The following is a 48700-nucleotide window of genomic DNA, read 5'->3' on the forward strand; positions in this document are numbered from 1 at the left end:
TGTTGTGGAAGCGAACGACGCGGGTTTGAAGGCCATATTCTTCGCGATAATGAGTGCAGCGGATTTCGGCAAGAAGCTTTTCCCAACCGTACGCGTCCTGCGGGGCGGCTGGATAAGCATCTTCTTCTTTCAAGCCGGCACCGTTTGCTGACAAAGATGACCTCGGAATTCCAGCCAAATTGCTTTAGTCCAGCCGTAGCCCGATGCAGGAACACAACCGGACCACCGCTCCACGCGCCATTAACAAGGAATAAGGCGCGGCGAGTTGGTGGGATTGGGTTGGGGATGGATATGGTCCCCATCATTCCGGCTCGACTCTCCGACGCGCAACGAGTTCAACCATGTCGCCCCAACCATCGCGGAGGATCTGGCGGGCGTGGGAGCGAGTCATCAACCAACTCAGGTCAATGAAGGGGACGTCGGTGCGCTCGTTCCACAGCCACTCCGGAATTTGAAACTCGAGAAATTCGAAACCAGCGCGCTGAAATGCGTCGCGCACCCAGCTCGCAGTGAGCCAGGTGCTGTGGTGGGAATAATCCGAATATCCCGCCCAATCTTTGGCAAGCATGGCGTGCATCAGGGAGTCGGCATTCAGGGTAAGGCAATACACCAGCCCTCCGGGTTTGACCACAGATGAGGCAAGCGCGACCAACTTGCCGGGATCACGCACGTGCTCCAGCACGTTGTGCAGAACAATGGCGTCGTATTGAGTATCGAAGTCGGATGGCTGAGCATGATCGATGTCCAGCACGCGACAGGCTTCTTCTCCGAGGCGTTGGTTGGCGTGTTCGACGGCCCAATCGCTGACATCCACTCCGAAGACGTGAATTCCCCGCGATTTGGCGTGGTCGAGCAATATGCCGGTGGCACAACCGATATCCAGCAGGCTGTGAATTGAGGAATGGCGTGAAAGTAAATCGAGAATGCGTACGCCATAGTCGGCAGCTTCCCGCTCGTAATCTCCGTAATTGGAGCCGTTGTAGTATTCGGGGCCGATCTCTTGGGAGCAGGGATTGAATCTGTGCCGTAAAGAGCGGGTGAGCTTCTGACCATGAGCTGAGGTGAAGGTAAGTTCCGAAACCAGCCAGCCGCCGGCTTCCAGGGTTGCTCCGTTTACCGCAGTGAGGGAATCGCCATTGAGCGCAAAGCCAGAATCGTAGGCCAAGGCCCACGAGCAGGGCATCTTTACTGGACGCGAAATATTGAACAGAGCAGGGCCAGCTTCGCGGCGCAGGCACAACTCCAGCGTGCCGGCGTCGCAGAAATGGAAGTCGTAATCAATCTTCAAAGGCAGGGTGAGATTGTAAGTGGCGCGGACCGGCAGTTGGGCGGAATGCCCGTTCCGGGGCACAACCAGCCATTCCCCGGAAGGCAGGTGAACGAGTTCTCTTCCGGTGGCGCGCTTGATAGCGCCGCGCATACCTGGGCGAACCGAACGCGCGATTCTCTCCATCGCTGACATGACTAGTGAGACTGGCTTGATGTTGTGCTCCATTCCAGGCCCGCTAATGGGGTGATGAGATCAATTGGCGAAGCATAGGCTGGCAACTGCTCACTCTTAACGAATAGATACGCGGCGTGGGGGAGCAGCACGTCGTAGCCGGCGGCGGCGGTGCGAAGTCCCACGTCGATGTACATTTCGGGCACGCTGATGCCAGGATTTTCTATGCGAAAAGAAATGGTGTGATGCCCCGGCTCAAACGAACCGGCGGCATGCCAGCGATCACTCTGCAAGCCGAAGAGCCGCAGGCCATTGGTGCTGTAGAAGGTGATGTCAACCGCGAGCTTGGGGCATGGCTGACGGACTGCCACGTCGACTTCGACGGTGATGGGGCGGCCGTACTTCCAGGCTTCAGCCGCAATACCGGCTGAGTCGAAGATGCGAACGCGGTGAATTGCGAGCGCGCCGTCGGAAGAATTGGCGGCAGCAGCACGCGTATTCTCTTCCCCAGATTCAGAGTATCGGCGTACACATTGTCCGCTACCACCTTGAAAGGTGATGTGGCCGTCGTGCAGCACAATGGCTGTAGGACAGAGCCGTTGCACCATAAGCAGGTTATGGCTGACGAAGAGGACGGTGCGGCCATGCTTGGCGACGTCCCCCATCTTGCCCAGGCATTTCTTTTGAAATTGGGCATCACCCACGGCCAGTACTTCGTCCACCAGGAGGATTTCCGTTTCAAGGTGTGCGGCAACAGCAAATGCCAGCCGAACATACATGCCGCTGGAGTACCGCTTCACCGGCGTATCAATGAATTTCTCGACTTCGGCAAAGGCCACGATCTCGTCAAACTTGCGGGCGATCTCGGCCTTTTTCATGCCCAAAATCGCGCCATTCAAATAGATGTTCTCGCGGCCGGTAAGCTCGGGATGAAAACCGGTGCCCACCTCCAGAAGTGAACCTACACGTCCGTAGATCTGGGCGCTGCCTTCGCTGGGCTCGGTGATTCGAGAGAGAATTTTGAGCAAGGTGCTCTTCCCTGCACCGTTGCGGCCGATGAGGCCGACCACGTCTCCGCGTTTGACTTCAAAGGAAACATCACGCAGGGCCCAGATGGATGGCTGATCGTGGGGCGACTTTGCTTTGCGATCGGCGGTAAAGGCGGCCTGCATTCGGCGAAAAGGCGCATACATCGCATCGGTTATGACGTCGCGAAGCGCCTTGTAGCGCTCGCGTTCGCCGATGCGATATTGCTTACCGATTCCTGCACACGATATTGCGACATCGCTCATGGTTCCTTTTAGCAACAGAGAATGCGAAGCGTTATACAGATTCCGTTACACCAGTTCCACTACACCAGGTCTGCAAAACTCCGCTCTACTCGTCGGAAATAAAACAGGCCGCTGAGCAGGACCACAACCACTACAACTCCGGAGACAAGAACCATCATGCCTGGAGGAGTAGTTCGGCCCAGTAATGCCCAACGGAAGCCTTCAACGACGCCGGTCATAGGATTCAAGCCATATAGAGGACGCCACCGTTCCGGTACCAGACTGCTGGAATAGGCAACCGGCGATGCGAAGAGCCAAAGCTGGGTGATGAAAGGCAACGTGTACCGCACATCACGATAACGAACATTCAATGCCGAGAGCCAAAGGCCGACGCCGAGCGCGGTGGCGACTGCAAACAGTACAAACAGCGGCAGAGTTAACACCGCCCATCCCGGGCGGACACCGTAGTACGCCATCATGACCAGCAGCACTCCGAAAGCGATGACAAAGTCCACCAGGCCAGCGAGGACGGCGGAGATTGGAATTACCAAACGGGGGAAGTAGACTTTGGTGATCAAGCGCTCGTTAGTGACCACACTATTGCTGGACTCAGTAAGCGCGTACGCGAAAAGCTGCCATGGCAAGAGCGCTGCGTAACAAAAGAGCGGATAAGGAATGCCGTCCGACGGTACTTTTGCCAAGCGGCCGAAGAAGATCGTGAACACTACCATGCCAAAGAACGGCTGGATAATGGCCCACGCGACCCCGAGCACCGTCTGCTTGTAGCGAACCTTAATGTCACGCCAAGTCAGGAAGAACAACAGTTCGCGGTAGTCCCACAGTTCGTGGAATGCGAGCGATTGCCAACCCTTTCCGGCGCGAATGGTGACAGTAGGAGGACCTGAAATGTGCAATCCCGGCAGGCGAAATGGTGGAGATGCGGCTTCAAGCGAGCGTACTTGCGTCGCGCTGTTCATGCCTGCGGTCACAATTACGGATATTCGGGGGTTTGGAAAACGAGTGTAGCACGCAACTTACGAAATGTTTCCAAATTGCTAATCACCGAGTTTATTTATTGGATTGCAGGTGAAAATTGGGAATTGAAGCGCGGCGGGGCGACTTTACTTCTGACGCTCAGGCGAGGGCGTGGCACTTGGGACTAACGGCTTGGCCATGCTGACCACATTGACCGCGCGATTGAAGGCAGAAGCTTCAGGGGCAGGTTCGATACCCGTGACCTGGTAACCAAAATGAGCGTAATACTTCAACAGCTCCTGACGGAACTCGCCGGTGGTGAGCGTCATTACCGTACAACCGTGTTCGCGACAGTAGTCTTCAGCGGCTTCGAGCAACACGCGACCGATACCTGAACGTTGGGAGGAGGGCTCAACGGCAAGCATGGCGAAATAGCCAATCTTGTCAGTGATGCGAACGTAAACTGCACCGACGATTCGGTTCCCCTCGCCAGCCACAAGGAAGAGTCCGCTTTGCATGAGGCGAATGACATCTGCGGCCGAGGTGCGCTCTCCTACACGGTAAGTACGTTCCACCCGAAAAGCAGCGTTGATGACTGCCGCAATATCGTCTGCGTGCTTGGGGTGAGCTCTCGAAATCTCTGGCATTCGTTGACTTCAGCATAAGTATGCCAGCAAATCAGAATCTTTTGACCACAAGACGAATCCCATGACGTAATCGGCGCAAGGGAAAGAACTGCGTCCGGTGAACGACAAGGTGCTATGAAGATCATTTCCGTCAATGTTGGGTTGCCACGGGAAGTCGCCTGGAGGGGCGAGATGGTCCGCACGGGAATCTTCAAGGAGCCGGTAGATGGTCCGGTGATGATCAGGGAGTTGAACCTGAATGGGGACCAGCAGGCTGACCTGAGAGTGCATGGCGGAGCGAAGAAAGCGGTGTACGCGTATCCTGCCGAGCACTATGACTACTGGCGGCGTGAGCTGCCGGAGGTGACGTTCTCGTGGGGGAATTTCGGGGAAAATCTGACCACCGAGGGACTAGTAGAAGATTCGCTTCACATCGGCGATCGTTTACGACTGGGCTCGGCCATCCTGCAGGTTAGCCAGCCACGCATGCCTTGCTACAAATTGCAGATCAGATTCGGGCGGGACGACATGATCAAGCGATTTCTTTTAAGCGGCCGAAGTGGATTTTATTTCTCCGTCATTGAGCCGGGAGAGGTCAGGGCGGGTTCGGAGATCAGCATCGTGAGTCGCGATGCCGAGCAACTTACGATCGCCGATACTAATCGTTTGTATTTTGAGCAAGCACGTGAGCGGAAAGCCGCCCAACAAAAACCCACTTCGTAGCGCTGCCCCGTGGCTAAAAGAACGCGGTCATATTCGGGGCAGTGGAAGCGGCTCCCGGAAACGTGGTTACCCCTAACGCTTGAAGGGTGGCTTTTAACGCGCTCTGATGCTGGAAGAAAGTGTCCGAGCGATATCCCTTGGGACCGTTTCCACTGACCGAAACGAAGGCGACATGCCCGCCCCCGTGATATGTGTCCGAGGTATAGGACTCGTCGAAGATGATGAACAAGATGCCGCTCTGCTGGAATGTGGCGTTTGCGACTAGAGGGGCGATGTTCTTTTTCAACCACGAATCGGCAGTCGCCAGGGAGCAGCTGTGCGCGTCGTTGCAGGCGTTGGGCACGATGAACGTATAGTTCGGCAGATGCCCGCTCGCAAGATCTGTCTTAAAGTTCGTGAACGGCACCAGGTTTAGCTTCTGAACGCTGCTCGTAACGACGTTGGAAAGATAAGCGAAGGGATTGTGACGTTTCAGGTAAGAACCGGTGTTTCCGCCTGTGTAACCGGTGTAAGGCAAGCCTTCAGCATAAGATTTCCAGGTTTTCCCAGCAGTGAGCAGGTGAGCAACAACGTTGTCCCCCGAAACAGTACCGCTGAAGGAATCGTTATTGGTGACTATCTTGCCGGTGGTGAGCATGAAGTAATTGCCAATGGACGGATGAGTATTGCCGTAATACTGCGTGGCCAAGCCATACTGCGAAGCCAGGCTGTTCAGGTAAGGCATGGACGAGTTGCCGATCACGCTGGAATAGCTATGGTTTTCTTCCATGACGATGAAAACATGATTGAAAAGCAGGGTGGTACCAGTGGAAGCAGGTGCGACGCCTGCTTGGCCCCCTGATGAGGCACTCCCTCGAGGACCGAGAGCGTTCGATAGGGTCTTACTACTTCCACCACAACCTGGCGCTGCGACCACTGCGAGAACCAATAAAATACCGGCAAGCGGCTGGAGGTGCGAATTCACGACGGACTCCTGACGGTGCTGGACTTTACGTAAGCCTAGAAGAGCATCTTCTCTGACTCAATTCGGAAAGACACCTAGTCGAGGAATGCTGTATGCACCGCCGCAGGTAATTGATCAATAGCAATTTAGTCTTAAGTGATTAAGAACCTTACACTAGAGGATACCATAACCAGCGGCGCGGAGGAGAGGCTTGGTTAGATCGTTAGTCCACACTGTTAGTCCACGTCGTTCAGTCTCCCATACCCGATCCGCGGACCTGCTCGGCTACCAGTCGGAGAACATACTTACTGCTGGTGGCAGGAAGCTGCGCAACGTAGTCAATGAACTCGCGGACCACTCTGGCACCGTCGTTATAGCCTTGTTCCATTGCCGGGCGGGCGATGGCACCGTCAAAATCAAGCAGAGTGGCCGCAAGCGGCGATGCGGGACGAACGGTAAAGGCCTTGAGGAACCGCATGGTTCGAGTGCCAATTTCGAGACGAAGGTGCTCGGGTCGTGTGCCTAGTTTAGCGGCATAGGCTTCGCATATCTGGTTGACGTTGTCCAAAATCCTCAAGTCGGCTTGCAGGTTTCTAGACATCAGGATGTCAAACGCCCGGATGCCGACGTCAAGAAATGTTTTTATGCGTGGGGCAATCTCGCTGGCTGGTTCCACCATAACCAGAAAGAGGACATCCGCACCCAAACGAATGGCGGGAAAGATTGGCTGCTTGGCGACCAGGGCACCATCCGACCACAGGCGTCCCTGCATTTCCACCGGCTCGTAAGCCATCGGAAAAGCGGAAGAGGCGACCACGCATTTAATCAGGTCGTCAGGGTGCTCGAGCTTCTCGCGGATAAATGCGACATCCACTCCCGGATCGCGTTCGAGCTCGGTGGTCGGTTTGTTGACGAAAAACCGTTCGTCTCCGGTGTCCAGATTGGAAGCGGTCATCACCACCCGGATCGGAGACGCGCGCAGACCCTGCTCGGGGATCCTGTCGCGCAGGAAGCGAGTGCGTTCATAGTTTGGAAACAATCCCGGACGCAAGGGCGATTGCAGAAGTTTGTGACTGAGCAGGCTAATGCGGCTCCGAAACAGCGCCCAAACCACACCTCCGACGAGCACGACGGCGGCAAGCAAGATGATCAGCTTGGGCGTGAATTCGAATATTTTCCTGGGAGTGAAGTGCAGATCGGTAGAAGTCAGCACGAGCAGAACGAATCCCCACACAATCAGGTTTGCTAGCGATGATAGCGCCACCTTATGCCGGTCGGGTCTCCACTGATAATGGCGGACAAATTTCATGAACACATAGAACAGGTAGGAAATCTGGCTATAAAAGAAGACGATGGAGAGGCCGGCAACTCCGAGCAAAAACCAGGTGAGCAACGGGGTGTGCAGGTGGAGGTAAATTCCTGAGCGGTGGAAGAGCGCGAGAATGAAATTGCCAAATCCCCCGGTAACGGCGGTGAGGCCCGCAAGGACCAGAATGTATCGAGACCAATCAATTCCAACCGCGGGGGGATTCACCTCCGACCAGGATTTGACCAGCGATTCGGCGTTCCCTACATATTGATTGGAATGGGCAGCATAAGAAGCCGCATTGATGGCGCCGATGGAAGTGGACGCCAGGATATGGGTGGGCAAACGGGCATCTTGGAAGGCAAGCAAGACCCCCGCTTCGTACGCGCCACGAGCACCGCCGCCGGAGAGCACGACGGCGATGCGGCCTTGAAAATCCTGCCAGAGCTCAGCCGGATTGAGCGGCAGACTGTCGCGAAAAATCGAGCGCTCGCGTTCCAGCAAGTAGTTGACCTGATTGTGAGCTTGAGTGCTGGGTGCAGCATACAGCAGTTTTATCTGAGGGCGCGTTTCCTAGTGCGATTCAGGGAGTGCCGACGCGGGGCGGGCATGGCCTAGAGAACCCTTTCGTGCGCATATCCGGAAGCGCTGAGGGCGGAGAGCAATTCTGCAATGTGGTCAGGGCCGCGGGTCTCCATGGTGATGTCAATGGCGGTATCGCCCAGATCCACTCCATAGTAGGCGCGGTCGTAGGAGGTCTCCACGATGTTGGCACGATGCTGTGCGAGGATTCCGGTGAGCTTGTGCAGGGCTCCAGGGTAGTCAGGCAGGTGCACCCGCAGGCGCACCAGGCGACCATCTTTTACCAGGCCGCGTTCGATAATGCGCGCCAAGAGAGTAACGTCTATATTCCGCCGCATACCAAGACAGCGATTTTCTTAGCTGTGAGGGGTAGCTTCTGGTTGAGCAGAGCAGCGATGGCCGCCGCGCCGGCGCCCTCGGCCAAGGTCTTTTCGCGTTCCAGCAGGAGAAGAATGGCGTTGGCGATTTCCTCCTCTTCGACGGTGACGATGTCTTCCACATATTTCTGGACCAGCGGTAGTGTGCGATCTCCGGCCCGGCGCACGGCGATGCCATCGGCGATGGTCAGCGCGGGCTTCAGAGTGACCGGCCCACCCTCCGCAACCGCCACTTTCATGGAAGGAATTCGAGAAGGCTGTACTCCAAATATTTGGACGTGAGGTTTGCTTTCTTTGACGGCACAGGCGATGCCACCGATGAGGCCGCCCCCACCAATCGGCACAACCATAACTTCAATCTCCGGATGCTGCTCAAGTATTTCAAGGCCGAGAGTTCCCTGCCCGGCGATCACGGCGTCATCATCAAAAGCGTGGACAAAGGTCAAATGCTGTTGCTGACTGCGTGTGAGTGCTTCGTCATAAGCTTCGTCATAATTAGCTCCGTGAAGAACGACATCTGCCCCGTAGTTGCGGGTGGCTGTGACTTTAATCAGCGGGGTGGTTAGCGGCATGCAAATTTGGGCGCGAATCTTCTGCCGACCCGCATGATAGGCAAGGCCTTGCGCGTGATTGCCGGCGGAAGCAGCGATTACACCGCGACGGCGCTGCTCGGCGTTGAGAGTGAGGAGTTTATTCAGCGCGCCTCGTTCTTTGAATGCGCCTGTCTTCTGCAGGTTCTCAAGCTTTAGAAAGACCGAGTTGCCAGTTTGTTTGGAAAAGGCTTCAGAGCGAGCACAGGGTGAAATGTAGATTGACTCGCGGATTCGGCCCAAGGCGGTTTGGATGTCGGCCAGGGTGACCATTCGTTTATTGTGGGCTCCATAGTACAGATATTGAGTACAGATTTTGGGGAAAACGGGTGCTTCGCTGCGCTCAGGATGACAAGTCAGGAGTGCCAGGAGCCATGGTGAAATGCTTTTCAGTGATCCTCGCCCGGAATGGCAGACAGGGCTATAATGCCGCCGCCCGAGTAATCCGCGGTAGCGTCTCACCGGGGCAGTGGGGGCATGGAGCTACCCGAGGCTGGCTGGAGGAGCCGTGGCTTCTTCTGAGCAGATGCATCCGGGGAACGCCCTGGTGCGTGATGCATGGTGGCCGCAGGTCGTTCCCGTTGTCCTGGGACTCGGAGCTTTCGCTGTCTACGCCACATTGAGGGCCTTTGAAGGGGCTTACTTCCAGTGGGGGCCTTATCTTTCACCTTTCTATTCCCCGTTGATTGATGTGCACCATCACTATTGGCCGTTTTCTCCGGCGCTGTTGATTCTGGCGGGTCCGCTGGGATTCAGGGTCACCTGCTACTACTACCGCAAGGCTTATTACCGAGCGTTTTTTCTGGATCCGCCCGGATGTGGGGTAGCGGAGAGGCCCCGTCAATATGGCGGCGAGACCAGATTTCCCTTCATTCTCCAAAACCTGCACCGGTACTTCATGTATCTGGCGGTAATTTTTTTGGCTTTCCTGTGGCATGACGCGATACGCGCTTTCTTTTTCGAGAATGGGGTAGGTGTGGGCGTCGGCTCGATCGTGCTGCTGGTCAACATTGTGTTTTTGAGTTTGTATTTTGGCTCATGCCACTCGCTTCGACATCTTTTAGGAGGCAAGCTCGATTGCTTCTCATGTGTGAACTTCTCTCGGCAACGGCACAAAACCTGGAGCGCATTGAGCGCACTCAACGAACACCACATGCTGTACGCGTGGATGAGTCTTTTCTCGGTAGGCTTCGCTGATTTGTATGTGCGATTGGTATCTTCCGGCGCAATACGGGACCTGAGGCTGTTGTGAACGACAAATACGAAGTTCACCAACACGACGTACTGATCATCGGGGCGGGGGGCGCCGGGTTGCGGGCTGCCATCGAGGCCCTAGCCCAGGGGGCCAGTGTCGGGGTCGTATGCAAGTCGCTTTTGGGAAAAGCGCACACCGTGATGGCCGAAGGCGGGATCGCGGCGGCCATGGCCAATGTGGACCAGGCTGACGACTGGCGCGTGCACTTCGGCGACACCATTCGGGGCGGAAAATTTCTAAACAATTGGCGGATGGCGAAGATCCATGCCCAGGAATCCAGTGAGCGCGTACGTGAGCTGGAGCGGTGGGGGGCGCTTTTCGACCGCACCGACGATGGCCGGATTCTGCAGCGCGCCTTCGGCGGCCATACGTTCAAGCGGCTGTGCCACGTGGGGGACCGCACCGGCCTGGAAATGATTCGGACCTTACAGGACCGCGGCGTGCAGATGGGATTCGACGTTTACATGGAATGTACCGTCACGCGGTTGCTGAAGGACGGAGAGCGGATCGCTGGCGCATTCGGCTACTGGCGGGAGAATGGGCGTTTTGTGGTTTTTAAGGCAAAGACCGTTGTGCTGGCCACAGGCGGCATTGGCCGGGCGTGGCCGATCACTTCCAATTCATGGGAGTACACCGGCGACGGGATGGCACTTGCCTACGACGCCGGGGCTGAGCTGATGGACATGGAATTCGTGCAATTCCACCCCACGGGAATGGTTTGGCCGCCTGGCGTGCAAGGCATTTTGGTGACGGAAGCGGTGCGAGGTGAGGGTGGAATCCTTCGCAACCAATTGGGGGAACGTTTCATGGAGCGATACGATCCCAAGCGTATGGAACTTTCCACCCGGGATGTGGTCGCGCGCGCCATCTACACCGAGGTTCGTGAAGGACGGGGTACCGAGCACGGCGGGGCGTTTCTCGATATCTCTCACAAGCCGGCGGAATACGTGAAGCGCAAACTGCCCAGCATGTATCACCAGTTTCGCGAGCTGGCGGATGTGGACATCACCAAAGGGCCGATGGAAGTCGGACCGACCTGCCACTACATGATGGGCGGAATTCGAGTGGATGCCGAAACGGCGGAATCGTCGGTGAAGGGGTTGTTCGCTGCGGGGGAGGTCGCTGCGGGGCTGCACGGTGCCAATCGGCTGGGCGGAAATTCCCTTTCTGATCTTCTGGTGTTCGGACGAAGGGCCGGACTTGCTGCGGCCGAGAACGCGAAATCATCGAGAGCTAGCGTGGTTGACGCCGACCAGATAGAAGAAGCGGAGCGCGAAATGCTCGCGCCTTTCGCGCAGAAAGACGGCGAGAGTCCATACGTATTGCATCGCGAATTGCAACAGGTGATGCAGGCCCTAGTCGGCATCTTTCGGTATGAAGCAGACCTTCAGCAAGCAATGGGAAAGCTGGAGCAACTGAAGCAACGGAGCGAACGACTGAGTGCCGATGGATCCAGAATGTTTAATCCCGGATGGCACCTCTGCCGCGACTTCGAGTTCATGCTGACGGTTTCGGAGGCCGTGGCCCGCAGTGCGCTCGCCCGTCGCGAGAGCCGCGGCGCCCACAGTCGTATTGATTATCCGAACCCGGACCCGGCTTGGGGAAAGCAGAACAACATCATCGCCAAGCAAGGTGACAGCATGACACTGCGCCAGGTGCCGATCCCAGAAATGCCCGCGGATTTGAAGCAGCTATTCGCGGAAGAAAAGGGTGCCGTGGCTTAGAGATGACAGAGGCTACGCTGAGAATCTTCCGAGGAAGCCGCGATGGCGGTGCGGCGAAGGATTACCCGGTGCCCGTGGCTCCGGGGATGGTTGTGCTTGATGCCCTGCACTACGTACAGCAGCATCAAGCGCCGGACCTGGCCGTGCGCTGGAACTGCAAAGCGGGCAGGTGCGGGTCCTGTTCGGCCGAGGTGAATGGGCGGCCTCGTCTCACCTGCAAAACTCGCATGGACGCGCTTCCCCAGGGAAAGCCGATCACTATCCTGCCGTTGAAGACGTTTCCGCTGATTAAGGACCTGGTGACGGACGTTTCGTGGAACTATAAGGTCAACAAGAAAATACCAGCCTTCCAACCACGCCCCGGGGTGGATTGGAAGATGTACCAGGAAGACATCGACCGCGTGCAGGAATTTCGGAAGTGCATTGAATGTTTCTTGTGCCAGAACGTCTGCCATGTGCTTCGGGACCACGACAAACAGGAGCAATTTGCTGGACCGCGTTTTTTTGTCCGGGTGGCGGGACTGGAAATGCATCCCCTGGACGGGATTTCGCGAGCGAAGCTTCTGAAAGATGAGCTTGGAATCGGCTATTGCAACATAACCAAGTGCTGTACCGAAGTATGTCCGGAGGACATTCACATCACAGATAATGCCATCATTCCGCTAAAGGAACGCGTGGTGGATGAATTTTACGACCCTTTGCTGCGGCTGGTACGAAAGATCAGGGGAGCGGGAAGCGCAGCGACAAAATAAGGAGGTCACATGGAATTCAAATTGAAGGCTATTTCGCCGGACGGCATCGAAGCGGCCTTGTCCAAAGCGGAACTATATCGGTTATTAAATGAGCCGGAAGAAACTGAATCCATCTGCCATGATGTGCTGGCTGTGGAACCCGACCATCAGTTGGCCTTGCGCACTTTGGGATTGGCGATAACCGACCAGTTCACCGGTCAACATTCGGACCGGTACGGAGACGTGGAGAACGCTTTTGATCGTCTGACCGACGCCTACGAACGACTTTACTATCGGGGTCTGTTCCACGAGCGCCGCGCCAAAGCGCAACTTCATGCGGGGCGACCGCCGCACAGCGTGACCGTGCTTCTGGAGGAGGCAATGCGGTGCTACCAAGAGGCGGAAAAACTTCGTCCCACAGGGAACGATGATGCCATCCTGCGCTGGAACCGCTGTGTACGTTTGTTACACGGACATGCTGACTCGGACTGGCACCGCGAAGAGGTCTTCGAAATGGGAGACACCGTTCCTTGATTAGGGCAGACCGAAAGTGTAAAGCGAGCTGCCAGCCGCAATAGCGATGTATTCTTTGCCATCCACGGCGAAGGCCATCGGAGAAGCGTAAACCGCGCCACCCATCTGGAAATGCCACAGAGGCTTGCCGGTAGCGGCATCCAAGGCAATGAAATTACCCTCGGAATCGCCAGTAAACAAGAGTCCGCCAGCGGTGGACAATACTCCAGACCAACTCGGCGATAGGTGGCGGTACTCCCACTTCATTTGCCCGCTTTGAGGATCGATGGCACGCACAGCGCCCGAGTAAGGTTCGGTCTCATCGGCAGGAAAATAGGCGCTACCGTAATAGGCATGCCCGGCTTCGTAGGGCTGGGGCGCAGTGCTGAAGATGTCGCACTGCTCGCGAGCGGTCACATAGAACAGGCCGGTTTGCGAATCAAAGCTGGGCGACATCCAGTTGGTCTTGCCCAGGGCTCCAGGACAAACGGTGCGGCCCTCAGAAGTCGGGGAGCTGTCTTTTCTAGCTAATGGCCGACCTTCTGAATCTTTGCTGTCGCTCCAGCTGACCGGACCGTAAGCGCTCGCCGAAAGCAACTTGCCAGTCGTACGATCCAGTACATAGAAAAAACCGTTTCGGTTCGCCTGTGCGATGAGGTGCTTGCCGCCGGTATCAATGATAATGGGAACTTGCGTGGCATCCCAGTCGTGCTCGTCGTGCTTCGTGAACTGAAAGTACCAGTTTAATTTTCCGGTATCGGCGTTGAGAGCGAGAAGTGTGTTGCTGTAAAGGTTGTCGCCGGCGCGGCCTTCTCCGCGATTTGACGGCGAAGGGTTACCAGTTGGCCAGAAGAGTTGGTTGGTAACCGGGTCGTAGGAGCCGGTCATCCAGGCGGGCGCGCCGCCGATCTTCCAGGAGTCGCCTTCCCAAGTGTCATGGCCGGACTCACCGGGACCGGGGACGGTGTAGAAGCGCCATTTGCGCTTGCCGGTTTCAGCCTCATAGGCATCAACAAAGCCGCGAATGCCATACTCACCACCGGAGACGCCCAGAATTACCAAGTCCTTCACGACCAGCGGCGCCAAGGTAAAGCTGTAGCCATTTCTGTAATCCACAGCGGCGACGTCCCAGCGGACGCTGCCAGTTTTAGCGTCAAGGGCGATGACGTGCGCATCGAGAGTGCCGAGGAAAACCTTGTCGCCCAGGATGGCAAATCCGCGATTCACTCGCCCGCAGCAGGGGCGAATGTCAAAGGGCAATTGACGCTGGTAGAGCCAAATTGGCCTTCCGGTGCGCGCATCGAGGGCAAATGCACGATCATCCGGACCGGTAGCATAGAGAATCCCATCCACTACCAGCGGAGTGGTTTCAAATTTTCCCGTTGCCGCGGTTTGATAAACCCACTTGGCAACCAGTGACTTCGCGTTGTTGGTGTTTACCTGATCGAGAGGGCTGAAGCGTTGGCCGGCGTAGTTTCCGGAATACATCAGCCAGTTTTGTGGCTCCTTGGCGGAATTGAGTAGCCGTTCAAAAGTGACCTGGGCGGTTGCGTTGACAGCGATGGCGCAGAAAAAGAACAAGCCAAGTTTGAGAAAGCTGTTCGTGTCTCTGCGGATTTCTTTTCTCATTTCGGGTTCACACTGAGGAGGTAGGCGACAATGTCATGCAGGTCCGCATCGCTCAACAGGGTCGGATTGTAAGGAGGCATTACAGATTTGCGGCTTTTCTTGATCGAGCGGAGTTGGTCTTTCTCAAACAAGTGAATACGTTCGCTCAAGTCCATCATCTGCAAGCTGAAGGCATCTTCATTGAGAGTGACACCCTTGATCTCCTGACCATCCGGCGTGACGACCGTCACCGTCTCATATTCCTGGGCAAACTCTTTCGTCGGTTCAGTTAACCCTAACGCCAGGCGCCGGCTGGGATTGCGGACCGAGTCCATGATTGACTCCACGGTTCGCGCGCTACCGACGTTGGTAAGGTCAGGACCAATGCGTCCGCCTTTGCCTTGCACCTGGTGGCAAGTGGAGCAATTGGCGTCACCATAAAAAAGTTCTTTGCCATTGGCCGCGTTGCCGACGGGTTTTGCCGGCGACTTTACTTGTACGCTCCGCAGATAAGTGATGATTTGCCAGATTTCGTCGTCGGTCATACCAACGCCCTGACCGTTGGTCCCGTTCGCCGGCATGACGGTGCCGGGAATTCCCACGCTGATATTTTGAAACATTTCAGAGTCCGAGTCGCCATGACGCTTATGGGCGCGCGTGAGGTCGGGACCGCGACCACCGCCACGCGCACCGAGACCATGGCAGAAAGCGCAATTGATACGAAATTCGTATTCGCCCGCCTTTGCCGCCTGGGCGTCTCCCGCAAAGGGATTGCGATTTTCCGCTGCATGAGCCGTCACGATAAGGGCAGCCGATATCGTGGCAAACGGCCAAGCCAAAGCAAGCAGTCGGGACAATGTGCTCGTCACACGCGACATAGCAGGTTGCTAGCAGCTGACTTTATTTTGAAAGTGCGGCGCATAATAGCACAGCCGCCCGTGTGGGGAATAGAAAGGGGACGCGGCTTCGCGGCCCCGGTGGGCTTTTATTCTCACAGCTTGCAGACTGGCCATCAGGGTCGGAACACCCTTCCCGGGCTACAGACCAAACCAGCGGCCAGGACCGCTAGCGCCAACAAATTCAACAGGAATTCTGCCTGCGCAGGCATCTTTTTTGGTCATTCTGGAAACCAACTTTGTGTCTAGGCTTGGGGTTGTAAACAGATGTCCGCGACCTGAGTCGTTCTTTTCTCCGCTCCATACATCCTGCAGCACTTTGGGGGCACGCGATGAAAGCTATTCTCTTCGTTGACGACCACGAAGTGTTAGCCCGGTTGAGTTGCGAGATTTTGGAAATGCAGGGCTATCGCGCAGTCTCCGCCTACAACGCCGACCAGGCGCTGGAGAGATTCGATAAAGAGAAATTCGATGTCTTGGTGACCGATTTCCGCATGGAAGGGATGAATGGCCTGGAACTGGCACGTAAGGTACATGCCAAGGATCCCAGCCTGCCGGTTATCATTGTCACGGGTTATGGCCCGGTGGAGACGGGCAAGGATGCTGAAGCCTGCCTGGACAAGCAGCAACTCTTCCCTGCGTTGTTGGAGAAAATCCGCCTGATTCTGGGTGAGAACCGACCGCTCGCCAATGAGCCACAGGATGGGCGGCCGGAATTGCGTTCCGATCAGATCCGCACTGCGTGACCCCATCCCACTGCAGCTCGGTCCTACCTGCCCTGCTAGACTGGCGGCGTGCGGCGCCTCATTATTAACGCCGATGATTTTGGACTGACTACCGGCGTCAACCGGGCCATCATCGAAGCGCATACTGATGGCGTCGTAACTTCGGCCACAATGATGGCCAACGGTCGAGCCTTTCAGGATGCGATAACTCAAGCACAACATGCGACTGGGCTGAGCGTCGGCTGCCACGTGGTGCTGGTGGATGGCGAGCCTCTGCTCGGCGGGTCAGCAGTAAAGACCCTGTTGAGCCGGAACGCGGAGAACGGCGCCTTCCGCAAAGGGTTCGCGCAGTTCGCGATTTCTGCCCTGCGATCGCAATTGGATCCGGAAGAAATTCAAGCCGAAGCGACGGCGCAGATACGCCGCCTGCAAGGAAGGGGAATCGCGGTCTCGCACTTCGACACACACAAACATACCCACATGCTGCCCATTATTCTGGAGCCCCTGCTGCGGGCGGCGCAAGGTTGCGGTGTATCAGCGGTACGCAATCCCTTTGCTCCTATCAGGCCGCTGGCGTTTGCGCACCTTTTACGCAGGCCCCACCTGTGGACTCGATACTCCGAGGTCCGCCTGCTGCGCGGATGGTCCGCAAGCTTTCAGCGCAGCGTCGCTGGAGCTGGGATGGTCACCACAGATGGGACGTTTGGTATTGTGGCAACGGGCGCGCTCGATGAGACACTTTTTGAGGCGATTGCCGGCTGCATTCCGGAGGGAACATGGGAATTCGTCTGTCACCCTGGATACAATGACCAGGACTTAGCTTCGGTAGGGACGCGGCTGCGCGAATCGCGTGCTCAGGAACTCAAGCTGTTGACATCGGGGGCGGCGCACGCTGCGCTGGAAAAGCACGGCGTCCAGCTCATCTCATATCGTGATCTAGTAAGTGAGCGCACACGGGAAAATTGAATCGCGGCCGTAACTGATCCATCGAATCTATCGGCGGTTGAATCTCTCGATTCATCGAATCTCTAGTGAAAATCGGAATCACATGCTATCCGACGTATGGCGGAAGCGGCGTAGTTGCGACCGAGCTCGGAATAGAACTGGCTCATCGCGGGCACCAAGTACACTTCATCACTTACTCTCCACCATTCCGGCTCACTGAGCCGGAGCCAAATATCTCTTATCACGAAGTCGAAGTTTCCCACTACCCGTTGTTTGATTACCCGCCGTATGACTTGGCCCTCGCGACCCGCATGGCCGAAGTGGCGGAGATCTATGAACTCGACCTTCTGCACGTGCACTATGCCATCCCGCATTCAGTGAGCGCCATGCTGGCCAAGCAGATGTTGGCTACCAGCCGAACCGGGCGCCGGCGGCTGCCGTTCGTCACAACGCTGCACGGGACGGATATAACCCTCGTGGGACTGGACAGGTCCTATCTGCCGATTACGCGGTTTTCTATTGAGCAGAGTGACGGGGTGACAGCGATCTCGCAATATTTGCGCGAGCGTACGTTGCGCGAGTTCGATATTCAGAACCCGATCGAGGTGATCTACAACTTCGTGAACTGCGACTTGTATGTGCGCAATCCCAAGCTGGCGTCGCAACGCGAGGAGTACGCCAAGCCGGACGAGCGAATCCTGGTGCATCTTTCGAACTTTCGGCCGGTAAAACGGCTGACCGATGTGGTAGAGATCTTCGATCGCGTGCGGCAGCGGATCCCTTCGCGCCTGCTCCTGATCGGAGATGGGCCGGACCGCTCGAAGGCCGAATGGCTGGCGATGAAAAAAGGAATTCACGACCGGGTCATCTTTCTGGGCAAGCAAGATCGCATTAATGAAAAACTGGCGCTGGCGGATGTGATGCTGTTGCCCAGCGAGTTGGAATCCTTTGGTCTGGCCGCGTTAGAGGCAATGGCCTGCGAGGTGGTGCCCATCGCCACCCGGGTCGGCGGGGTGCCGGAAGTGGTGGAGCATGGAGTCAGTGGCTTTCTGGCTGATGTAGGAGATGTGGACACGCTGGCGCGCTACGCCATTGATCTGTTGGGGGACGAGAGCAAGCTGCGCGCTATGGGCAAGCGGGCGCGGGAGCAGGCCCAGTCCCGGTTCTGCTCGGACAAAATCATTCCTCAGTATGAGGAGTTCTACCGGCGAGTCGTGGAGCGAAGCTCGTAGAGTCCGGAAGCAGAGTCGTCGGTGGATCGCAGGGCTGGGAGTTTTATCCGCACGGAAGTTCCCTTCCCTTCGTGACTGTCAATCACCATCCTGGCGGTGTCCCCATATAAAACCTTCAAGCGTTCTGCCACGTTAGCCATTCCGATGCCGCTTCCGCCGAGCCCGCTCGGACGTTCCATAAGATTAGCCGCGCCCATGCCGACACCGTCATCTTCCACTTCGATGTGCAGCATGCCATCGAGGAGCTTGCTGCGAAGGCAGATGCTGCCGCCATCAATCTTTGCCGAAAGGCCATGCTTGATGGAGTTCTCGACCAAGGGTTGCAGCAACATGCCGGGTACCAGCACATCCAGCGACGCGGGATCCAGGTCTTTGATCACATTAAGCTTGTCATGTCCAAAGCGGACCACCTCGATGTCCAGATAATCGTCAATGAACTCCAGTTCTTCGCGTAGAGGAACGAAGGCGTCGCCGCTCCGCAGCAGTCGCCGAAGGATGTTGGCCAACTTGATAATCAAATTGCGCGCTGTGTCAGGATCGAAGCGCACCAGCGATGAGACTGAGTTAAGAGTGTTGAACAGAAAGTGTGGGTTGATCTGGCTCTGGAGCGCCGCCATGCGGGCTTGTAGCAGAAGCCGGTGCTGTTCCTCCAGCTTCATTTCGGTGCGGGTGTTGTTCCAAATCTTGAGCGCGATAGCCACCGAGACGATAGTAGTGGCATAGACCGCAATTTCTACTCCCCACTGCCCGCTGTCTACAGAAAAGATGGCGCCGGGGACGGTCTTCGCCAGGGCCTGTTGTCCCAGCCGCAGCACGAATATCGTCACGAAAAACATGATCTGCCAGTCCAGCTTGGGCCGCGGCAGATTGCGGCGTATCCAGCGATAAACGCTGAGATCAATGAAGGGAGAGAACGACCAGATGTTTTCCCGGTCGTCGGCAATATTGCGTAGCATGCCTGCCAACACACCCGCGACCACGTTGAAAGGCAGAGTCGCCCATTCGCCGTGCAGCATAGCGGGTAGGGACACAAAAGCGCCGCCAAGGACACCGGCGACGCGGCCGCCGATGACACCCATCAAGATGGTGGCCTCGAAGGCCATGTCCGCGGCCAGGAAGTTCTTCACGCTGAAACGAACCATCACCCCGAGCGCAAAAGGAGTCCCAATAAAGAGCACCAGATGGATTTTTTCGGCCAGGGTGCGCTGCTCCTTGAACAGCAGCGATTTGAACTTCACCGAGCGGACGAGCGCACTGGCAATGGCAGCCGCCACGCCGAGCTTTACCAGCTGGGTTATGAGAATTAGGCGTTGTTCCATCTGTTATGCCGAGCAATGCTCTCTAGTGAATCTGACCACGAATCGGGAACAACGGCAAGCGAGAGCAGGGCGGCGCGGGCGGCTGCCCTACTCAAGTGTGGTCAAAAGGGTCCGATGATTCCGCCGATCTGACGCGTGGCTGGTTGGTCGGCTGGCTTGGCCTCGCCGGCTGGCGCGATCACGTCGATGTACTTTAGCCCCGAGCCGGTGTTGAACAGTACGACAATGTCGTTAGACTTTAAGAATTCGCTGGCCAGTAACTTGCGGTATGCCGCGAGGGAGGCTGCGCCTTCAGGCGAAGCGAAGATGCCCTCCACGCGAGCCCAGTGTCGAAGGCAGTCTGTCAACTCAGCGTCAGAAACCGCAGTTGCCGTGCCATGGCTTTGGCGCAAGACGTCCAGGATCAAGTAGTCGCCGTAGGCTTTGGGGACGCGCAATCCAGCGGCGAGGGTTGCGGCATTCGACCAGGCCTCGGCTGTCTTTTTGCCTTCATCCCAGGCTTTAACAATGGGGGCGCATCCGGCGGATTGCACGGCGATCATTTTGGGCCGCTTTTTGCCTATCCAGCCCAAGGCTTCGAGCTCTTCGAAGGCCTTCCACATGCCTAGCAGGCCTACGCCACCGCCGGTGGGATAGATAATTGCCTCGGGTAGCTTCCAATCCAGTTGCTCGGCCACTTCATAGCCCATGGTCTTCTTGCCTTCGAGACGAAACGGTTCTTTCAGGCTGGAAACGTCGAACCATCCGTTGGCCTGTTTGCGTTCGCTGACTAAGCGGGCACAGTCGCTGATGAGACCGTCTACCAACGTGACCTGCGCTCCGTAGGTCTGGCATTCAACTAGATTGGCGCGGGGCACGTCGCGGGGCATGAAGATGTGCGCCTCGATCGCCGCGGCGGCGGCGTAAGCCGCCAAGGCGCTGGCAGCATTTCCGGCTGAGGGTATGGCCAATTTCTTGAGGCCATAGGCCTTGGCCATGGTGACGGCGGCGGAGAGTCCACGCGCCTTGAAGGAACCTGTTGGGTTCAACCCTTCATCTTTTACATAAACATTCTTGTATTCCCGGCTGGGCAGCAGCGGAGTAAAACCTTCGCCCAGCGATACAGGATTTGCCTCGGGCAGCACTTCACGGTAGCGCCACATGGTTGCAGGGCGACCGGCGAGTGATTGCGGAGTGAAACTCTTCTTTATGGCAGGCAAATCGTAGCGGGCATACAGCACACCGCCGTCGTGGGGACAGACGGTCTGCGGCTGTCCAGCGTCGTAGTGTTCGCCGCAGCGAGTGCACTCGAGAAAAACAATCCTGCCCATGGTCGGGAGTTTAACACCGCAACTTAGACGACTTTGGTAAGGCGCGCGATGAAGGTTGCAGAGTTCGCGCTTTACGCTGGCAGGCGCCTCAACAAGCCAGCGGCCCTACGAAACCACGGACGCTCGCGGCGCTTCAGATAACGAGGCATGGTAGGTTTTTTGTTGAGGATGCGCTGTACCCAGTCCCGTGCCTCCGCAGAATGGCCTTGCGATGCCAAGAAAGAGGCGTAGTTGAATTGGGTTTCGGAGAGCGTGGAAATGGCGGTCACCTGCTGAAATAAGGCAGCGGCGCGGTCCGTCTGACCGGTCTGCGCATAAGCATGCGCCAGCAACCCCGCCGCGCGGTGATAGTCGTACTTTGCGTCCTGACGCACTACGCGCTCCAGGTCGGGAACTGCGGCGGCAAAATCCCCCGCTTCCACCGAACAAATGGCCCGGCGGTAGAAGGGATCGGGTGAGTCGGTGCGGGAGGAAATAGCACGGTTGTAGTAGTCGCGGGCGCGCGCAAATCTCTTCTCCTCGAGGTAAAGGTCCGCGAGTTCTTCCAGATTCCCGGCTGAAGGATTGTCAAGGATGGTGGCTTCGAGCTGACGGATTCGTCCGCGGCGGGAAAATCCCTTGAACGAGTCGCGAAGCAGTCCAGCATCGGGCAGCGCTTCTACCAGCAGGTAAACCAGGGCCCCGATTCCGCCTCCAAAGAGAATGATGAAGATCCAATATGTGTCAGGACGGCGACGGATGAAGTGAAAGATCGCGAGAGCCTGGAGGAAGAGGCCCCAGGAATAAATGCCGTAGAGAGCGCCCATGCTGTTATAAGAGCGAACTATAGCACGCAGCATGACCGGTGATTGCAATGCGGAACAGCCGATAACCCGCCTGCCTGGCAGGGTCAAAATGCTAAAATTAAAGCAGTGAAGCTGCCCATCCGACTATTAGCCATTGATATAGATGGCACCCTGCTTAACACCCAGTTTCAGATTCCAGCCGCCAACCTCGAGGCGCTAAAGCGCGCACACGAGGCCGGAATCGAGATCGTCCTGGTGACCGGACGCAGGCACACGTTTGCTCTGCCCATTGCGGAAATGCTGGGCTTCGAAGTGTCTCTGATCAGCTCAAATGGAGCAGTTACACGGTCGTTAGCCGGCAAGCTTTTTCACCGCGATCTGCTGCCCGCCAGCACCGCGCTGGAGCTTTGCAAGGCAATGCGGGAATTCCGCGGCAGTACGGTGGTCACCTTCGATAAGGAAACGAAGGGGGCACTGGTGCTGGAACGCATGGACGAACTCAACGGCAGCATCAAGCGTTGGATGGAAAAGAACGAGCAATTCATCGAACTGGTGGTGCCCATCGAGAACTGTTTGGTTTGCGATCCGGTACAGGCGATGTTTTGTGGGAGCATCCCTCGCATGCAGAAGGCTATGGCGATGCTGGAGGCAAGCGGTCTCGGGGAGCGCATTACCGTGCTGCGGACGGAGTATCCGCTGCGTGATTTGTGCATCGTGGACGTGCTGAATCGAGATTGTTCCAAGGGACATGCGCTGGAGCGATGGGCCAAACACCGAGGCATTCCCCGGGAAGAGGTCATGGCCATCGGTGACAACTACAACGATATTGAGATGCTTGCCTTTGCAGGGTTCCCGGTTATCATGGGAAATGCCGCGCAGGAGCTGCGCGACCGGGGATGGATGGTCACCCTCGGGCACGACGAAGCCGGCGTGGCAGCCGCAGTGGAGCAGGTCTTGAGCGGTGAAGCGCTCGGCGTGTAATCGGAATTGGAACGCCTGAAAGACTTAAAGTAATACATGAAGTTCGCGATCAAGTTCGGGATCTGGTTGGGGTTCAGCTTACTGACGCTGTGCCTGCTCGGAGGCCTGGCCTCAGCCGCTGACGTTGCCATGCTGCGCAATGGCTTCTCGATCAGGCATCAGCGTCGTGAAGTAATCGAGCAGGTGACGCGCCTGTATTTGGGATCAGCAGCGGATGGTTACATTGACATTCCCACGGCGGAAATCGTCGCGTTCGGCAAGGACGAGACGCCGGTCGAAGATGTCGCCGCAAAGACCGTTGTGACTTCCCTGCCGCCTCTCGACTCCGCAGTAAGTGCCGCCAGCACGCGCAACGGAATTGACTCAGACCTGATCACCAGCGTCATTCATGCGGAAAGTGACTTCAAAGCCCAAGCAATCTCGCCCAAGGGCGCACGTGGCCTTATGCAGCTGATGCCGCAGACAGCTTCGCATCTGGGGATCAGCAATCCGTTTGATCCGGCCGCCAATGTGGATGGCGGCACTCGCTATTTGCGCGAACTGCTCGATTTCTACCACGACGATATGATCAAGGCCTTGGCTGCCTACAACGCAGGACCGCAGCGCGTAGCCCGATATCATGGCGTTCCGCCGTACCATGAAACTCACGCCTATGTGGCGCGCGTAATTCGCGAATTCAATCGCAAGAAGCTGGCGCAACGCCGCGCGGAAGCGGCAAAAGCAGGTGTAAAGACGGCCGCGGTCAAAGCGAAAAGCCCTTCAGCGCCGTAGGCAGCACTCACATTCATATAAATCCAGCAGCGTATCAGTTTGAATTTTGCGGACTCGCAAGCTGTTCCTCGTGTTCTGTGAGGAAGAGTGCTAGGAATACGATACTGGCGCAGAATATGCTTGCAATGAGTGGAGGCCAAGGCGATCTCGCTTGGGCTTTTGCAAGTCTCCAAACCCCATACATAAGGGCCGCTTTACCGCCGACCAAGATGAGCCAGAACGCTAGGTAGGCCATGCTCCCCATTCTACGCCGCTGACTTCTTGTATGGGCCGCGCTTCGCTGGTTTCGAACTGTAGCACTACCATAAATCCAGCAGCGTTGACCTGCAACACCCCCTCATTTACTTTGGTGGTTTGTCCCTGAACCAATAACAGACGTAATCATGAGCAAGAAGCGCTTAGTCACAACGGCCGTCATTGTTGCAATCCTGGGCTTGCTCGTCTATTTCCAGGTGCAGCATTGGCGCTCGTTCGATTGGGCGAAGTTCAGCGCTGCCAGTCATGTAGATCCGCTGCACATTGCAGCCGCCGTGGGACTTATTTACCTGACCTATGTTTTGCGGGCAGTGCGGTGGAAAGTCTTTCTGGAACCAGTACGGAAGGTGCCGGCCAAGGACTTGATTTCCCCAACTTTTATTGGTTTTACGGGCCTGGCGCTGCTGGGACGCCCGGGAGAGTTCATTCGCCCTTACCTGATTGCGAAGAAGGCGCAGGTATCGGTTCCCTCTCAGATCGGAGTATGGACGGTCGAACGGATTTTCGATATCGGCGCATTCGCAATATTGATGGCGGTGGATGTCTTCTTTTCGGCGAAGATCCAGTCCAACCCGTACATCGGGAAGTTCCGGCTTGCGGCGGTGGTGTTGTGCGCGCTGGTGGCGCTGGCCGCCGTAATCGCGGTCATGATCCGGAGGCGCGGGCCAGAAGTGGCAGCATTCCTGCACCGCAACACGGCGCGTATCTCTTCCAACCTGGCTCACCATGTTGACCAGAAGGTACGTGCATTCGGAGAAGGCCTGAACACCATCAGCGGCACCGGGTCATTGCTGAAGCTGATCGCGCTATCTCTGCTGATCTGGTTTCTGATCGCGCTCGGTTATCGCGAGGTCGCCCACGCTTATCCCCCGGAGCCTCCTCCCGGGGTCACGGAGGAAGGCCCACCGGCTCTGGACGTGGAAACCGCCCGCCTTGCGGACCTACCGGAGTACGCCGGCTTACCGCTGGATGAGGATGTTCTCGCGGACCTGAAACCCGCGCTTGAGGCCAAGGGATTCAAGGTGAAAGAAGAAAAGGGCGACATATGGCTGATGCGCAAGGGCAAGCGCCTGAAGAAGATCGGGGACCGCCCGCACCTGAGCAACATGGATATTTCACATGTGCTGCTGCTCATGGGTTTCAGCATGATTGGGTCAGTGGTGCAGCTGCCGGCGGTGGGCGGCGGTAGCCAGTTGGCGGTCATCAGCGCCCTGCAAGTGATCTACGGAATTCCTCCGGAAATGGCTGTAAGTTGCGGCATGCTGCTGTGGCTGGTCACATTTATGGCGGTCATCCCTATCGGGCTGGCGTTTGCTCGACACGAGCACGTGTCTCTGCGCAAAGTGGAAAAAGAGGCAGGACGAGAAGAGCGCGACCAAGAACAAGAGCCGGCACAGGACACAACACCCTATTCACGGTAACCGCTCCCTGGGCCATCGCCCTCTCTTACCCGGCAAGTATCACCGGGTGAGCCTGTTAAAATGCATCGTTAACCAACGGCGACCAGGACAACGCCTGCACGCATGAAATGCCCCTTTTGCGGCTTCATCAACGACAAAGTAGTAGATTCCCGTGAGAGCAAAGAGGGCGAGTCCATTCGCCGTCGTCGCGAATGCCTGAAGTGTGGCAAGCGGTTTACTACCTACGAGCGCACAGACGAAATCCCTTATATGGTCGTCAAGAAGGACGGCCGCAGGGAAAAATTCGATCGTCAGAAGGTCTTGAACGGTTTGTTGCGGGCGTGCGAGAAGCGCCCCGTATCCATGGGCAGGCTGGAGCAAATCGTCAACGAGACCGAAAGCTTCGTCATTGACTCGGTCGAACGCGAACGCAAAAGCAGCGAGATCGGCGAGCTCATCATGAACCGCCTACGCAAGATTGATAAGGTGGCCTACGTGCGCTTCGCGTCGGTTTACCTTGATTTCAAAGACGTGCAGGAGTTCATGACCGAGTTGAAAGACCTGCTCAAGAGCAAGGAAGGGACCCCGCCAGCGCCACCACCCAAAGCCAAGAGCGGCGCCAGAGCGTGATTGCGGCCGGACAGTCGGCCAGCCAGCCCAATATTCAGACACCGTCCTTCGGGCACTTCGCCGCCAAACTCATTCGTGATACATCTAATTTAGAGGGACTCTGCAGCTGCGTTGGGCGGTGAACCTCTAAACTCAAAGAGGGATGTGAATGGCTTACCGGATCACATTAATTCCCGGCGATGGGATCGGGCCTGAGGTCACGCAGGCTGCAGTGCGCATCCTCGAAGCCACTGGAGTGAAGTTCGAATGGGAACGCCATGAGGCCGGTGCGGATGCTTACGAAAAGTACAAAGAGTACATGCCTAAGGAGCTGATTGAGTCCATTGAGCGGACGCACGTAGGGCTGAAAGGGCCGGTGACGACGCCGATCGCGGGAGGGTTCTCCAGCATCAATGTGGCACTGCGTAAGAAGTTTGAGCTGTACGCAAATTTCCGGCCCATCAGCAACCTGCCGCATGTTCCGACGCGTTATCCGGATGTGGACCTCATTATTATCCGCGAGAATACCGAGGGCCTATATTCCGGCATCGAGCACGAGGTTGTGCCCGGAGTGGTGGAGAGCTTGAAGATCATCACCGAGAAGGCGTGCACAAGGATCTCAAAATTCGGCTTTGAATATGCGCGCAAGCACAAGCGCAAGAAGATCCACGTGATCCACAAAGCCAACATCATGAAGATGTCGGATGGACTGTTCCTGCGGTCTTCGCGCGCAGTTTCCAAGCACTATCCAGAGATCGTCTACGGTGAGCACATCGTGGACAATACCTGCATGCAGCTGGTGATGAATCCCTACCAATACGACATGCTGGTGATGGAGAACTTGTATGGAGACATCATTTCCGACCTGTGCGCCGCGTTCGTGGGAGGTCTGGGACTGGTGCCGGGCGCTAACATTGGCGACGAGTGTGCGATTTTCGAGGCGGTACACGGTTCGGCCCCAGACATTGCGGGAAAGAACATGGCCAATCCCACGGCGCTGGTTCGCTCCGGAATCCTCATGCTGCGCCATTTGGGTGAGGATGAGGCTGCGAAACGGGTAGAAAGAGGATTAGAACGGGTTTACCGCCAGCGCGAAAAGCTTACTCGAGATGTGGGCGGCAAAGCCGGTACGTCGGAGTTCGCCGATTCCGTGATCGAGGCGATGGAAGAACACACGGACCGCGAGGCGAGCGCGCAAGCCACTCGCTTCTAAGATCTCCAGAGTTCCCAGCCACGGCAGTCTCTCACAGACCGTTTCTCACAGGCTCACGATTGACGGGCTGCTCTGATTTTAAGTAACATCACTTCTCGCTTTTGGGAACCTGTGGGGGACACGTTTGGAAAAACCCGGCGCGTAGGCGTAGTGCTCTTCCAGCTTGGGGGACCGGACTCCCTGGAAGCCATTGAGCCGTTTCTATATAACCTTTTTTGCGATCCCGACATTATTGACTTTCCCTTCGCCCGGGTGGGGCGAAAAGCCCTGGCGCGCGTAATCTCTGCCACGCGCGCGAAGAAAGTCCGCCATCACTATTCTGTGATTGGGGGTGGATCGCCTATCCGGCGGTTCACAGAGTTGCAGGCGCAAGCGCTCGAGGAAGCGCTGGCGCGGAATGGGATTACTGCAAAATGTGTAGCCGCCATGCGCTACTGGCACCCGTTCACCAGCGAGGCGATCCGAACGCTCGAAGCAGCCGGGGTAGATGAGGTTGTGCTGCTGCCGCTCTATCCGCAATACTCGAGCACCACAACCGGAAGCAGCTTGAAGGAGTGGAGGCGGCTTTTCCGCAGCAATATTCCGGTTTACACGATTCAAGATTTTTATCGTAACCAGCTTTACCAGGATGCGCTCATCGAACGCGTCGAAGAAGCGCTCGCGCGGTTTGTTGACCCGGAGCAGCCGGAGCTAGTGTTCAGCGCCCACGGCGTGCCGCTGGCGGTAATTGAAGGTGGCGATCCGTACCAGCAGCAGATCGAAGAAACAGTGCGGCTGGTTATGCAGCGCGGCGGCTGGCGAAACCGGCACCGGCTCTGCTATCAGAGCAAAGTGGGCGCCAGCAAGTGGCTGCAGCCCTCGCTACGCGGCACAGTGCGGCAACTCGCTGCCGATGGCGTGCGCCATATTTGCGTAATACCGGTTTCCTTCGTTTCCGACCATGTTGAAACTTTGGGAGAAATTGATCACGAAGCCCGGGCTGAGGCGATGAAAGCAGGGATCGAGCAGTTTGAGATGACGGCAGGATTGAACGATTCACCCAAATTTATAGCTGGGTTGAGGGAGCTGGTGACCAACGCGGTCGGCGTTGCTGACGCCGCCGATCAGAAAATCGAAGCCGCTACGGAGCACCTGGTGGCGGCTGACTGACATGATCCTCTCAAGTTGCCATTACGAGCAGCACCGACGAAGGGGTGACGACGGATGTCAGATGGGCAAACAAAGACCATGAGCGGCGTGCTTGGCAATCTTCCACCTTGGCCGCGCAAACCGGCCAACAACTCGGTGATAGCGGCCGAGCAGGCTTATCGCAAGCGGTCGGGTCTGCCACTGCTCAGCGAAGAAGACATGGCCGCCCTGAGGGCAGGCGAGCCGATGCCATGGGAGCGAGGAGATGGCGTGCCCGCGCCAGCGGCAGCACAGTCCCCAGCTGCTTCGGCCCCTGCTGCACCGCCCACATCATCACCCGCTGCGGCTCCCGCCGCGGCAAGTGCTGCTTCGGGTCCTGGGATGACGGAGACGGTTAAGTCGCTTCTGGCTTCGTATCCGAAGTGGAGCAAGTCGGCAGTGGCAGCCGAACAGGCGCGCCGCAAGCGGACTGGGCAGACGCTATTGACGGAGGCGGAAATGGCGGCCCTCGCGGGTGAAGCCCCGGCGGCCGCTCCGGCTGCTGCCGCCACAACTGCTACAACGGCAGCCGCTCCCGCAGCGCGACCGGCGGCCCCTGCGGCGCCTGCCGTGGTTGCCTCTGCAGCGAGCGCAGCGGCACGTAGCGGTGAGGCCACCCGGTATGTAGGCACCCCCGCCGTGGGAACTTCGAAGGCAGCGGCGGCAGGTGGGCTGGCCTCAGCAGGACCGCGTAATACGGAAGTTGATCAGGCCCGCCGCCGATTGGTGTGGAGCGCGGTGGCCGCTTTTCTAGGCGCGTGGTTCATCGCGTTCTTTCGGTTTTTCCTGCCGCGGACACTATTCGAACCAACCACTGTATTCAAAATTGGCACATCATCTGACTACGGCTTAGGGATTGATGAGAAGTGGCTGCAGAAGTATCGGATCTGGGTGGACCGCACACCGGAGCGGCTCTTTGTGATTTACGCGCGCTGCACGCACCTGGGGTGCACGCCCGACTGGAAACCGGCGGAGAACAAGTTCAAATGTCCGTGTCACGGCAGCGGCTACGACAATGAGGCCATCAACTTCGAAGGTCCCGCGCCCCGTCCCATGGATCGGGCACATATCGAGATCGCTCCCGATGGGCAAATCCTGGTGGACACCTCGCGCTTGTATTCATGGCCCAAAGGGCAGCCAAGCCAATTCAACGATCCAGGGGCTTACTTATCGGTATAGCGAGTAGAGATTCCAGAGGCGACTATGGCTGAAGAGAGCAAAAACGGAAAAGGCGACGGGCAGGGCGGAAGCAACACCGGCCAGAACGGAAAGAACGGTGCTGGCGGAGTTCTGACCAAAGTGGTTGCAGGGGTGAAGGAGGATGTGAAAGTCCTCACCACCGAAATGCCGGCCAAGGCTAAAGAGCAGGTGGAGATTGTTAAAGATCCCACCAAGACCCAGATATTCACCTCGATTTTTCGCCACAAGCACGACGACACGCCCCGCAATCGCGCCTTGGGCGTGCTCTCGAATGTGTTTCTTCATCTGCATCCGGCGAAGATCAACCGGGACGCTGTGCGTTACAGCTTTACCTGGGGGATGGGTGGGATCACGTTTTATCTGTTCTTCGTGCTCACGTTGACCGGCGTCCTACTGATGTTCTATTACCATCCCAGCAAGGTGCAGGCATTTCGTGACGTTCTGTATCTGGAACATGATGTGCCATTCGGCAAGCTGCTACGCAACATGCATCGCTGGGCAGCCCACTTGATGGTGATCGCGGTCTGGCTGCACATGTATCGCGTGTTTCTTACCGGATCCTATAAGAAGCCGCGTGAGTTCAACTGGAATGTGGGCGTCATCCTGCTAGTGCTGACGCTGCTGCTCTCGTTCACCGGTTACCTGCTGCCGGACGATCAGCTCGGCTTTTGGGCGGTTACGGTGGGGACCAATATGGCGCGAGCAACTCCGCTGCTCGGACATGAAGGGCCGTTCGGGCACCAGCTGGGTATGACTCCGTACAACGACATACGATTCGGCCTGCTCGGCGGCTCAATCGTGGATGCTAATGCTCTGCTGCGCTCCTACATATGGCACTGCATCGGCATTCCGATTGTGATTTCCGTATTCATGATCGTGCATTTCTGGCGGGTACGGAAGGACGGCGGTATCTCCGGTCCAGCTCCGGTGATGCTGGAGTCGGAAGTGAAAGAGCCGCGCAAATAGTTCCGGATTTCTGGGGGAATTATGGATTGGCATCAGCTATGGGAGATCGCGTCAACCCCTGACAATGTTCCGATTGTCGCGCTGGTTCCGTTGCTCATCATTTTTACGTGGATGGCAGTCAAGCAAGGTCGTGCAAACGATCAGCTTATTGCTGAGCTGGAAACCAATCCTTCGCTCGCCAAGATCCACCATCGCAAGACGTGGCCGTTCCGGCCGGGATGGCAAAAGGAAGTTCACGTCTGGCCGTTCTTGTTGCGCATTGAATTTCTTGCGGCAATTATCGTCAGCGCGGTTTTGATGGTTTGGTCCATCACTCTGAACGCCCCGCTGGAAGAGCCGTCGAATCCGAACGTCACCATGAACCCTGCGAAAGCGCCGTGGTACTTTCTGGGCTTGCAGGAAATGTTGGTCTACTTTGACCCATGGATCGCGGGCGTGGTGATGCCAACGCTGATCATCGTGGGGTTGATGGCGATTCCCTACATTGATACCAATCCCATGGGCAGCGGCTATTACACGCTGAGGCAGCGGCGCTTTGCGATCGGAACGTTTGCCTTTGGTTTTCTGTTTCTGTGGGTTTCGATGATCCTGATCGGGACCTTCATACGTGGGCCGGGTTGGCAGTGGTTCTGGCCGGGACAGACCTGGGACCATAGCCGCGTCATTTACGAGGTGAACCGCGACCTGCCCGATTTGTTCGGCATTACCAGCAACCTGGGCAAGGGAATTTTCGGCGCTGTTGTCGTGGGCGGATTTTACCTGGGAGGCGGACTGGCGTTTTTCGCGCTTTTTCGCCGGCTTCAGCCCAGGGACTGGCGCCGCATGAGCCTGCTGCAGTACTCGTTCATGGTGTTTTTCCTGCTCACGATGATTGCGTTGCCGATCAAGATGATCCTCAGGCTAGCGATGCACATTAAGTACGTTTGGATCACGCCGTACTTCAACATTTGAGGAGGCCCGGGTGCCGGAGCTGCCAATCCCCGAAGACGATCCGATAACCAGCCGGTCGTACGCGGCCTATTACGTGATTGCGACCGTCATCCTGATGGCCACGTTGTTCTGGGCCATGTGGGATGAAGCCTATGGGCAACGTCCCTGGAAACACTATCAGGGAGTTTTCAAAGAGCGCTATGCGGCCTTCCTCAAGACGGCGCGGTCAACTTCCTCGCACTCAGAGAAAGAAGTCGAGCAGAGCCCCGATTACGTGAACTTGAAGCAAGCATACGAGTCGGCAAATAAGCAGGCTTCGCCTCGCATGAAGGAAATCAATGAGAAGCTGCGCGACCTTTCGGCGCAGATCCTGGCCGTCCAAAACGTATTCACTGATAAGCGCGCCTATGCCAACGCGGTCACGTATTCGATCGAGACCGACACCAGCGCCTCGGGCAAGCGCAGCAAGCAGCAAGACCTCGACAAGTGGAAGCAGGGACCGTTCACGGTTGAGTTCCCCAATGGCAGCCGGAAGAAGTACAACTTCGCCCAATTAGAAGAGGAGTACAACGGCCTCAAAGATGAGCGCGCCAAGCTGAGCGCGGAACTTGCCGACTTGCTGAAACCCATTACCGAGGCCAAGACCAAACTCGACCAATATCTTTCCGACCACATGACCACGCTGACACCCGAGCAGATCAGGGGACTGCAAAACAAGATTGCGGATTGGGACCCCAGGATCATGCAGATCAACGTGGCGGATGCGAACATTGTGGACCGCTGCGAATCGTGTCACATGGGGGCGCGTGAACCGCTCAAAATCACACCGGCGGTCATGTCAACTCCGCATCACAAACCGGACGAGTACGCGCGAGCTTTTGTCAGCCATCCAGAAGAGGACTTACTGAAGATTCACGATCCTGAAAAGTTCGGCTGTTCTCCTTGCCATGGTGGGAACGGACGCGGAACCACAAGTGTTGAAAAAGCACATGGCCATTACGAGCACTGGCTGTGGCCGTTATTTGCCAAGCAGAATGTTGAGGCGGGATGCCAGACCTGCCACGCGGCAGACATGGTGCTGATCAGCGGGGACGTCGGGCAGGTGATCAGCGAAGGGAAGGACCTTTTCCGGCAGCGTGGCTGCATGGGCTGCCACCGCTACCAGGGGTATGACACCGAACCGGATGAACTAAGCGCCATCAGCCAGCAGTTGAAACAGCTGGAGCAGCAGAAGAAAGATAACTTCAAGCTAGCGGCCGCCACCACCAAGGAAGCTGACACCGCCAGCGACAATACGGAAGCGAACCGGCTGTATGCGCGAGCCGAAGGCTTGCGGGTGGGCAATAGCAAAATTGACCTTCAGATACGGCAGCTTGATTTGCGCTCGCGCGATCTGATGCGCGACATGAAAAAGATCGGGCCGAATTTGAAAGACGTTCGGCTGAAGCTGAACCGGAACTGGATTCCGGTGTGGTTGAAGAAACCTACGGATTTCCGCCCAACCACCAAGATGCCGAACTTCCGGCTCAGCGACGAGCAAATCCGGGCGATTTCTGCGTACATCTGGCAAAGCGCGCTCAAGGACCCGCTGCCAAGGGCCACTGCGGGGAATGCCGCGCATGGCAAGGAACTGCTTGAAACCCGCGGCTGCCTAGCTTGCCACTCAGTTGGTGAGGGCGACCAGCTGCAAGGCGGAACATTTGCTGCGAACTTGACCCGCGTAGGTGAGAAAGACAATTTCAATTACCTCGTCCGCTGGGTACACAACCCCCGCGAACGCACGCGCCCGTATTGTCCGTATGAGAAGAAGGACATTGGGCCGGAAGATTACGCCAAGCACGGCCTGCCTTATCAATTCGATTTCGAGCACAGCACCTGCCCAAACGATGGCCACGAGCTTCAAGTTGAGAACATGACCGTGATGCCGAGCCTGCGGCTTAGCCAGCAGGACGCGCAGGATGTGGCCAGTTACCTGGTCACGCTGAAGAAGCAGGACCCAAGCTCGTATCCCGATGCTTCTTACATGGAAGATCCGAACCTGAAGGCCGAAGGCGCGAAGTGGGTGCGCCACTTCGGTTGTGCCGGCTGCCATGAGATTTCTGGATTTGAGACCGAGGGGCGTATCGGAACCGAGCTGACCACAGAGGGCAGCAAACCGCTGGAGCGACTCGATTTCGCGTTGTTTACCGATAAGGCGCAGCGCGGCGAAGGCGAGCCGATCACTGATCCCGAAGATCGCGCCCGTCTACCCGAAGGCCCGGCGAAAGAGCCGTGGTATGAGCACAAGGGCTTTTTCGAGCACAAGTTGGCGGAGCCGAACGTCTTCGACAAGGGCCTGATCAAGTCTGAGACAGAAAAGTTGCGCATGCCGAATGTGCACCTGACCAAGGAGCAGATCCGGGCACTGACTACGTTCCTTCTGGGCAGCCAGGAGAGTTCATTGCCGGTTAGCTACCAATACCGTCCGCAGGACGAGCGCCACGATATTCAAGAGGGGTGGTGGATCGTTAAGAAGTACAACTGCATGGGATGCCATCAGTTCTATCCTGGCCAGCAGACCATCTTGATGGGGATGCAGAGATATCAAGATCCTGACTGGAAAGAGCAGCTTCCTCCCAAGTTGCTGACCGAGGGGGCGCGCGTGGATCCGGAGTGGCTGAGGCAATTCCTGAGCAATCCGGCGCTCAGCAGCACGGATACGAACCGCAACGGCGTACGGCCTTACCTGAAGGCGCACATGCCCACGTTCTTCTTCTCGAACCACGAACTACGGGTACTGGTGCGCTTCTTCCAGGCGCTCTCCAAACAGCCGCTGCCCTATATTCCGGAGCGGATGCCTGCGCTTACGGCTAAAGAGACAGACATGGGACGCAGTCTGTTCAGCAGCAACGCTGCGCCCTGTTTGAAATGTCACGCGACCGGAGATCCGAGACACGACCAGTTCGCCACCGCGCCCAACTTCCTGCTGGCGAAGGAGCGGCTGAAGCCGGGATGGACCGAACAGTGGCTGCTTGATCCGCAGGCCATCAGTCCGGGCACGTCTATGCCTTCGGGCCTGTTCAAGCAGGACAAGGGGCACTGGGTGTTCTCGGGTCCCACACCGCCGAGTTTCCAGGGATATGAGCAGGACCAGAACAAGCTGCTCACGCGCTATATCTTCCAGTTGACGCCGGAGGAACAGAGGCGAGTCTCGGCGGCGATGCCGAAATCGGCAGCTCCAGCGAAGAAGACATCGAACAACTCAGGAGCCGCCCACAACAAGCGCAAGGTGGGAAGGCACCGCACTCGAGCATCAACACTTCAATCCAGCAACACTGCCGCGGCGGCTGCGTCATCAGCGCGTTCGCGGTAGAATGTAGGGTTTTGTTTGCCCATGAATACTTAACTGAAAGGTGCGACATCATGAATAAGAGAGCTTGGATAGCGATGCTGGGCCTGATTGCGTTCCTCGGGACCGTTCTGCTTGCCGGTTGTAGCAAGAAGGAAAAGACCAGTGAGGAGCAGGAAAGTTCCGGAGCTGAAACAAAAGCTGCTGGCACGGCCATTGATCCGAACACTGTAGCCACCGTGAACGGGACCGTAAAGTTCAGCGGCACGGCCCCGAAGCCGCAGAAGATTGATATGAGCCAGGACCCTGCATGCAAAGGAACGAACACAGCAGAGAACATTGTGGCCAACGGTAGCGACCTGGCAAACGTATTTGTTTATGTGAAGGACGGACTTGGAGACCGTACTTTCGACACGCCCACACAGGCGATTGAGATAAACCAGGAAGGCTGCCGCTATCACCCGCACGTTCTGGGAGTGATGGTCGGGCAACCAGTCAACATCGTGAACAGCGATGCTACGACGCACAATATTCATCCCACGCCGAAGTCAAACCAGGAGTGGAATGAGTCGCAGCCGCCCAAGGCTGCCCCCATCAACAAGAGCTTCGCGCGTCAGGAAATCATGCTGCCGGTCAAGTGCAACCAGCATCCCTGGATGAAAATGTACGTTAATGTGGTCAAGAGCCCGTTCTTCGCGGTCACGGACAAGGATGGCAAGTACGAAATCAAAGGCTTACCGCCGGGCAATTACACTCTAGAGGCTGTCCAGGAAAAGCTTGGACCGCAAGAGATGAAGGTGACGGTCGCACCTAAGGACACCAAGACGGTGGACTTCACCTTTGGTGGCGCGGGCGCTGGCGGACGATAACGCTCGCCGAACCTGTAATGGGGAATGGGCCATGGCAGCGGCCCATTCCTCGATTTTTCTTCGTAAGCAACCAGGGAGCATGTTCTGAAATCCGCAGCAACATATTTCAACCCAGCCCATCATCGCTTTGTGGTATTTACGGCCGCGGCGACATTTCTGCTGCTAATCGCCGGCGCGCTGGTCACGAGCAATGATGCTGGGCTCTCGGTTCCTGACTGGCCGACATCGTTTGGCTCAATTTACAAGCTGCCGCCTATGGTGGGCGGAGTCAGGTTTGAGCATACGCACCGGATGATTGCAGAATTCATCGGACTGCTCACCATCATTCTGGCGGTCTGGACGTGGCGAGTTGAGCAGCGCTCCTGGGTGCGGAAGCTGGGTGTGATCGCATTGGGAACAGTAATCGCGCAGGGGATACTGGGCGGTATTACCGTGCTTTATTATTTGCCGTCAGGGGTCTCTACCGCGCATGCCACGTTAGCTCAGACTTTCTTCTGCATTGTTGTAGTGCTGGCTGTAGTGACCGGCAGGAAATGGTTAGAGCCTTCAGAAACAACGGGGATTGAAGACCGCAGACCTGGTCTGACCATGCTGAGCACATTGGCAGTGGCGTCGGTGTACTTACAACTGGTCCTGGGCGCGGGCTTTCGGCATTCGGGGATTAAGCTGCTGCCTCACCTGATCAGTGCAGTGGTGGTTACGGTATTACTGCTGTGGACGATTACGCGGGTGCTCTCCAGCTATTCGGGAGTCGGGTCCCTGAGGCGTCCGGCATTGCTGCTGCTTGGATTATTAGCGGTGCAACTATCGCTTGGATTTGCAGCGTACCTCACCCGAGTGCAATGGGGAAAAGATGCTGTGCAACCGGGAGCAGGCATGGTAGTCTCCACGGTGGCCCATGTGGCGGTGGGCGCCTTGGTTTTGGCTACAACCCTGATACTCTCGCTCCAGAGTTGGAGATATTTGAGCGGGGTACGTGCGCCGTCGTCGTTGGCAAATTCCAAAGTACAAAACGAAACGCGGAAGGTTGTCATTGCATGAGCAGCGCCACCCAATCACTTCCAAACCGATCTGCTGAGTCCGCTGGCGTGCCCGCGGCGCTTGTCCCCTCGCGAACGGGGGTGATGGGTCGGATGCAGGATTATGCCGACCTCATTAAGGCGAGCGTCACAAGTTTGGTGGTGATGACGGCATGGTGCGGGTTTTATTTCGGCGCATTCAAGTCAGGCGTCACTTCCCTTTCATGGGGAATGCTGCATGCTCTTCTAGGTATCGGCTTGGTGGCGAGCGGGACAGCGGCGCTCAACGAAGTGATGGAGCGCGACGTTGATGGTCGTATGCGGCGGACTGCGATCCGGCCTCTTCCGGGAGGGCGGATGAGCCTGGCGCATGGCACCATCGTCGGCATTCTGATGGCGCTGGGAGGTGCGGCCTACTTGGCCGTGGCTGCGAACCCGCTGACCGGTGCGTTGGCGCTGGCAACATCCGCGATTTATCTCGGCGTATATACACCTCTCAAGAAAGTGCACCCAATCTGCACTTTTGTGGGAGCCTTCCCCGGCGCGATGCCCGGCGTTCTAGGCTGGACGGCAGCCCGCGGCCGTCTGGATTGGGAAGCGCTGGCGCTTTTTGGGATCGTGTTCTTCTGGCAGTTCCCTCACTTCCACTCTATTGCGTGGCTCTATCGGGAAGATTATGAGCGGGGTGCGATCCGCATGTTGCCGGTGGTGGAGGCAGACGGAAAATCCACGGCGCGGAGAATTCTGGTTTACGGCGCCGCGTTGATTCCGGTGAGCATGGCCCCTGCTTTTCTGGGGATGTCAGGAAAGATTTATCTGGTCGGCGCGGTGGTGCTTGGCCTGGCCCTCTTCTGGTTCGGACTGCGGCTGGCGAGACAGGGTTTGCCGCCCACTGTTGGCCGGTCGAAAGCACGCGCCCGGGAGCTGCTGCAAGCGACCGTCTTCTACCTGCCACTGCTTTTCGCTTTGATGATGATCAATACCGCCGCCCGCTAGATTGTCCACGCACACGATAGAATGGCATGTGCCTTTGAATTCCACTGACAATCTCGCGCTTGCTCCGGAGAAGATCGCGGCAGCCTCTTCCGAAAGTGGTGCGGCAGTCATAACGGTGGAGAATATTCGCCATCGCTATGATGGGCGCGCGGCGTTAGATGGAGTTTCCTTCGAGGTGCGCCATGCCGAGTTGTTTGGATTGCTCGGCCCGAACGGCAGCGGGAAAACGACCCTGTTTCGCATTCTTTCAACCCTCATGCTTCCCTCCGAGGGCCACGCCGTGATCATGGGTCGCGATTCGGCTCGCGATCCCGGCGGACTGCGCCGGCAAATTGGCGTTGTATTCCAAGCACAAAGCATAGACATCAAGCTCACAGCGGCAGAAAACCTGCGCCATCAGGGACACCTTTATGGTTTAAGTGGAGCCAGCTTGAGCGTGCGCATCCAGGAGATGCTTGGCCGTGTAGGCTTGTCTGACCGCGCCAACGAACGGGCCGAAACCTTTTCTGGCGGGATGCAGCGCCGGCTGGAGCTCGCGAAGGGGCTGCTGCACCATCCGTCCGTCCTACTGCTGGACGAACCGACAACCGGCCTTGATCCCGGCGCGCGCCGCGACTTGTGGCAATATCTGCGGATACTGCGCGACGAAGAGCACGTCACAGTGATGGTGACCACGCACCTGATGGAAGAAGCCGAACGCTGCGACCGGTTGGCGATTATGAACCAGGGCAAACTGGTTGCGCTTGGTACACCGGCGGAGTTGAAGCGTGAAATCGGCGGCGATGTGATCGTGCTGGAAGCCCAGGCGCCAGAAGCGCTGGCCGAGCGGGTAAAAGCGCGCTTCGGTTTGGAAGCCTCGGTTATTAGCGGCAAAGTGCGGATTGAACGGGAAAACGGCCACAGGTTTATCACGGATGTGGTGGAGGCTTTTCCTGGCGACATTCAGGCGGTTTCGGTGAGCAAACCGACACTGGAGGATGTGTTCATTCACCGCACCGGGCATCGCTTCTGGACTGACCAGAACGGCGTCGAAGCGCGATAGAATTGATGTCATAGTCTCCTGAAATGGCCACCCAGAGCACCATTGCGGATCGTACAGCAGCGCGAAGGGCTGTTTTGCCCGCCAGCGGCACCCGCGCGCGCACCCTGACCATGCTGCCGGCGTTCTCGCTCTGGTGGCGCGAGATCATTCGCTTTTACCGCCAGAGAACACGGGTGGTGGGAGTGATTCTTTCACCGCTGCTGTTCTGGGTGGTTATCGGATCAGGCTTTGGGAGTTCGTTTCGCTCGGGCGGTTCTGCCGGCCAGCAGCACTACCTGGAGTATTTCTATCCCGGTGCGCTCATCATGATCGTGCTCTTCACTTCCATCTTCGCCATGATGTCGGTCATTGAGGACCGGCGGGCGGGATTTCTGCTATCGGTGCTGGTTGCGCCGGTGCGGCGCTCGGCCATTGTTCTTGGCAAGGTTCTAGGTGGATCTACGCTAGCGGCTGTTCAAGGACTCATATTCCTGGTGTTCGCGCCAGCGGTGGGCGTGCATTTTACCGCGGCGCGACTCGGTCTAGTGGTGCTGACGGTGTTTTTGGTTTCGTTCTCGCTGACCGCACTGGGATTTGCGATCGCCTGGCCAATGGACTCGACGCAGGGATTTCACGCCGTCATTAATTTGTTCCTGATTCCGTTGTGGCTGCTTTCAGGCGCGCTGTTTCCGCTGAGTGGCGCGTCCGGGTGGCTACGATTGTTGATGCGCCTCAATCCACTCACCTACGGCGTGGAGGCCCTGCGAAGCCTGTTGTTTCCCGCCACTACTACCGAGCTGACGCTGTCATATTCCCTGCTTGTGCTGGTGGGCTTTACCACGGCGATGTTTCTGCTGGCATTCGCGATGGCCAATCGCCGCACCACTAAACCGGCTGCATAATGGCGAGCGCGTACGCGATATTTCCGGTTATCAATGCAACGCTCAACGGCACCACAGCAGTGCTGATCTTAGTGGGGCGTGGTTTCATCAAGCGGGGCCAGATTACCGCACACCGCGCGATAATGATTGCGGCGGTAATTTGCTCGACCTTGTTTCTAGTTTCGTATCTTTACTATCACTATCACGTGGGAGTCACGCGATTTCCCGGGCACGGCCTGGCTCGGCCGGTATATTTCGCGATTCTGTTTTCGCACACGTTCCTGGCGGCAGTGATCGTGCCGCTGGTGATTATTACGCTGAGTCGCGGGCTGCGCGGACGTTTTGACCGACATCGCGCCATCGCACGCTGGACGTTTCCGGTTTGGCTCTACGTCTCGGTCACGGGCGTGGTGATCTATGTGATGCTGTACCACCTGTTCACCGCATAGGAGAAGATTACGTCTATCGTTCGGCTGAAGATTGATGTGTCCGGAACGCGCGGGGACGAGGCCTGGCGAGCGCTGAAGCCGTTCGGCGAGATTCAGAGTGCCGCATTCGGCCCAGAATTCGGCAGCAGCGGCCCCTGCCGGCACGCACCGGGTGCGCCCCATGGGAAAGGCGAGTGGATTGGAGCTGAGATCCGGCTGACCACTCCCTTGATGGCGCAATATGCCGTTTCGCATTATCTGGAACAGGAGCGCGTGCTGGATGCTGACGTGATTGAGGAGTCGCAGCGAGCTTAATTTCTATGTCAGCTGATCCCTCCAGCGTCTCGCAGGCAAACAGCGCGCAGCCGGAACCTTCCACAGCCCAATCGTCCGAAACACCCGTGCCGCGCCGGCGGCATCGCATGTCGCTGCGCAGCCGCATTCTTTTCTTCCTGACCGCCTGGCTGATCGTGCTCATGCCGTTCCTCTTCTGGTGGAACACCTGGTTTGGGCGCCAGCTCTCGGACGCACAGATGGACCGCTATCTGCATGACGTGCAGAAGCCGCGCCACATTCAGCACGCGGTGCTGCAAATTGGCGATCGCATGGCACGCCACGAGCCGTCTGTGAGCAAATGGTATCCCGCGCTGGTGAGCCTGGCCGCCAATCCTTCAGAAGAAATCCGCAGCGCTGACGCCTGGACCATGGGTCAGGACAGTTCCGTCCCTGAATTCCATGCGGCACTGCTCAAGCTGTTGGCTGATCCTTCGCCCACCGTCCGCGGCAACGCCGCGCTGGCCCTGGTGCGTTTTGGCGATGCCAGTGGTCGGCAGCAAATCGTTTTTCTGTTGCAGCCTGCCCACATAACTGCCCCGCAAAGCGGCCGGGTGCTCGATTTGGCCAAGCCCGGAGCGATGATTCATCAAAATGGGTTAGTGGCGAAACTTCAGGCTCGCGATCGGACTATCGAAGCTCGCGCGCCCTTTACTGGACGCTTGCGGTCGATCTCGGTGGCACAGGGAGATGACATTTATGCGGGAGCCGAGTTGGGCATCCTCGATCCCGGCGCCGATCAGGTCTGGGAAGCATTGCGCGCGCTGTACGTGATAGGAACTCCCGAAGACATACCTGCGATTGTTCCCTATCAGCACCAGATCGAGGGCATGCCCGAACGCGTCCGCCAGCAGGCGGTGCTGACGGAGGAAGCCATCCGTGGAAGAGCAAGGTCTGAGCGTTGACGTCTTCATAATATCAACGCGAACGCAGTTTGGTCATCCCCTTTGAAGCACAAACAAGATGTGGTACTCAGGGCCTATGTCTATGTCCTGACCGAGATGGATTGTATGCGCAAGTTTCATATGATTTCGCTCGAACTCAGATTTCCACATTTCGGGGGTCGTGAAGTTATAAGGAACCGGCACGTCGTTATGGAGTACTCGGTTGTAGAACCAGTCGACAAAAGCAGCGTACCCAACTTGAATTTCAATAGGCGAGTTCACTAGCTCGTACTTGGCATTTTTCACCAAGACATGAATACCGACAACGGACTCGATGATTATCAGTTTTTTTGCCGTGATGCCCCACGCAAGTTTCAGGAGTCTTCGGGGGTTCCTCGAATGGTGAAGCACTGTCAAAAGGAGTACAGTATCAAATTGTTTGCTGAAGGGCAGTGGCTCTCCTTCCTGATACTCTGTGAAGGAAAGTTGTCGTCGCAAGCGCGACGGCAGGTACCGTTTGACGTCTACGAGTTGTACTTCATCTTTTGTGAAATGGTCTTTTATCAAGTCTGCGACCATGCCGTTACCGCATCCGATATCGAGTAAGGAGTCGCCCTCCAAGTAGGGCTCTATTTGGGCCTTGATTGTTTCGGCTCTGCGACTAAGGGCGTCATCGAGGCTCGTTTCTCTTACCATTCCAATTAAACCGGCCTTTAGTTCTCGCTCGTACGCGACGCGCGTATCGTATCGGTTAACTCTTGCTTCGTGCTCTGCCCGCGCTTTGAAATCACCTATTGCAGGCTCTTGCAGCCCACACAAAGAGAGCATCTGCGAAAGCAGCCTATCGATGTAAGGTTTGAGCTGGGGGTTGAGTGCGATCGATTGGGGAGTTGGTATTTTAATACCCCAGTCGTTTTCTTCCATGTAGTCTTTCTCTTTCTCGCGCATCTCTTCCCAGAGTGTTGGCTGAGGCGAAGCCGCTAACATCGCCTCGAGTTGGGCAACAAGGCCATTGCCTCGCGCTCGTAGCGTAGATTCCAGATCGGTCGGGCTAGTCTTTGTATTGCTGTACCATTCTGCGTAACCCTCGGATCGCACGTTAACGTCTCGACCTTCGGCATCCTTGTACGTTGCCTGCAAGAAGCCCGCATATATACCTGAGCCTTCATCCGCCTTTCGGTGTGCAGTTTTGTCTAGCCGGAATAGTAAAAGGCCGTGGTCGTAAAAGCGCTTCTGGGCATCCGCTGGATGTACGGTGAATTGTATGTGGCAGGTCGTCTCCTCCTCTTCTTTGCTACCGTAAACCTTGCTAGACGTGAATCGCACGCGACCATCAGTATTCGGGTGCCCGGCTTCCCAGGAATATGACGCGCCTGTAATCTCAAATTCCCCCGATTGGGTATTCGGTGCAACTTGGCAGTAGCCGACCACCTGGGACTTGCCACTAGGGTTGGAAGTTGCGGGCAGGATGAAGCTGTACAAGAACGTGGTAGGGTAACAGCCGATGTTCAGATTTTTGTAGAAATTGATCAGCAACACGCAGAGGAGGGTAATTGCAACTGTCTCAGCAAGAAACCACAGCCCATGTGCCACAACCTCACTATAGGCCGTCAACGTGCCTGGAGGCTCCATATGCAGAACCTTATGGTCGACGACAAAATCTCCGAGCAGCCCTGTTATCGCTACAAGAATGCTTGCAATGAGGATCACTCTCCATTCCGCCTTACCCATCTGCGACCAGGTTGGTCTAGTCGCGCGATACACGTTCCTCATTGCTTAGCCTCAGATTCGTCATTCGTAGTGCAGAGTTCATCCTCACACTTAGCGCACGGGTAGATGGGTGAATCTAGTGACGGCTCAAACACATTTCGTAGCTTTCCACTGTCGTTGAGGCACAGCCGCAGAATGTACGGCGCGGCAGTTGTTGCCCACTCACTCGCCGTGGGATAGGTGGACATATCGGTTCCACTGACGCCACCCAAATACTGTTGCAACATTCCCGTCCTCACAACACCGGGGTTCAGGCCCACAGCCGATATCCCTTGAGGCCTTAGCTCTTCCGAGAGCACGTGGGTAAGTGCCACAACGGCCCACTTGCTCGCGCAGTAGGGTGCCATGTGCGCCTCGAACTGGGTTCCCCACCGAGAAATGAAATTGACGATGATCCCGCTCCTGCGGGCCATCATTGATGGAACGAAATGCCGTGTGACGTTAGCGACACCTTTGACGTTGATATCGATCTCTTCCGAGAATTCCTGACTGTCGACTTCCCATAGCGGTGCCTTGAAATTGATGACAGCCGCGTTGTTGAGTACAAAGTCAGGCGCTCCATACTCTTTTACAAGACGCTCAGCCCAGGCTTGGACTTGAGCATCTGAAGCGACATCCACTGTCTGAAAATCCTGTTCTGGGTACATTCGGATGAGTTCTTCGATCCCAATCTTTGTCCGCGCACAGCCAAGAACCTTATGTCCCAGCCGGACAAATTCGTCCACCATGGCACGGCCAAGGCCGCGGGTAACGCCAGTGATGACAATCGTTGAGCGTTGAACTTCCATACTCATCGTTTCTTGGAATGGAGGTTTCAGTATTAGAAATCTGCTTCCACCCCCAACGGGCTGGCGGAGCTTAGCACATTTCGTGTTCTAGAACAACTTAGCCCTCGTTCATTTCTCATTGTGGAAAACAGGGAGGAGTGCAGTAAGAAAGTGTTGCATGGTCTTTTGGCGCCGGCTCAAACCAACCGGTTGATCAGAGTTATAAGGGGTACCTCTGTGCGATCCGTAATACGCCCGCAGGCGCGGCATAACTCGCTTGATACGGTACAATGAAGAGCGTAACAATCTTGTATCTTCGTCATAGGGGACGTAGTTCACCTGGTTAGAACGCTGCCTTCTAGCCGTCCCTAGTTTTCAATCAGTATAAGATGGCGGCAGGCGGGAGACTCCCTCTTTCCGAGTCGCTGGCGCGATCCGCTTCGATCCACATAAATTGGCGAACTGGCTTCAAAAAGCCCAGCCAGCTCTTATCGGCTCGAAGAGAGCAACCAATTCCGTCGTAGCGCATAGTCGCAGGCGTACGGCGCTGCAGCGACGGCCCGCTCGGATCGACTAGGAGACGAGTCACCACTCGAATTGATCTCAGTTCAAAACTTCCTGTGTATGCCTTGAACCGGTTATGCGGCGCAGATCGCGAAACTCTGACTGAATCCTCCAACACCCGTTACCCACACAGAATTCGGAACCGCCCCCCCGGTTCTGAGAGCGCATTAGAGAACATTTGAAAGCAAGTAGGCGAGCTACGCTCGCCCGCACAGGCGAGGCGCCTGTGCCCACGCGTGCATTGCAGATTTGATTTGGCTGAGCGCTGAACGCTGCCCGTCAGTAAGGCATCACACCGACTTCTTTTTCGACTTCGACTGTGTCCACCATAGCTATAGCATCCCAGGGGCAGCCATCAAGAAATGAGCCGTCGGGACCTTTGCTGGTGCACTTCTTGCAGCCAATACAGAGGATTGGATCCACCTGGATGCGGCCGAACGGCGGATGGTCTTCGTCCGGCACCCAGAACATGCAATCTTCTACCGGGCAATATTCCACGCAGGCAGGTGAGCCGGCGCAACCGGTGCAGCACTCGGTGATGACAGCCAGTTCTTTGGGTTTCTTCTTGCGGACGGTATCGATGCCCTTGGAGCGGGGCTCAAATTTCATCTCGTCCGGCACCATGCCGGGCGCTTTGGTCGTGGTCCCAGGTTCGGTCGCCATTCGTGCAAATTATACAGTACGGGGTGGCCCAGTTCTCAGTACCCCGGTACTAAGTTGTCAGGAAGTCTGGATAATCGGTACAGAGTATTGGGAACTGAGTACTGCACTTAAACAGGAATAAACTGCTCTAACGCCTGCTCCACGTCTTTAGGCGTAAGCCGCTCGCCGTCGTTCATGCGCTTTAATAGGCCTTCAATGATGTCCTTGGCCTCTTCTTTGCGGTAATTCTTGATGAAGCCGTCGTAAAAGTGCTCCCCTGACAGGGCGCGATTGATCTCGAATTCCTTGTTATTTTCGTTCAGTTCGGTGAAGTACACCACGCGGTATTTGCCGGTGTATGCGGCTTCGCGATAAATCTCAAACATCACTTTATCAGATTCCATTGCCATAACTGAACCGTCCAGCCGAAGTGAGTCTATTGTATCGAAAGCCGCCAGCAAGACGTAGCAAGCTACGTCTCTACCATCAATTTTTCCGGCGTGAGCTCCGTAGACAAACAAAAAGCCCGGCGTTGGGCGCCGGGCCAGTATTCAGACGTTGCTAATCGCCGCTCATTTCAACCAATTCGTTCGCTTCAGACTGCCCGCCGACCGGCAAGTTGCCAATCTGGATGAGGCTTTCAGACGCCGGACGCTCGGCATATTTGTATTTCTCCGCCGTCGCCAGCTCGGCGCGCAATTGCTCTTCGAATTTCTTCAACTGCTCATCGATCGTGACCTTCTTCTGCTTCTCGCGCACCATGTCTTCGCGATAACGCTTCAGGAAGTAGCCGATGGTCTCGACGCGAATCTTGATCGACCCAGTCGGCTTATTCTCATCAATGTCCTTGAAGCAGAAGTACGGCGTGCCAGTGTGCTCGACCACTTCTTCGATCACGGTGTAGATGGGCGCGTCGTGCCCGCACTTGAAGCTGGAAAGCTCAAGCGCCACCAGGTTCGGATGGCGACCCACGTACTTCGCCGCCCAGACCTTGCGTGAAGTATTCTCGGAATACGAGTTCTTCCATGCGTCGGTGACGTCGAGCGGGTGCTGGATGATTCCGGCTTTCACTTCGTCGCCGAACAATTTCCAGATGATGTCGTCGTCAATGGGCAAGGAATCCTGCGAGAAGACAGGGTAACCGAGCTTCTGGAATTCTTCCAAAATTTCGTGATTGATGCCGGGATCGTGATGGTACGGTCGGCCCAGCAGCACGATTCCCAGCCGGTCTTCAGCCTCGAGCTTCTTTAAGGTTTCACGGCCGACGTTGCGCATGACGTCAGTATCGAACTTGTCCAACGCATTGAAACCCTGCTGGCAGGCGCGATAGTTCTCTTCCTCGGCCAAGCCCAGGATATCTTTCCAGTCTTCATACATCTGGCGATGCGCGACCGGAAGCTTATCGAGCGCGATCAATGTGTCCTTCCAGATCACGCCCTTTTCCTTGAACAAATCGCTTTCCTTGGTGAAGGCCGCCTTCACCGAGGCCGGAGTCGCGGTCACTGTTGGACACGCGCGGCTCGCCTGCGTGTGCTTCAGGAAGCTGGGCAGCGAATCGATCATAGGAAAGAAGATGACGTCGAGCTTCTTCTTGGGGTGCACGGCGTAAAGCAGATTGTGAACGTGGGGGATTCCGACCTTCGAGGGGAAGCAGGGGTCGATGGCACCGCGCTTGGCACCCTCTTTATAGAGCTGTTCGTTGGTGAAGTCGGACCAGAAAAGATTTTCCGGTTTCAGCCCCAGCGATTCAAAATACGCGGTAAAGAACGGCCCGCACGAATACATGTTCAACGCCCGCGGCATGCCGATCTTCAGGTCGGCGCGCTTCTTCATCAGCTCGATGCGACGTTTCTGGGCTGCGGTGATGGCGAATTTAGGCAGCGGATCGGCAACGACTGAGGGCTCAAAGCTCTTGAACGCAGCCTTGGCCGCGATCTCAACGATGTTGGGGTTCTCTTTCTTGATAGCGTCAATGTTGCCTTTGATGACGCGCATCTCGTCCACGTTCTCGACTGTGCCCTTTTCGCAGGTGGCGATGATCAGGCGTTGGGCTCCAGCCGCCAACGGGACCTTGGTCTTCACCGGTGGCTTGTAATTGGGATTCGGCGTGACTGTCGTGACATCAATAAAGGTGCGCAGGCACTTGTTTTTGCAGAAATAGCAGCGCGTATCTTCATTGCGCGTGGTCGTGAAGCTAATGGATGCGACAGAATCAAGGCCGATGAACTCGCTCTCTTTGCCGTTCTCCCAAAGCCGTACGGCTTCGAACGCACAGCCGATAGCGCCGGCTTCGCCGCAGTGCTGGTGAACGATGACCTCAGGCTTTACGTCCTTGCCCTTGAACCGCGATTCAACAAAGTCCACTTGCGACTTCACCGCCGCCAGGTTATGCTGCGTCCCGCCCTGCAGGATGAACTTGGTCCCGATGGCCGAGAGGTTGGGAATCTGCGAGACGTATAACCAAATGTTCTTCGGCAGTACGTTGCACAGCCCAGCCATGATCTCTTCGGGCTTCCAGCCCTGGCGCTGAAAATCGACGATGTCCGACTGCATGAACACAGCGCAACCATAGCCGAACTGCGGAAACGACTTGGCGCCAAATGCGATATCGGCAAATTCCTCGACCTTGAAACCAAACGACTCGCAGGTGCCCTGCAGGAAGTACCCATTGCCGGCGGAGCATTGCGTGTTCAGCTTGAAGTCTTTTACGCGCCCATCTCTGAGGATGATGATCTTGATGTCCTGCCCGCCCACGTCGCAGATCACGTCGGCATCGGGATAGAAGTGCAGCGCAGCCTGGGTGTGGGCTACGGTTTCGACCAGCGCAACATCTGCGCCGACCGCGTCCTTCAGAATGTCCTTGGCGTACCCGGTTGTGCCTACGCCGAGAATCTTCAGCGTAGCGCCGGAATCCGTGACTTGCTTGGCCACTTTGGCGACCACCTCTTGCGTATCCTCAATCGGATTGCCGCGCGAGAGCTGGTAAGTCTTGCAGAGAATCGTGCGGTTCTTGTCCACCAGAACGGCTTTGGTGGAGGTGGAGCCGCCATCAATTCCGATGAAGCCTTCCACCACCTGCCCGGGCTGGAAGGTGGACGGGATGAATTTCTTCTTCTGGTACTTCGCCTTGAACGCCGCCAACTCGGTGTCGTCTTTGGCGAGAGCCTGGCCGCCGCCCTTCTTGGCTTTTTCTATAGCGCGGCCCTCGGTGATGTACCACTCGAGCTTCTCAAACCCTTGGTAAACGCCAATCCCGGGGTCTTCCTGCTTGCCGAATTCGACTGCGCCAATGCAGGCAAAGTACTGCGCATTGTCCGGCGTGCGAACCAATTCCTTGGGATCCACACCTTCAGGCAGCGGATAATTGCGCTCTTCCCAAATTTTGGGGATGTTGTGCTTCCAGCAGTCCCGCATGCCCTTGATGTAGCAATTGGGGCCACCCAGCAGCAGCACCACCGGTCGGAGTGTATTGCCGCGGGTGAGGACAGAAAGGTTCTGCTGCACGATGGACTCGAACAGCGACGCCATGAGCTCTTCCGGCGGCACGCCCTGCTTCTGCAGGCCGTTGATGTCGGTCTCCGCGAATACGCCGCACTTTCCTGCCACCGGGTGCAGCTTCAGGCCCTCGTAGCCCATCTCGCACAGCTTCTCGGACGGGATGCGCAGCTTGGCATTGATTTTGTCAATCACCGCGCCGGTGCCGCCCGCGCACTTGTCATTCATGGAGGGCAGCTTCTTCTTGCGCCCGGTCTCCGGATCTTCCTTGAAGATGATGATCTTGGCGTCCTGCCCGCCCAGCTCGATCACCGAGCCGCACTCGGGGTACAAC

General features: G+C 56.8%; 45 protein-coding genes. 26 read left to right on the forward strand and 19 right to left on the reverse strand.

The window, feature by feature from the left end:
* The 5 genes from VFA76_17040 to VFA76_17060 all read right to left on the reverse strand — a co-directional run.
* The coding region (locus tag VFA76_17040) for an NAD-dependent epimerase/dehydratase family protein (GenBank protein ID HZR33553.1) at positions 1-178 on the reverse strand (178 nt) is incomplete at its 3' end.
* A 123-nt stretch (positions 179-301) separates the two neighbouring features.
* Positions 302-1453 (reverse strand): class I SAM-dependent methyltransferase, encoded by a 1152-nt coding sequence (locus VFA76_17045; GenBank protein ID HZR33554.1) that lies wholly within the window; start codon positions 1451-1453, stop codon positions 302-304.
* Positions 1454-1464: 11 nt separating this feature from the next.
* Positions 1465-2733: an ABC transporter ATP-binding protein gene (locus VFA76_17050; GenBank protein ID HZR33555.1), complete on the reverse strand. Its 1269-nt coding sequence runs from the start codon at positions 2731-2733 to the stop codon at positions 1465-1467.
* A gap of 59 nt (positions 2734-2792) precedes the next feature.
* Positions 2793-3689 (reverse strand): ABC transporter permease, encoded by an 897-nt coding sequence (locus tag VFA76_17055; GenBank protein ID HZR33556.1) that lies wholly within the window; start codon positions 3687-3689, stop codon positions 2793-2795.
* Between the two features lie 144 nt (positions 3690-3833).
* The gene (locus VFA76_17060) at positions 3834-4334 is read right to left on the reverse strand and encodes a GNAT family N-acetyltransferase (protein HZR33557.1); all 501 of its coding nucleotides are present in this window, start codon (positions 4332-4334) and stop codon (positions 3834-3836) included.
* 114 nt (positions 4335-4448) lie between these two features.
* On the opposite strand from VFA76_17060, the gene VFA76_17065 reads away from it, so the two are divergent.
* On the forward strand, positions 4449-5036 hold the full coding sequence (locus VFA76_17065; GenBank protein HZR33558.1) for an MOSC domain-containing protein: 588 nt from the start codon (positions 4449-4451) through the stop codon (positions 5034-5036).
* Between the two features lie 13 nt (positions 5037-5049).
* On the opposite strand, the gene VFA76_17070 is transcribed toward VFA76_17065, so the two are convergent.
* From VFA76_17070 to ilvA, 4 genes are all read right to left on the reverse strand, one after another.
* Positions 5050-6000: an alkaline phosphatase family protein gene (locus VFA76_17070; GenBank protein ID HZR33559.1), complete on the reverse strand. Its 951-nt coding sequence runs from the start codon at positions 5998-6000 to the stop codon at positions 5050-5052.
* A 229-nt stretch (positions 6001-6229) separates the two neighbouring features.
* Complete coding sequence (locus VFA76_17075; GenBank protein HZR33560.1) at positions 6230-7789, reverse strand: patatin-like phospholipase family protein; 1560 nt, start codon at positions 7787-7789, stop codon at positions 6230-6232.
* A gap of 110 nt (positions 7790-7899) precedes the next feature.
* Positions 7900-8205, reverse strand: coding sequence for a hypothetical protein (locus VFA76_17080; GenBank protein HZR33561.1), 306 nt, complete (start codon positions 8203-8205; stop codon positions 7900-7902).
* On the reverse strand, positions 8190-9107 hold the full coding sequence (gene ilvA / locus VFA76_17085) for a threonine ammonia-lyase (GenBank protein ID HZR33562.1): 918 nt from the start codon (positions 9105-9107) through the stop codon (positions 8190-8192). The genes VFA76_17080 and ilvA overlap by 16 nt, the downstream gene beginning before the upstream one ends.
* Before the next feature lie 235 nt (positions 9108-9342).
* Here ilvA and VFA76_17090 point away from each other — a divergent pair, with 235 nt between their 5' ends.
* From VFA76_17090 to VFA76_17105, 4 genes are read left to right on the forward strand one after another with little or no spacing between them, the layout of a single operon-like run.
* Complete coding sequence (locus VFA76_17090; GenBank protein HZR33563.1) at positions 9343-10086, forward strand: succinate dehydrogenase; 744 nt, start codon at positions 9343-9345, stop codon at positions 10084-10086.
* Positions 10083-11813: an FAD-binding protein gene (locus VFA76_17095; GenBank protein ID HZR33564.1), complete on the forward strand. Its 1731-nt coding sequence runs from the start codon at positions 10083-10085 to the stop codon at positions 11811-11813. Before VFA76_17090 ends, VFA76_17095 begins: the two co-directional genes overlap by 4 nt.
* A 2-nt stretch (positions 11814-11815) precedes the next feature.
* Positions 11816-12565 (forward strand): succinate dehydrogenase/fumarate reductase iron-sulfur subunit, encoded by a 750-nt coding sequence (locus VFA76_17100; protein HZR33565.1) that lies wholly within the window; start codon positions 11816-11818, stop codon positions 12563-12565.
* A gap of 9 nt (positions 12566-12574) precedes the next feature.
* Entirely contained in the window at positions 12575-13078 is a 504-nt protein-coding gene (locus VFA76_17105; GenBank protein HZR33566.1) for a hypothetical protein, read from the forward strand.
* Here VFA76_17105 and VFA76_17110 read toward each other — a convergent pair whose 3' ends face one another.
* Entirely contained in the window at positions 13079-14686 is a 1608-nt protein-coding gene (locus tag VFA76_17110; protein HZR33567.1) for a PQQ-dependent dehydrogenase, methanol/ethanol family, read from the reverse strand.
* Positions 14683-15543, reverse strand: coding sequence for a c-type cytochrome (locus VFA76_17115; GenBank protein HZR33568.1), 861 nt, complete (start codon positions 15541-15543; stop codon positions 14683-14685). Before VFA76_17115 ends, VFA76_17110 begins: the two co-directional genes overlap by 4 nt.
* Positions 15544-15893: 350 nt before the next feature.
* On the opposite strand from VFA76_17115, the gene VFA76_17120 reads away from it, so the two are divergent.
* The 3 genes from VFA76_17120 to bshA all read left to right on the forward strand — a co-directional run bounded on the left by VFA76_17120 (position 15894) and on the right by bshA (position 18463).
* Entirely contained in the window at positions 15894-16307 is a 414-nt protein-coding gene (locus VFA76_17120) for a response regulator (GenBank protein ID HZR33569.1), read from the forward strand.
* A 48-nt stretch (positions 16308-16355) separates the two neighbouring features.
* Complete coding sequence (locus VFA76_17125; protein ID HZR33570.1) at positions 16356-17252, forward strand: ChbG/HpnK family deacetylase; 897 nt, start codon at positions 16356-16358, stop codon at positions 17250-17252.
* A 65-nt stretch (positions 17253-17317) separates the two neighbouring features.
* Positions 17318-18463 (forward strand): N-acetyl-alpha-D-glucosaminyl L-malate synthase BshA, encoded by a 1146-nt coding sequence (gene bshA / locus VFA76_17130; GenBank protein ID HZR33571.1) that lies wholly within the window; start codon positions 17318-17320, stop codon positions 18461-18463.
* Here the strand turns inward: bshA and VFA76_17135 are convergent.
* From VFA76_17135 to VFA76_17145, 3 genes are all read right to left on the reverse strand, one after another.
* Complete coding sequence (locus VFA76_17135; protein HZR33572.1) at positions 18433-19782, reverse strand: histidine kinase; 1350 nt, start codon at positions 19780-19782, stop codon at positions 18433-18435. The genes bshA and VFA76_17135 overlap by 31 nt on opposite strands.
* Before the next feature lie 101 nt (positions 19783-19883).
* The gene (locus tag VFA76_17140; protein ID HZR33573.1) at positions 19884-21092 is read right to left on the reverse strand and encodes a threonine synthase; all 1209 of its coding nucleotides are present in this window, start codon (positions 21090-21092) and stop codon (positions 19884-19886) included.
* Positions 21093-21163: 71 nt separating this feature from the next.
* The gene (locus tag VFA76_17145) at positions 21164-21931 is read right to left on the reverse strand and encodes a tetratricopeptide repeat protein (protein ID HZR33574.1); all 768 of its coding nucleotides are present in this window, start codon (positions 21929-21931) and stop codon (positions 21164-21166) included.
* A gap of 72 nt (positions 21932-22003) precedes the next feature.
* Here VFA76_17145 and VFA76_17150 point away from each other — a divergent pair, with 72 nt between their 5' ends.
* The 18 genes from VFA76_17150 (at position 22004) to VFA76_17235 (ending at position 41149) form a co-directional block, all read left to right on the forward strand.
* Positions 22004-22858 carry a Cof-type HAD-IIB family hydrolase gene (locus tag VFA76_17150; protein ID HZR33575.1) on the forward strand — a complete coding sequence of 285 codons (855 nt, stop codon included), beginning with the start codon at positions 22004-22006 and terminating at the stop codon, positions 22856-22858.
* A 36-nt stretch (positions 22859-22894) separates the two neighbouring features.
* Positions 22895-23629, forward strand: coding sequence for a lytic transglycosylase domain-containing protein (locus tag VFA76_17155; GenBank protein HZR33576.1), 735 nt, complete (start codon positions 22895-22897; stop codon positions 23627-23629).
* Between the two features lie 383 nt (positions 23630-24012).
* Positions 24013-25305: a lysylphosphatidylglycerol synthase transmembrane domain-containing protein gene (locus tag VFA76_17160; protein ID HZR33577.1), complete on the forward strand. Its 1293-nt coding sequence runs from the start codon at positions 24013-24015 to the stop codon at positions 25303-25305.
* A gap of 102 nt (positions 25306-25407) precedes the next feature.
* Positions 25408-25914, forward strand: coding sequence for a transcriptional regulator NrdR (gene nrdR, locus VFA76_17165; protein HZR33578.1), 507 nt, complete (start codon positions 25408-25410; stop codon positions 25912-25914).
* 148 nt (positions 25915-26062) lie between these two features.
* Positions 26063-27106: an isocitrate/isopropylmalate dehydrogenase family protein gene (locus VFA76_17170; GenBank protein HZR33579.1), complete on the forward strand. Its 1044-nt coding sequence runs from the start codon at positions 26063-26065 to the stop codon at positions 27104-27106.
* A gap of 111 nt (positions 27107-27217) precedes the next feature.
* Positions 27218-28255, forward strand: coding sequence for a ferrochelatase (hemH, locus tag VFA76_17175; protein HZR33580.1), 1038 nt, complete (start codon positions 27218-27220; stop codon positions 28253-28255).
* A gap of 54 nt (positions 28256-28309) precedes the next feature.
* On the forward strand, positions 28310-29452 hold the full coding sequence (locus VFA76_17180) for a Rieske 2Fe-2S domain-containing protein (protein HZR33581.1): 1143 nt from the start codon (positions 28310-28312) through the stop codon (positions 29450-29452).
* A gap of 24 nt (positions 29453-29476) precedes the next feature.
* Positions 29477-30439, forward strand: coding sequence for a cytochrome b N-terminal domain-containing protein (locus VFA76_17185; GenBank protein ID HZR33582.1), 963 nt, complete (start codon positions 29477-29479; stop codon positions 30437-30439).
* A gap of 21 nt (positions 30440-30460) precedes the next feature.
* The gene (locus tag VFA76_17190; GenBank protein ID HZR33583.1) at positions 30461-31390 is read left to right on the forward strand and encodes a hypothetical protein; all 930 of its coding nucleotides are present in this window, start codon (positions 30461-30463) and stop codon (positions 31388-31390) included.
* A 10-nt stretch (positions 31391-31400) separates the two neighbouring features.
* Complete coding sequence (locus VFA76_17195; protein HZR33584.1) at positions 31401-34721, forward strand: hypothetical protein; 3321 nt, start codon at positions 31401-31403, stop codon at positions 34719-34721.
* A 50-nt stretch (positions 34722-34771) separates the two neighbouring features.
* On the forward strand, positions 34772-35566 hold the full coding sequence (locus VFA76_17200) for a carboxypeptidase regulatory-like domain-containing protein (protein ID HZR33585.1): 795 nt from the start codon (positions 34772-34774) through the stop codon (positions 35564-35566).
* A gap of 129 nt (positions 35567-35695) precedes the next feature.
* Complete coding sequence (locus VFA76_17205; GenBank protein ID HZR33586.1) at positions 35696-36607, forward strand: COX15/CtaA family protein; 912 nt, start codon at positions 35696-35698, stop codon at positions 36605-36607.
* Positions 36604-37581: a heme o synthase gene (gene cyoE / locus VFA76_17210; protein HZR33587.1), complete on the forward strand. Its 978-nt coding sequence runs from the start codon at positions 36604-36606 to the stop codon at positions 37579-37581. Before VFA76_17205 ends, cyoE begins: the two co-directional genes overlap by 4 nt.
* 34 nt (positions 37582-37615) lie before the next feature.
* The gene (locus VFA76_17215) at positions 37616-38623 is read left to right on the forward strand and encodes an ATP-binding cassette domain-containing protein (GenBank protein HZR33588.1); all 1008 of its coding nucleotides are present in this window, start codon (positions 37616-37618) and stop codon (positions 38621-38623) included.
* 23 nt (positions 38624-38646) lie between these two features.
* Entirely contained in the window at positions 38647-39504 is an 858-nt protein-coding gene (locus tag VFA76_17220; GenBank protein HZR33589.1) for an ABC transporter permease, read from the forward strand.
* On the forward strand, positions 39504-39932 hold the full coding sequence (locus tag VFA76_17225) for a DUF420 domain-containing protein (protein HZR33590.1): 429 nt from the start codon (positions 39504-39506) through the stop codon (positions 39930-39932). The genes VFA76_17220 and VFA76_17225 overlap by 1 nt, the downstream gene beginning before the upstream one ends.
* A gap of 36 nt (positions 39933-39968) precedes the next feature.
* Entirely contained in the window at positions 39969-40226 is a 258-nt protein-coding gene (locus VFA76_17230) for a hypothetical protein (GenBank protein HZR33591.1), read from the forward strand.
* A gap of 5 nt (positions 40227-40231) precedes the next feature.
* On the forward strand, positions 40232-41149 hold the full coding sequence (locus VFA76_17235) for a HEAT repeat domain-containing protein (protein ID HZR33592.1): 918 nt from the start codon (positions 40232-40234) through the stop codon (positions 41147-41149).
* Between the two features lie 33 nt (positions 41150-41182).
* Here the strand turns inward: VFA76_17235 and VFA76_17240 are convergent, their stop codons facing one another.
* The 5 genes from VFA76_17240 to VFA76_17260 form a co-directional block, all read right to left on the reverse strand.
* Entirely contained in the window at positions 41183-42838 is a 1656-nt protein-coding gene (locus VFA76_17240; GenBank protein HZR33593.1) for a methyltransferase domain-containing protein, read from the reverse strand.
* 59 nt (positions 42839-42897) lie between these two features.
* Positions 42898-43692, reverse strand: coding sequence for an SDR family oxidoreductase (locus tag VFA76_17245; protein HZR33594.1), 795 nt, complete (start codon positions 43690-43692; stop codon positions 42898-42900).
* Positions 43693-44508: 816 nt separating this feature from the next.
* A complete protein-coding gene (locus VFA76_17250) occupies positions 44509-44892 on the reverse strand; it encodes a hypothetical protein (GenBank protein ID HZR33595.1) in 384 nt (127 codons plus the stop codon).
* Between the two features lie 107 nt (positions 44893-44999).
* Entirely contained in the window at positions 45000-45275 is a 276-nt protein-coding gene (locus VFA76_17255) for a hypothetical protein (GenBank protein HZR33596.1), read from the reverse strand.
* A 157-nt stretch (positions 45276-45432) separates the two neighbouring features.
* The coding region (locus VFA76_17260) for a BadF/BadG/BcrA/BcrD ATPase family protein (protein HZR33597.1) at positions 45433-48700 on the reverse strand (3268 nt) is incomplete at its 5' end.

Source organism: Terriglobales bacterium (assembly GCA_035651655.1).
GTDB lineage: Bacteria > Acidobacteriota > Terriglobia > Terriglobales > Acidobacteriaceae > DASRFG01.

Coding starts and splice junctions, on each gene's coding strand:
- VFA76_17045 (HZR33554.1), bottom strand. CDS start 1,453: ATGGAGAGAATCGCGCGTTCGGTTCGCCCAGGTATGCGCGGCGCTATC.
- VFA76_17050 (HZR33555.1), bottom strand. CDS start 2,733: ATGAGCGATGTCGCAATATCGTGTGCAGGAATCGGTAAGCAATATCGC.
- VFA76_17055 (HZR33556.1), bottom strand. CDS start 3,689: ATGAACAGCGCGACGCAAGTACGCTCGCTTGAAGCCGCATCTCCACCA.
- VFA76_17060 (HZR33557.1), bottom strand. CDS start 4,334: ATGCCAGAGATTTCGAGAGCTCACCCCAAGCACGCAGACGATATTGCG.
- VFA76_17065 (HZR33558.1), top strand. CDS start 4,449: ATGAAGATCATTTCCGTCAATGTTGGGTTGCCACGGGAAGTCGCCTGG.
- VFA76_17080 (HZR33561.1), bottom strand. CDS start 8,205: ATGCGGCGGAATATAGACGTTACTCTCTTGGCGCGCATTATCGAACGC.
- ilvA (HZR33562.1), bottom strand. CDS start 9,107: ATGGTCACCCTGGCCGACATCCAAACCGCCTTGGGCCGAATCCGCGAG.
- VFA76_17100 (HZR33565.1), top strand. CDS start 11,816: ATGACAGAGGCTACGCTGAGAATCTTCCGAGGAAGCCGCGATGGCGGT.
- VFA76_17105 (HZR33566.1), top strand. CDS start 12,575: ATGGAATTCAAATTGAAGGCTATTTCGCCGGACGGCATCGAAGCGGCC.
- VFA76_17110 (HZR33567.1), bottom strand. CDS start 14,686: ATGAGAAAAGAAATCCGCAGAGACACGAACAGCTTTCTCAAACTTGGC.
- VFA76_17115 (HZR33568.1), bottom strand. CDS start 15,543: ATGTCGCGTGTGACGAGCACATTGTCCCGACTGCTTGCTTTGGCTTGG.
- VFA76_17120 (HZR33569.1), top strand. CDS start 15,894: ATGAAAGCTATTCTCTTCGTTGACGACCACGAAGTGTTAGCCCGGTTG.
- VFA76_17135 (HZR33572.1), bottom strand. CDS start 19,782: ATGGAACAACGCCTAATTCTCATAACCCAGCTGGTAAAGCTCGGCGTG.
- VFA76_17140 (HZR33573.1), bottom strand. CDS start 21,092: ATGGGCAGGATTGTTTTTCTCGAGTGCACTCGCTGCGGCGAACACTAC.
- VFA76_17145 (HZR33574.1), bottom strand. CDS start 21,931: ATGCTGCGTGCTATAGTTCGCTCTTATAACAGCATGGGCGCTCTCTAC.
- VFA76_17155 (HZR33576.1), top strand. CDS start 22,895: ATGAAGTTCGCGATCAAGTTCGGGATCTGGTTGGGGTTCAGCTTACTG.
- VFA76_17160 (HZR33577.1), top strand. CDS start 24,013: ATGAGCAAGAAGCGCTTAGTCACAACGGCCGTCATTGTTGCAATCCTG.
- nrdR (HZR33578.1), top strand. CDS start 25,408: ATGAAATGCCCCTTTTGCGGCTTCATCAACGACAAAGTAGTAGATTCC.
- VFA76_17170 (HZR33579.1), top strand. CDS start 26,063: ATGGCTTACCGGATCACATTAATTCCCGGCGATGGGATCGGGCCTGAG.
- VFA76_17180 (HZR33581.1), top strand. CDS start 28,310: ATGTCAGATGGGCAAACAAAGACCATGAGCGGCGTGCTTGGCAATCTT.
- VFA76_17185 (HZR33582.1), top strand. CDS start 29,477: ATGGCTGAAGAGAGCAAAAACGGAAAAGGCGACGGGCAGGGCGGAAGC.
- VFA76_17190 (HZR33583.1), top strand. CDS start 30,461: ATGGATTGGCATCAGCTATGGGAGATCGCGTCAACCCCTGACAATGTT.
- VFA76_17200 (HZR33585.1), top strand. CDS start 34,772: ATGAATAAGAGAGCTTGGATAGCGATGCTGGGCCTGATTGCGTTCCTC.
- cyoE (HZR33587.1), top strand. CDS start 36,604: ATGAGCAGCGCCACCCAATCACTTCCAAACCGATCTGCTGAGTCCGCT.
- VFA76_17220 (HZR33589.1), top strand. CDS start 38,647: ATGGCCACCCAGAGCACCATTGCGGATCGTACAGCAGCGCGAAGGGCT.
- VFA76_17225 (HZR33590.1), top strand. CDS start 39,504: ATGGCGAGCGCGTACGCGATATTTCCGGTTATCAATGCAACGCTCAAC.
- VFA76_17235 (HZR33592.1), top strand. CDS start 40,232: ATGTCAGCTGATCCCTCCAGCGTCTCGCAGGCAAACAGCGCGCAGCCG.
- VFA76_17245 (HZR33594.1), bottom strand. CDS start 43,692: ATGAGTATGGAAGTTCAACGCTCAACGATTGTCATCACTGGCGTTACC.
- VFA76_17250 (HZR33595.1), bottom strand. CDS start 44,892: ATGGCGACCGAACCTGGGACCACGACCAAAGCGCCCGGCATGGTGCCG.
- VFA76_17255 (HZR33596.1), bottom strand. CDS start 45,275: ATGGAATCTGATAAAGTGATGTTTGAGATTTATCGCGAAGCCGCATAC.